At 70.3% G+C, this 54,982-nt stretch carries 55 protein-coding genes, 2 tRNA genes and 1 riboswitch (2 of these 58 running past the window's edge); of the genes, 18 read left to right on the forward strand and 39 right to left on the reverse strand.

The window, feature by feature from the left end:
• Positions 1-207 carry the 5' portion of a VOC family protein gene (locus FOJ82_RS04080; protein WP_143937139.1) on the reverse strand. Its footprint begins 189 nt before the window's first position, so only the first 207 of its 396 coding nucleotides appear in the window; the start codon lies at positions 205-207; the stop codon falls past the left edge of the window.
• Positions 208-410: 203 nt separating this feature from the next.
• Here FOJ82_RS04080 and FOJ82_RS04085 point away from each other — a divergent pair, with 203 nt between their 5' ends.
• The gene (locus tag FOJ82_RS04085; RefSeq protein WP_185975606.1) at positions 411-1,577 is read left to right on the forward strand and encodes a uroporphyrinogen-III synthase; all 1,167 of its coding nucleotides are present in this window, start codon (positions 411-413) and stop codon (positions 1,575-1,577) included.
• On the opposite strand, the gene FOJ82_RS04090 is transcribed toward FOJ82_RS04085, so the two are convergent.
• Complete coding sequence (locus tag FOJ82_RS04090) at positions 1,532-2,602, reverse strand: hypothetical protein (protein WP_185975607.1); 1,071 nt, start codon at positions 2,600-2,602, stop codon at positions 1,532-1,534. The genes FOJ82_RS04085 and FOJ82_RS04090 overlap by 46 nt on opposite strands.
• A 166-nt stretch (positions 2,603-2,768) precedes the next feature.
• Between FOJ82_RS04090 and FOJ82_RS04095 the strand changes: the two genes are divergently transcribed.
• Positions 2,769-4,010 (forward strand): carboxypeptidase-like regulatory domain-containing protein, encoded by a 1,242-nt coding sequence (locus FOJ82_RS04095; RefSeq protein WP_185975608.1) that lies wholly within the window; start codon positions 2,769-2,771, stop codon positions 4,008-4,010.
• A gap of 16 nt (positions 4,011-4,026) precedes the next feature.
• On the opposite strand, the gene FOJ82_RS04100 is transcribed toward FOJ82_RS04095, so the two are convergent.
• Positions 4,027-4,974, reverse strand: a complete 948-nt coding sequence (locus FOJ82_RS04100; protein ID WP_143937143.1) for a formylglycine-generating enzyme family protein — start codon at positions 4,972-4,974, stop codon at positions 4,027-4,029.
• 16 nt (positions 4,975-4,990) lie between these two features.
• A complete protein-coding gene (locus FOJ82_RS04105; RefSeq protein WP_143937144.1) occupies positions 4,991-5,875 on the reverse strand; it encodes an alpha/beta hydrolase in 885 nt (294 codons plus the stop codon).
• A 202-nt stretch (positions 5,876-6,077) separates the two neighbouring features.
• Here FOJ82_RS04105 and FOJ82_RS04110 point away from each other — a divergent pair, with 202 nt between their 5' ends.
• On the forward strand, positions 6,078-6,617 hold the full coding sequence (locus FOJ82_RS04110) for a GNAT family N-acetyltransferase (protein ID WP_143937145.1): 540 nt from the start codon (positions 6,078-6,080) through the stop codon (positions 6,615-6,617).
• Positions 6,618-6,678: 61 nt separating this feature from the next.
• Positions 6,679-6,751 (forward strand) — tRNA-Ala (locus FOJ82_RS04115).
• 13 nt (positions 6,752-6,764) lie between these two features.
• Here the strand turns inward: FOJ82_RS04115 and FOJ82_RS04120 are convergent.
• The 4 genes from FOJ82_RS04120 to FOJ82_RS04135 all read right to left on the reverse strand — a co-directional run bounded on the left by FOJ82_RS04120 (position 6,765) and on the right by FOJ82_RS04135 (position 11,044).
• Positions 6,765-7,322 (reverse strand): DUF488 domain-containing protein, encoded by a 558-nt coding sequence (locus tag FOJ82_RS04120; RefSeq protein WP_143937146.1) that lies wholly within the window; start codon positions 7,320-7,322, stop codon positions 6,765-6,767.
• Positions 7,323-7,328: 6 nt separating this feature from the next.
• Complete coding sequence (locus tag FOJ82_RS04125; protein WP_143937147.1) at positions 7,329-8,786, reverse strand: MDR family MFS transporter; 1,458 nt, start codon at positions 8,784-8,786, stop codon at positions 7,329-7,331.
• Between the two features lie 140 nt (positions 8,787-8,926).
• A complete protein-coding gene (locus tag FOJ82_RS04130) occupies positions 8,927-9,688 on the reverse strand; it encodes a hypothetical protein (protein ID WP_143937148.1) in 762 nt (253 codons plus the stop codon).
• Between the two features lie 69 nt (positions 9,689-9,757).
• Positions 9,758-11,044: a molybdopterin molybdotransferase MoeA gene (locus FOJ82_RS04135; protein ID WP_143937149.1), complete on the reverse strand. Its 1,287-nt coding sequence runs from the start codon at positions 11,042-11,044 to the stop codon at positions 9,758-9,760.
• 18 nt (positions 11,045-11,062) lie between these two features.
• Between FOJ82_RS04135 and FOJ82_RS04140 the strand changes: the two genes are divergently transcribed.
• The 4 genes from FOJ82_RS04140 (at position 11,063) to mscL (ending at position 13,148) form a co-directional block, all read left to right on the forward strand.
• Positions 11,063-11,638: a 5-formyltetrahydrofolate cyclo-ligase gene (locus FOJ82_RS04140; protein ID WP_143937150.1), complete on the forward strand. Its 576-nt coding sequence runs from the start codon at positions 11,063-11,065 to the stop codon at positions 11,636-11,638.
• A gap of 72 nt (positions 11,639-11,710) precedes the next feature.
• The gene (locus tag FOJ82_RS04145) at positions 11,711-12,007 is read left to right on the forward strand and encodes an FmdB family zinc ribbon protein (RefSeq protein ID WP_143937151.1); all 297 of its coding nucleotides are present in this window, start codon (positions 11,711-11,713) and stop codon (positions 12,005-12,007) included.
• A gap of 64 nt (positions 12,008-12,071) precedes the next feature.
• The gene (locus FOJ82_RS04150) at positions 12,072-12,683 is read left to right on the forward strand and encodes an SAF domain-containing protein (protein WP_143937152.1); all 612 of its coding nucleotides are present in this window, start codon (positions 12,072-12,074) and stop codon (positions 12,681-12,683) included.
• Positions 12,684-12,776: 93 nt separating this feature from the next.
• Positions 12,777-13,148, forward strand: coding sequence for a large conductance mechanosensitive channel protein MscL (mscL, locus tag FOJ82_RS04155; protein ID WP_143937405.1), 372 nt, complete (start codon positions 12,777-12,779; stop codon positions 13,146-13,148).
• Positions 13,149-13,157: 9 nt separating this feature from the next.
• Here the strand turns inward: mscL and FOJ82_RS04160 are convergent, their stop codons facing one another.
• The 9 genes from FOJ82_RS04160 to FOJ82_RS04200 form a co-directional block, all read right to left on the reverse strand.
• Positions 13,158-13,502: a hypothetical protein gene (locus FOJ82_RS04160; RefSeq protein WP_143937153.1), complete on the reverse strand. Its 345-nt coding sequence runs from the start codon at positions 13,500-13,502 to the stop codon at positions 13,158-13,160.
• Positions 13,495-14,868, reverse strand: a complete 1,374-nt coding sequence (locus FOJ82_RS04165; protein ID WP_143937406.1) for a UTP--glucose-1-phosphate uridylyltransferase — start codon at positions 14,866-14,868, stop codon at positions 13,495-13,497. Before FOJ82_RS04165 ends, FOJ82_RS04160 begins: the two co-directional genes overlap by 8 nt.
• Positions 14,869-14,942: 74 nt before the next feature.
• Positions 14,943-15,179 (reverse strand): helix-turn-helix transcriptional regulator, encoded by a 237-nt coding sequence (locus FOJ82_RS04170; RefSeq protein ID WP_143937154.1) that lies wholly within the window; start codon positions 15,177-15,179, stop codon positions 14,943-14,945.
• Between the two features lie 7 nt (positions 15,180-15,186).
• A complete protein-coding gene (locus FOJ82_RS04175) occupies positions 15,187-16,032 on the reverse strand; it encodes an ABC transporter permease (protein ID WP_143937155.1) in 846 nt (281 codons plus the stop codon).
• Positions 16,029-16,961 carry an ABC transporter ATP-binding protein gene (locus tag FOJ82_RS04180; RefSeq protein WP_221933010.1) on the reverse strand — a complete coding sequence of 311 codons (933 nt, stop codon included), beginning with the start codon at positions 16,959-16,961 and terminating at the stop codon, positions 16,029-16,031. The genes FOJ82_RS04175 and FOJ82_RS04180 overlap by 4 nt, the downstream gene beginning before the upstream one ends.
• Positions 16,962-17,019: 58 nt before the next feature.
• Positions 17,020-19,623 (reverse strand): multicopper oxidase domain-containing protein, encoded by a 2,604-nt coding sequence (locus FOJ82_RS04185; RefSeq protein ID WP_143937156.1) that lies wholly within the window; start codon positions 19,621-19,623, stop codon positions 17,020-17,022.
• Positions 19,620-20,747 (reverse strand): hypothetical protein, encoded by a 1,128-nt coding sequence (locus FOJ82_RS04190; RefSeq protein ID WP_246099733.1) that lies wholly within the window; start codon positions 20,745-20,747, stop codon positions 19,620-19,622. The genes FOJ82_RS04185 and FOJ82_RS04190 overlap by 4 nt, the downstream gene beginning before the upstream one ends.
• The gene (locus tag FOJ82_RS04195) at positions 20,683-21,123 is read right to left on the reverse strand and encodes a hemerythrin domain-containing protein (protein WP_221933011.1); all 441 of its coding nucleotides are present in this window, start codon (positions 21,121-21,123) and stop codon (positions 20,683-20,685) included. The genes FOJ82_RS04190 and FOJ82_RS04195 overlap by 65 nt, the downstream gene beginning before the upstream one ends.
• Positions 21,124-21,170: 47 nt before the next feature.
• Positions 21,171-21,455, reverse strand: a complete 285-nt coding sequence (locus tag FOJ82_RS04200; RefSeq protein ID WP_246099734.1) for a DUF2249 domain-containing protein — start codon at positions 21,453-21,455, stop codon at positions 21,171-21,173.
• A 49-nt stretch (positions 21,456-21,504) separates the two neighbouring features.
• Here FOJ82_RS04200 and FOJ82_RS04205 point away from each other — a divergent pair, with 49 nt between their 5' ends.
• The 6 genes from FOJ82_RS04205 to FOJ82_RS04230 all read left to right on the forward strand — a co-directional run bounded on the left by FOJ82_RS04205 (position 21,505) and on the right by FOJ82_RS04230 (position 26,366).
• Positions 21,505-22,173 (forward strand): helix-turn-helix transcriptional regulator, encoded by a 669-nt coding sequence (locus tag FOJ82_RS04205; protein WP_143937159.1) that lies wholly within the window; start codon positions 21,505-21,507, stop codon positions 22,171-22,173.
• Between the two features lie 50 nt (positions 22,174-22,223).
• Positions 22,224-23,636, forward strand: coding sequence for a class II fumarate hydratase (gene fumC / locus FOJ82_RS04210; RefSeq protein WP_143937160.1), 1,413 nt, complete (start codon positions 22,224-22,226; stop codon positions 23,634-23,636).
• Between the two features lie 64 nt (positions 23,637-23,700).
• Positions 23,701-23,976 carry a DUF7218 family protein gene (locus tag FOJ82_RS04215; RefSeq protein ID WP_143937161.1) on the forward strand — a complete coding sequence of 92 codons (276 nt, stop codon included), beginning with the start codon at positions 23,701-23,703 and terminating at the stop codon, positions 23,974-23,976.
• Between the two features lie 49 nt (positions 23,977-24,025).
• Positions 24,026-24,101: transfer RNA gene (locus tag FOJ82_RS04220), tRNA-Arg, on the forward strand.
• A 43-nt stretch (positions 24,102-24,144) separates the two neighbouring features.
• A complete protein-coding gene (locus FOJ82_RS04225) occupies positions 24,145-24,426 on the forward strand; it encodes a hypothetical protein (RefSeq protein ID WP_143937162.1) in 282 nt (93 codons plus the stop codon).
• 626 nt (positions 24,427-25,052) lie between these two features.
• Complete coding sequence (locus FOJ82_RS04230; protein WP_143937163.1) at positions 25,053-26,366, forward strand: DUF7168 domain-containing protein; 1,314 nt, start codon at positions 25,053-25,055, stop codon at positions 26,364-26,366.
• Here FOJ82_RS04230 and FOJ82_RS04235 read toward each other — a convergent pair.
• The 10 genes from FOJ82_RS04235 to FOJ82_RS04280 form a co-directional block, all read right to left on the reverse strand.
• On the reverse strand, positions 26,348-27,355 hold the full coding sequence (locus FOJ82_RS04235) for a dihydroorotate dehydrogenase-like protein (protein WP_143937164.1): 1,008 nt from the start codon (positions 27,353-27,355) through the stop codon (positions 26,348-26,350). The genes FOJ82_RS04230 and FOJ82_RS04235 overlap by 19 nt on opposite strands.
• The gene (gene nifJ, locus FOJ82_RS04240; protein WP_143937165.1) at positions 27,348-30,932 is read right to left on the reverse strand and encodes a pyruvate:ferredoxin (flavodoxin) oxidoreductase; all 3,585 of its coding nucleotides are present in this window, start codon (positions 30,930-30,932) and stop codon (positions 27,348-27,350) included. The genes FOJ82_RS04235 and nifJ overlap by 8 nt, the downstream gene beginning before the upstream one ends.
• Entirely contained in the window at positions 30,929-32,548 is a 1,620-nt protein-coding gene (locus tag FOJ82_RS04245; RefSeq protein ID WP_143937409.1) for an NAD(P)-binding protein, read from the reverse strand. The genes nifJ and FOJ82_RS04245 overlap by 4 nt, the downstream gene beginning before the upstream one ends.
• Before the next feature lie 101 nt (positions 32,549-32,649).
• A complete protein-coding gene (locus FOJ82_RS04250; protein ID WP_143937166.1) occupies positions 32,650-33,414 on the reverse strand; it encodes an ABC transporter permease in 765 nt (254 codons plus the stop codon).
• Positions 33,411-34,202, reverse strand: a complete 792-nt coding sequence (locus tag FOJ82_RS04255) for an ABC transporter ATP-binding protein (RefSeq protein WP_143937167.1) — start codon at positions 34,200-34,202, stop codon at positions 33,411-33,413. Before FOJ82_RS04255 ends, FOJ82_RS04250 begins: the two co-directional genes overlap by 4 nt.
• Positions 34,192-34,587, reverse strand: a complete 396-nt coding sequence (locus FOJ82_RS04260) for a DUF1048 domain-containing protein (protein ID WP_143937168.1) — start codon at positions 34,585-34,587, stop codon at positions 34,192-34,194. The genes FOJ82_RS04255 and FOJ82_RS04260 overlap by 11 nt, the downstream gene beginning before the upstream one ends.
• On the reverse strand, positions 34,584-34,931 hold the full coding sequence (locus tag FOJ82_RS04265) for a PadR family transcriptional regulator (RefSeq protein ID WP_143937169.1): 348 nt from the start codon (positions 34,929-34,931) through the stop codon (positions 34,584-34,586). The genes FOJ82_RS04260 and FOJ82_RS04265 overlap by 4 nt, the downstream gene beginning before the upstream one ends.
• Positions 34,932-35,069: 138 nt before the next feature.
• Complete coding sequence (trxA, locus tag FOJ82_RS04270) at positions 35,070-35,426, reverse strand: thioredoxin (RefSeq protein ID WP_143937170.1); 357 nt, start codon at positions 35,424-35,426, stop codon at positions 35,070-35,072.
• A 77-nt stretch (positions 35,427-35,503) separates the two neighbouring features.
• Complete coding sequence (locus tag FOJ82_RS04275; RefSeq protein ID WP_143937171.1) at positions 35,504-36,256, reverse strand: class I SAM-dependent methyltransferase; 753 nt, start codon at positions 36,254-36,256, stop codon at positions 35,504-35,506.
• On the reverse strand, positions 36,253-36,951 hold the full coding sequence (locus FOJ82_RS04280; protein WP_143937172.1) for an iron-dependent transcriptional repressor DtxR: 699 nt from the start codon (positions 36,949-36,951) through the stop codon (positions 36,253-36,255). The genes FOJ82_RS04275 and FOJ82_RS04280 overlap by 4 nt, the downstream gene beginning before the upstream one ends.
• Positions 36,952-37,080: 129 nt before the next feature.
• On the opposite strand from FOJ82_RS04280, the gene FOJ82_RS04285 reads away from it, so the two are divergent.
• Positions 37,081-38,478, forward strand: a complete 1,398-nt coding sequence (locus tag FOJ82_RS04285) for an uL10 family ribosomal protein (protein ID WP_143937173.1) — start codon at positions 37,081-37,083, stop codon at positions 38,476-38,478.
• Here the strand turns inward: FOJ82_RS04285 and nagA are convergent.
• The 7 genes from nagA to FOJ82_RS04320 form a co-directional block, all read right to left on the reverse strand.
• Positions 38,475-39,608 (reverse strand): N-acetylglucosamine-6-phosphate deacetylase, encoded by a 1,134-nt coding sequence (gene nagA / locus FOJ82_RS04290; RefSeq protein WP_143937174.1) that lies wholly within the window; start codon positions 39,606-39,608, stop codon positions 38,475-38,477. The genes FOJ82_RS04285 and nagA overlap by 4 nt on opposite strands.
• Positions 39,609-39,679: 71 nt before the next feature.
• Positions 39,680-40,777 (reverse strand): hypothetical protein, encoded by a 1,098-nt coding sequence (locus tag FOJ82_RS04295; protein WP_143937175.1) that lies wholly within the window; start codon positions 40,775-40,777, stop codon positions 39,680-39,682.
• Complete coding sequence (locus FOJ82_RS04300; RefSeq protein WP_143937176.1) at positions 40,774-41,259, reverse strand: RNA polymerase sigma factor; 486 nt, start codon at positions 41,257-41,259, stop codon at positions 40,774-40,776. Before FOJ82_RS04300 ends, FOJ82_RS04295 begins: the two co-directional genes overlap by 4 nt.
• Before the next feature lie 56 nt (positions 41,260-41,315).
• Positions 41,316-42,038: an energy-coupling factor transporter transmembrane component T family protein gene (locus FOJ82_RS04305; RefSeq protein ID WP_143937177.1), complete on the reverse strand. Its 723-nt coding sequence runs from the start codon at positions 42,036-42,038 to the stop codon at positions 41,316-41,318.
• Positions 42,035-43,717 carry an ABC transporter ATP-binding protein gene (locus FOJ82_RS04310; RefSeq protein WP_143937178.1) on the reverse strand — a complete coding sequence of 561 codons (1,683 nt, stop codon included), beginning with the start codon at positions 43,715-43,717 and terminating at the stop codon, positions 42,035-42,037. Before FOJ82_RS04310 ends, FOJ82_RS04305 begins: the two co-directional genes overlap by 4 nt.
• Complete coding sequence (locus tag FOJ82_RS04315; protein ID WP_143937179.1) at positions 43,707-44,324, reverse strand: ECF transporter S component; 618 nt, start codon at positions 44,322-44,324, stop codon at positions 43,707-43,709. Before FOJ82_RS04315 ends, FOJ82_RS04310 begins: the two co-directional genes overlap by 11 nt.
• Entirely contained in the window at positions 44,311-44,940 is a 630-nt protein-coding gene (locus FOJ82_RS04320) for a YkoF family thiamine/hydroxymethylpyrimidine-binding protein (RefSeq protein WP_143937180.1), read from the reverse strand. The genes FOJ82_RS04315 and FOJ82_RS04320 overlap by 14 nt, the downstream gene beginning before the upstream one ends.
• A 48-nt stretch (positions 44,941-44,988) precedes the next feature.
• Positions 44,989-45,096, reverse strand: a riboswitch (TPP riboswitch).
• A gap of 55 nt (positions 45,097-45,151) precedes the next feature.
• Here FOJ82_RS04320 and acuI point away from each other — a divergent pair.
• Both acuI and serC read left to right on the forward strand, forming a co-directional pair.
• Positions 45,152-46,138 (forward strand): acrylyl-CoA reductase (NADPH), encoded by a 987-nt coding sequence (gene acuI / locus FOJ82_RS04325; protein WP_143937181.1) that lies wholly within the window; start codon positions 45,152-45,154, stop codon positions 46,136-46,138.
• Positions 46,135-47,286 carry a phosphoserine transaminase gene (gene serC, locus FOJ82_RS04330; RefSeq protein WP_425472475.1) on the forward strand — a complete coding sequence of 384 codons (1,152 nt, stop codon included), beginning with the start codon at positions 46,135-46,137 and terminating at the stop codon, positions 47,284-47,286. The genes acuI and serC overlap by 4 nt, the downstream gene beginning before the upstream one ends.
• A 35-nt stretch (positions 47,287-47,321) precedes the next feature.
• On the opposite strand, the gene FOJ82_RS04335 is transcribed toward serC, so the two are convergent.
• Positions 47,322-48,305, reverse strand: coding sequence for a hypothetical protein (locus FOJ82_RS04335; RefSeq protein ID WP_143937183.1), 984 nt, complete (start codon positions 48,303-48,305; stop codon positions 47,322-47,324).
• 189 nt (positions 48,306-48,494) lie between these two features.
• On the opposite strand from FOJ82_RS04335, the gene FOJ82_RS04340 reads away from it, so the two are divergent.
• The gene (locus tag FOJ82_RS04340) at positions 48,495-49,133 is read left to right on the forward strand and encodes a hypothetical protein (protein WP_143937184.1); all 639 of its coding nucleotides are present in this window, start codon (positions 48,495-48,497) and stop codon (positions 49,131-49,133) included.
• On the opposite strand, the gene FOJ82_RS04345 is transcribed toward FOJ82_RS04340, so the two are convergent.
• The 4 genes from FOJ82_RS04345 to FOJ82_RS04360 all read right to left on the reverse strand — a co-directional run.
• Positions 49,117-52,518, reverse strand: coding sequence for a pyruvate carboxylase (locus FOJ82_RS04345; RefSeq protein ID WP_143937185.1), 3,402 nt, complete (start codon positions 52,516-52,518; stop codon positions 49,117-49,119). The two genes, FOJ82_RS04340 and FOJ82_RS04345, sit on opposite strands and share 17 nt — an antisense overlap.
• A gap of 74 nt (positions 52,519-52,592) precedes the next feature.
• Positions 52,593-53,618, reverse strand: a complete 1,026-nt coding sequence (locus FOJ82_RS04350; RefSeq protein ID WP_143937186.1) for an ABC transporter permease — start codon at positions 53,616-53,618, stop codon at positions 52,593-52,595.
• Positions 53,615-54,682 carry an ABC transporter permease gene (locus FOJ82_RS04355; protein ID WP_143937187.1) on the reverse strand — a complete coding sequence of 356 codons (1,068 nt, stop codon included), beginning with the start codon at positions 54,680-54,682 and terminating at the stop codon, positions 53,615-53,617. Before FOJ82_RS04355 ends, FOJ82_RS04350 begins: the two co-directional genes overlap by 4 nt.
• Positions 54,679-54,982, reverse strand: the end of a protein-coding gene (locus FOJ82_RS04360) for a sugar ABC transporter ATP-binding protein (RefSeq protein ID WP_143937188.1). 1,268 nt of this gene lie beyond the right edge of the window; 304 of the gene's 1,572 nt are visible here — the last part of the coding sequence; the start codon falls outside the window, past its right edge — the gene reads right to left on this strand; it ends in the stop codon at positions 54,679-54,681. Before FOJ82_RS04360 ends, FOJ82_RS04355 begins: the two co-directional genes overlap by 4 nt.

Genomic DNA, 54,982 nt, shown 5'->3' on the forward strand with positions numbered 1-54,982 from the left:
GACGGCGTCCTCGTCCGCGTCGGCGTCGGCGCCGAACAGCGTCACGGGGCCCTTGAGCATGCCGTGTGCGATGGCGTCGGCCGGGCCGGGACGATTGAAGTCGGCATAGGTGTTCAGGATCAGTTCTCCCCCGAAGACGTCCCGGTAGGAGCCGAGCGCCTCCGCCGCGGTGCCGGGGAACAACAGGTACGGCGTGAGTCCGGTCATGGGAGCGAGCCTAGACCCGTGACGGTCCTCCCGGCAGTGAGGACGGGTGGGTGGTCATGCCGTGGGGGCGGGTCGGGGTGCGCGTGAGATTTCCGTTACCCGACCGTCACGGCCCCGCAACCCCATCCCGGCATCCAGACAATAGCCTCGGACGAACGAACCATGGAGTCGGGGATGCTCCGCACGAGAGGAAGGAGGAGCAGGTGGACGCAGTCTCACTGCCCCTGGCCGGCCTCAGGATCGCGGTCACCAGCGACCGCCGCTCCGAGGAGCTCATCGACGCACTCGTCCGGCGGGGCGCCGACGTCACCCACGTCCCGCTGCTGCGACTCGCGCCCCTGGCCGACGAGGCCCCGCTGCTCGAGCAGACCCGCCGGGTGATCGCCGCGCGCCCGGAGGTGCTGCTGGTCTCCACCGCCGACGGCTTCCGACGCTGGTTCGCCTCGGCCGAGGCGGCCGGCCTGGCCGACGAACTGTCAGAGGCGGTCGACGCCGCCGCCGTCTACGTCCGCGGCGCCAAGGCGCACGGCGTGGTCCGCGGCCTCGGGTTCCGGGCCGCGGGGATCTCCGACGACGGGACCGTGGCGTCGCTCGTGCCCCAGCTGAACGGCCGGCTCCGGGGCGCGACCGTCGCCGTCCAGCTACAGCTGGAGAACGACCTCGGCCTCCCCGCGGCGCTGCGGCGCCTCGGCGCCGCCCACGTGCTGAAGGTGGAACCGTACCGCTGGCTGGACTCGGCGACTGATCCCGAGGTGGCAAAGCTGGTGGACGGGTTGTGCGCGGCCCACTTCGACGCCGTGACCTTCACCAGTGCCCCGGCGGCCGTGGCCCTGATCAATGCGGCGCACCGCCGCAACCGTGGTACCGCGCTGGTTCGCTCGCTCAACGAGCGCGTCGTCGTCGCCACCGTCGGCCCGGTCACCGCCGCGCCGCTGGAGGAGGCCGGGGTCCACCGCGTGCTCGTCCCGGAGCGGCACCGGATGGGCGCGATGATCCTCCAGCTCGTCGACCACCTCTCGGGGCTGGGGACGCTGACCCGAGACACCGTCCACGGTCCCTGCGTGCTGCGGGGGCGCACCCTCGACGTCGACGGGGAGCAGTGCGAGCTCTCACCCACCCAGGCCGCTATGGTCAGGTGCCTGATGGAGGCCGACGGCTCCGTGGTCTCCCGCGACGAGCTCTGCGCCGCCCTGCCGTCGGTCTCGACTCGCCACGCCCTCGACATGGCCCTGAGCCGGCTGCGCCGGATGCTGCCGAAGCCGGACCTGATCACCACTGTCACCAAGCGCGGCTACCGGCTCAACTCCCCACCGCTGGGGGCGACTCAGGCCGGCGGCTGCGTCGCGGTGGGGGCAGGAACCAGCACGTAGGTGTGGGACACCGCGGTGTCCTGACCGATCATCATGACCAGCGCCCCGGCGTCCTGGCCGATTGAGAGGTGGCCGCTCCTGCCGTCCAGGTCGAGGCCGTGCTCCTTGACGGCCTGCGCCGCAACCTCGGCAACGTGCTCGGGTGAGACGTCGGCGAACCTGAACCCGCGGTCGATGCCCTGCGCACAGGCAGCCACCAGCGCACCGTTGCCCGGCTTGAGGTCCAGCCGGGCGTCCGAGGGCATGAGCGAGCGGGAGAACAGGAAGCCGGTGAGCCCACCGCACTCGACGCCGTTCGACCCGACGATGCTCACCCCGCCGTAGGCCGGTGTGATCGAGATGGCCCGCAGCAGGGTGTCGGCCCCCATCGCCGCCTGCCCGTCGTCCCAGATCTGTGCCAGCGCCTCCGGGGAGGCCCAATCCTCAAGGTCCACCACGGGCTCGCCATCGAGAAGCACGCGTTGCGGCACTGGCACGACGTTGTAGAGGCCCGGAGTCGCCCCCCGGTCCTGCGCCACCCTGTTCTCGGCCGCGCAACCGCCATACTCCTGCCACACCCCCGAAGGCATCGGGCGCGCCGCCCACATCCTGACCTCGTCGGGGGCGCACTCCCCCACCGCGTCGAGGAAGTCACGGGCCTGCTGGTAGGTGTACTCGGTGAGGGGGACGGTGATCTCGCCGCCGGCCCCCAGCGCGATGCTCTCGCGCACCTCCCCCTCGGAGTCCGCCCAGTGCCACTCCATCTGCCCCTGGCCGGCCCCCGGGAAGGCGGCGGCCATGACGTACTCTCCGCTGGCGTCCCACTCCGCGACCCCGATCCAGACCGAATGCATCCCACCCACCTCCATCAGGCCCTGGACGGCCGACTCCCAGCCCTCCTGCGACAGCTTGGGCTCGGCCGACTCCGGGCTCGGTGACGGTTCGGCGACCGACGGCGCGTCGTCGGGCGTGGGCTGGAGGAGGGAGCAGGACGTCACGAGCAGGACTGTGGCAACTCCCCCGAGGATGCGACCGGTGGTGCTCATGCCCGAAGTCTCCCACCTTCCGGGCACCGACACGCACGGATCCACGACGCCAGCGGCGCGCGGCGTAGGGGTTAACCCGCAACAAGTCGGCGGAGCCTCCCGACGTCGGGACAGCTGGACTACGTTCGCAGCCACAACGCCCACCGATGACCTCCCAGGGGGACCCATGTCCAGACTCGTGAAACTGCTCGTCGCCGTCCCGGCGGCGCTCACGCTACTGCTCGCACTGACGGCCCCCGGCACGGCCGCAGCCGACGTCGACATCTACATCACGCCCGGCAAGCACACCGTCAACTCTCGGCAGTGGGACACCACCTGCGAGCCGTACTCTCGGATCAGGCGCTGCCGCACGAACATCCTGGCGACCCAGGTCTCACAGGTCGGCGGCCGGTTCGTGGCGAAGACCGACTGGGTGTTCAACAACCTCACCTACACCGCCGGGCCCCGCACCCTGTGGAAGTCCAACCCGCTGGGAGCCAACGGGGTCGTCGGAGGAAAGGTCTCCTGGACGGCCGACGACGGACGCAAGTGGCGCACCGAGTGCGACACCGAAAACACCGGGCGCAACGGCTGCCGCTCCTGGATCGTGGCCCGGGTGATCGAGTCCTACAAGACCTCCGGGGGCGCCACCGCGTATCGCTGGGTGTCCAAGGAGATCTTCAACAACATGGTGCGGTTCACGACCTCCTCGACGCCGACCACCCCGACCACCCCACCCACGACGCCGCCCCGGGCCAACGTGGTGGAGCCCTACGTGCTCAAGGGCCGGGTGCTCGACCCGCAGGGCAGGCCCTTGGCCGGCGCCACCGTCGGCGCCGACGACACGATGCTGAGTTACGGCGACCGGACCACGCGCACCGACGCGAACGGATACTTCCGCATCAGCCTCGCCAACACCAGCACCACGTGGCGGAGCTGGGGCGCCACGACGGTGGTCTACCACGGCCGGACCTACCACATCGACCTGCACAACGATCCCACCGGGTTCTCGAGCCGCTCGGGGGCGGTCAGGAACATGCAGTGGAAGCTCGTCGGCCCCCGGCCCCAGTCCGACGACGAGTTCCACGGCGGCGCCGCGTCCTTCCATGAGAGCTGGGACTCACCGCAACCGATCGAGGACTGGTCGCGGGTGAGGGCCACCTTCACTCCCGTTGGGCCACTGATCGACGGTTCCACGGGCCAGGTCATCGTCCGGACCCTGACCACCGACCTCCAGGAGAACCTCCCGATCGGCAGGTACCGGATCACGGCCACCTACACCAGGCCCGGCACCACCACGCCCGTCCCGCTCCGGCTGAAGGACTTCCGGGACGACGACGCGCCCTACGCGAACTCACTCGACGTCGTGCTGCCGCCCTGGGACGTGGACGGGGGCAAGGTGACCATTGACCTGCTGCTCGACGCCTGAGCGGGGCCGCCGGTCGTCACCGCGGGTCGAAGGCCACGCGGAAGCCGAGGTTCCCGGCGGCGCTGTCCGAGGTGTTGCTGGTGCGGGCGGCCACGCGGTATCGGTTGCAGTAGGAGTCGTGGCACAGGTAGGACCCACCGCGCATCACGCGGGCTCCCGACCGGATGATGCCCTTGGCCGGGTCCGCCGGGTTGGTGTTCCACTCGTCGGCGCACATCTCCCAGACGTTGCCGGCGACGTCGAACAGGCCGTAGCCGTTCGGGGCGAAACTCGCGACGGGGGCGGTGCCGACGAAGCCGTCCTCGGCGGAGTTGTGGGTCGGGAAGCTGCCCTGCCAGATGTTGCAGCGGTGCTCGCCTCCCGGGGTGAGCTCGTCGCCCCACGCGTAGCGGGCCCGTTCCAGTCCGCCGCGTGCGGCGTACTCCCACTCGTTCTCCATGGGCAGCCTGCCGCCCACCCAGTGAGCGTAGGCCTCCGCGTCGCGCCAGGAGACGTGGACGACGGGGTGGTCGAGGATGTCCTCGATGCCGGAGCCAGGGCCCGTGGGCGAGTCCCAGAAGGCGCCCTCCACGGCGCGCCACCAGGGGGTCCCGGCGGGCGCTGCCGAGGCGTCGCGCACTTGGGCGTCCAGGAGCAGGTGGAACACGAACGACCACCCGAAGTCGTGCGCCTCGGTGACGTAGTCGGTGGCGTCCACGAACTCGCGGAACCGCGCGTTGGTGACGGTGTGCCGGGCGATCCCGAACGGTGCGACGGTGACGCTGCGGACCGGGCTCTCGCCGTCGCCGATGTTGACGTCGGCGTCCTGGCTGCCCATCAGGAAGGTGCCGCCCGACAACTGGACGACGTCGGCGCACGGAATCGTGTCCCGGCCGCTGCCGCGCTCCCACGGGTGCTCGACGGCGGAAGTGGCCTCGGGGGTGCCGCCGGGCAGGGGCGCGCAGCAGGACAAGGGAACTCCCATCAACGACGGTGCCGGGTCAACTCTGTTGCGCGGCGCTGCGCAGCAGCTCGCGGGCGACGACGTCGATGGAGCGCTCCGCCGCCGGCTCGTCGGGGTTGTTGAGGTGGCCGTGGAAGGTGCCCGGCTCGGTGAGCAGGGTGACGTCGACGCCCGCCGCGGACAGCACCTCGGCGTAGGCCTCGCCCGAGGTCCGCAGGTCGTCTCGCTCGCTGTTGATGACAAGGGTCCGCGGGTGCCCGGCGAGTTCCTCGGCGCTCGCCAGGCCGGGGATCGCACGGATCGGGGCGGTGTCGACGTCAACCCCCGGGCCGAGGTAGTTCTCGTACATCGTTCGGATCACCTCCGGCGTGAACCGGCGCTCCTGCGGGGTGTCCGCCAACGCGGCAGTGAGCTCGGCCGAGTGCGGGCGCTGGAGCGCGTGCACGGTCGGGTAGGCCAGGAAAACGAACGCCGGCACGGGCCCGCCCTCGTGCAGCAACTCCAACACGGCCCCGGCCGCGAGGTTGCCTCCGGCGCTGGCACCGCCGAGAGCCCACGGGCCCGGCGCGAGCCCGGCGCCCAGCGCCCACGCGTGGGCGAAGACGACCTCGTCGTGGGCCACCGGGAAGCGCACGCCCTCCTCGCGCACGGCGCGTCCCGGCACGACCCAGTCCGCGGGCAACGGGGCGAGCCGGTAGTCGACGGAGACGACGGTGATGCCGCGCTCCGCCAGGGCCGTGGAGACCCAGTGGGCCTCGGCCATGTCGATGTCGCCCTCCACGAACCCGCCGCCGTGCACCCAGACCATCCCGGGGCCCAGTGCCTCGGCGGGCCGGTAGATCCTGACGGGCAGTGACCCGTGGGGGCCGTCGAGCACACGGTCATCCACCTGGAGGGTCTGCTGCGGACTCGGCTGGCCCATGCCCGCCACCTCTCTCGAAAGGGAATCGTGGCTCGAATCTATTGGGCTCGTCACCGGTGGGTCAATCACCCGAGAACGCACCGCGGGCAGATCACCGGCGGCCTCCGCACTTCGACGCGAGGCCGGTTCGCCCCTAGGGTGAAGCCTCTGGAGTCCGTCCCCGCGAACCCCGCGGAACTCTACCGTCGCACCGAAGGACACGATGAGCGAGATCAACATGGAGGACTACCTGCGCTGGCTGACCGCTGACGAGGCGGTCGCCAGGGCGGGGCGCATCGCGAACATCTATCGCGAGGCCTTCAACCACACCGACGAGGCCGCCGCGCAGTTCGCGAAGGACTTCGCGCGCTGCATGGGGACCAACAAGGGCGCCACCTGCCTGGTCGGTGAGATCGACGGCGAGATCCTCGGCTTCGTGTACGGCTACGACCTCCGGCCCGACAACTGGTGGCCGCAGCAGATCGCCGGCGCGATGTCCGAGGCCGGTCACCTGCACTGGTTCGAGGACGCCTTCGAGCTCGCCGAGATCGAGGTGGACCCCGCCGTCCACGGGCAAGGGCTGGGCGGGGCACTCCTGGACACCCAGCTGGACGCGATGCGCCAGTCCCGCGCCCTGCTGGCCACGCATCCGGACAACCCCGCCCGGGCGCTCTACCGCCGCAAGGGCTTCGTGGACCTGCTGAGCGAGGTCACTTACCCCGACAACGGCGAGCGCGCCTGCGTCATGGGCTGGGAGCGGTGAGCCCGGACTCGATTTTGTCGGGCCAGCCCCGCCGGTGGTAGTATCGACCCGCTTGAAAGATGGGGCTATGGCGCAGTTGGTAGCGCGTCTCGTTCGCAATGAGAAGGCCGGGGGTTCGAATCCCCCTAGCTCCACAGCTGTCCTGGGTCACGGTTCCCGTGGCCCGGGACTTTTCTGTTCCGCGGGGTAGGTGACCACCGCGTCGGCGGCGACGACGGCCCCCTCGGTCAGCTTGGCCGCCTCGGCCCGTCCCGACCCGACGACGTGGCGCACGTCCAGCCCGCGGGCCAGCAGGTTGTCCGAGATCAGTCGGCGGTGGCAGCGCCACCAGACCGCCTCCGAGCACATGACGGTGCTGCGGCGGGTCCCGCCCAGCTCGACCAGCTCGGCCAGCGCCTGCTGGAACTCGTCGGAGAGGGCATGGTCGGCGTAGTTGTGGAAGCTCCGGTTCTCCCACCACGCGTTGACCTCGAACCCCACTTCCTTGCTGACAGCACGTCGACCGGTCAGCCCCTTCGACCACTGGTAGGCGATCCCGGCCCCGTCGAGGGCGGCTGCCAGGGTGTCCTGGTCGAACTGGGGGTAGCGCCTCGAGCCGGGTAGCCGCCGCACGTCGACCACCACCTCGATCGAGTGCTCCCCCAGCAGCCCGACGAACTCGTCGAGTTCTCGGTTGGAATGGCCGATGGTGAAGAACGCGTTCATCCCGGGTCAGTGCACCACCGCGGCCGGGGAGTCCTCGTCGAGGTGCTCCTCGATGCTTGGGCGGCGGAGCCACCAGGTGCCGACGAACGCGAAGACGCAAACGGCGGCGGCCGACAGGAACGCGATTCTGGACCCGCCCAGCATCGCCTGGGCCTCCGGCAGCCCGACTACCTGCCCGACCCGCGTCTGCGTGGCGTAGATCGTGACGAACAGCGCGGTCCCCATCGCACCGGCGAGCTGCTGGATGGTGCCGACTGCGGCGGAGCCATGGGGGTAGAGCGGCCTCGGCAGCGAGCCGAGGGCGGTGGTCAGCAGCGGGGTGAACATGAACGCGAACCCGACGCTCATCGCCATGTGGCAGGCGACGATGAACCAGGGCGAGGTGCCCACCGAGATGAACGAGAAGGTCGCGAGCACGATGCCGATCAACGCAGTGGCGGGCACGACCAGCGGCCGGGGGCCCACCCTGTCGTAGAGCCGACCGACGGTGGGGCCGAGCAGGCCCATCACCAATCCACCGGGCAGCAGCATCAGCCCGACGAGCAGCGGCTCCATCCCGAGCGCGTCCTGCAGGATGAGCGGCAGCATGATCAGGGTGCCGAACATGGCCGCCATGGCGATGGCCACCACGAGCACCGAGACGCGGAAACCGGGGTACCGGAACGTCCCGAGATTGAGCAGCGCCCGCCCGGAGTGGGCGAGCCGCCCCTGCCGGAGGAGGAACAGCACGAGCGCGACCGCCCCCACGGCGAGCACGCCGACGAGTTGCAGCACGGGCACGGTTGGCTCGCCGAACAGGCTGAGCGAATACACGAGCCCGCCGAATCCGACCACCGAGAGCGCCACCGAGGGAGCGTCCACGGGGATGTCACGGGGCTCGTTCAGGGTCTGCACCCGCAGGGAACCGAGCACGCCGAGGGCGATGGCCAGCGGCAGGATGATCACGAAGATCATCCGCCAACTGGCGAACTGCAGCACGAAACCGGACAACGTCGGCCCCAGTGCCGGGGCGACGGCGATGACCATCGAGATGTTGCCCATCATGATCCCGCGGCGCTCCTTGGGAACGACGTTCATCACGGTCGTCATCAGCAGCGGCATCATGACTGCCGTGCCGCTGGCCTGGACAACGCGACCGACGAGCACCAGCGCGAAGGTGGGCATCACTGCCACCGTCACGGTGCCCACGACGAAGAGGCCCATCGCGATCATGTAGACCCGGCGGGTGGTGAGGCGCTCCAGCAGCCAGCCCGTTACGGGAATGACCACGGCCATGGTGAGCATGAAGGCCGTCGTGAGCCACTGGGCGGCGCGCTCGCTGACGCCGAGGTCGTCCATGATCCGCTTCAGCGCAACGGTCAGGGTCGTCTCGTTGAGGATGACGACGAAGGCCGAGGCGAGGAGGATCCCGATGACGAAACGGGTACCGGGCGCGAGTCTGTGGTCTCCTCTGGTTTGTGGCATCAGGTTGATCCTTGTCGTGCTGCGACCAATGCGAAGTTCACACAAGCCCACCAACCCTACTGCCGCCACGGGTTCACTCCAGCGACCGTGCACGGATTTCTCCCACAGCACAACCGGCGCGCGAGGTCGCGCGCGCGTGCCTACTCGCCGACGGCGCGGGGCCGGAACTCGTGCAGCATGGCCTCGGTGTCCTCCATCTCCAACGCCTCGAAGTCGGAATCGGGGCGGTCGGCCGTGGGCACCAGCGGCTGCTGGGCGACCGCCGGGGCGGAGAGGTCGATCGTGCGCACGGTCCGGGGCACCAGCGGCTTGGAAACGTAAGTGGGGGCGGTGACGGGGATCGGGTCCCAGAGCGCTCCTGTGGTCTGCGGAGCGGACAGGTCCACCCTGATCTCCTTGGAGGACTCGTCCTCGAGCGGGACCTGCAGCACCGTGGTGTCCTCGTCGCCGAAGCCCTCGGTGACCGACTTCGCACGGGCGGCGAACCTGCGGTGCATGGCGGCCACCCCCAGGCGGGAGACGACGACGAAGACCAGCACCAGGCCGACGGGCACGAGGACGGCCCACCAGGGCACGTGGCCGAGGATCGCGACCACGCCGACTGCCACCAGCAGCAGCGCGAGACCCAGCAGTGTGCGGCGACGTCGGGTGGCGGCACTCGCGGCGAGCAGGCGGATCTCGGTCAGTTCGGCGCGGCGCGTCAGCGGCGTGGAGACCTCGGCGGCCTCCGTGGTCTCCAGGTAGTCCGAGATGTCGCGCCGCAGAATCCTCATCGAGTCGGAGAAGCGCTCCGTAGGATCTCCCTCGAGGACTTCGGGCGCGTCACGATGGGACGCCAACCAGGGCAGGCCGAACGCCAGACCTGCGATGACTAGGGCACTGATGACGATTCCGGCGAGCACATGCCCACCGTAAACAACATCGGTGTAATTAGGTAGCCCAACTCGCGGTCAACGAGAAGTTGCTCTGGCTCAGTCCTCCTCGAGGGGCCAGCACATGACCTGTTCGCCGGCCCTCACGAGGTCGGTGTCCTCGTCCAGGATGATCAGTGCGTTGCTCCGCGAGAGCTCGGCCAGGGCGTGCGGGTCCGTCACGCGGTCGATGGTGCGAATGCTGGACTCGGAGAACAGTTCACCGCGCAGCAGGTGGAGCTGGCCCTTGTTGGAGCGCAGCGTGGAGGACGCGATGGCCCGCACGGCGCGCCGCTTCTCGCTGGCCCCCATCAGGCGACGGATCAACGGCCAGACGAAGGTCTGGAAGGTCACGTAGGCCGAGACCGGGTTGCCGGGCAGCATCACCATCGGGACCTGGTCCTCACCGATCAGGCCGAAGGTCTGGGTGCGGCCGGGTGACATGGCAACCTCGGCCGAGTCGACCATCCCCAGCTCGCGCATGGCGTTGGCCACGGCCTCGTAGTCCTCGCGGTGGCCACCGGTGGTCGAGACCAGCAGGTCGGCGCGGATCAACTGGTCCGCGATGGCCGTCTTGAGCTGTTGCGGGTCGCTGCTGTGCAGGGCGACGCGGAAGACGGTCGCCCCCGCGGCGCGGGCAGCCGCCGCGATCATGAAGGAGTTGGAGTCAGTGGTCTCGCCGTGGCGCACCTTGTCCCCGGGCTCCACGAGCTCGTGGCCCGAGCTCACCACGACGACTCGCGGCCGGGGCCGCACCAGCACCTTGTCGATGCCCGCGCTGGCGAGCATCCCGATGGCGCGGTCGTTGAGGCGTTCCCCCTCACTGAGGAGGCGGGCCCCCACGGCCAGGTGCTCGCCCGCGGCCCGCAGGTAGGCGCCCTCCTCGACGACGTCGAGCAGCCGTAGCCCGCCCTCGGAGGCCTCCACGAAGGTCGACGGCAGCACGGCGGTGGCGCCCTTGGGCAGAACGGCGCCGGGAAGCACGCGAGCGGCTTCGCCGGGCGCGAGGCGCTCCTCGGCGTCGACCAACCGCAGGGATTCGACCATGGCGCCGTCGTCGTCGCGCAGGTCACTGGCGCGGACCGCGTAGCCCTCGACCTTGGCCGTGCTGTTCGGCGGCACGTTGATCATCGAGTTGATGTCCTCGCACATCACCTGGTCCCAGGCCTCCACCAGCGACATCCCGAAGGGACGCAGGGGCTCGACGAGCCCCAGGAGGTAGTCGATGTGGTCCGCGACGGACCGGAGCCCGGCCTCGTTCAGCGGGGGCGCCGGGGGCAGGCTGGGCACCTCCTCCACCACTTCGGGGGCGACGGGGGCGGGCTTCCTGCGACCGAAAAGAGCCATGCTGCCTACGATAGTTCAATGATCCCGGACCATTCGAAGGACTCGCTGCGCGCGGCCGTGCTGGCCGCCCGTGCGGGGCTGTCCCGGGACGAGTGGGAGGCCGGGGACGCCGCCAGGGCCTCGGCCCTGCGGGCCGCGCTGCCCGAGGACGCCACGGTGGTGGCGCTGTACGCGGCGCGTCCGGGCGAGCCGGGAACGGCGGGCCTGCTGGCGGAGCTGTTGGCGAGCGGGTACGAGGTGCTGCTCCCGAAGCTCCGCCCCACCCCGGACTGGGCCGCCCTCACGACGCCGGCCGACCTGGTGCCCGGCTGGGCTGGCATCCCCCACCCCTCGGGTCCACCGCTGGGCCCCGCCGCACTCGGCCGCGCCGACGTCGTGGTGGTGCCCTGCCTCGCCGTCGGGCGCGACGGCACCCGGCTGGGCACAGGCGGCGGCTGGTATGACAGGGCGCTCGGCCATCGACGCGCCGGTGCCGCGGTGTGGGCGCTGGCCCGCGCCGAGGAGGTGTTCGCCTCGGTGCCGACGCTCCCCCACGACCTGCCCGTGGACGCCGTGGTGACCGAGGCCGGTTTTTCACTCTGCGCGAAGGGCTGAGCAGCCGCTTTGGGCCACCGAGGGGGCACGACGTATCATGACCCCAGTCCCCTTCGTGAAAGAGACAGCTGCATGCCCACCTACCAGTACCGTTGCACCGCCTGTGGCGAAGACCTCGAGATCTTCCAGAAGTTCACCGACCCCTCGTTGACGGTGTGCCCGTCCTGCGACGGCGAGCTGCGCAAGGTGTTCAACGCTGTGGGCGTCGTCTTCAAGGGCTCCGGCTTCTACGCCACCGACTCCCGCAACTCCAAGACCAGCACCACCCCTGCGGCCAAGAGCGAGTCGGCGGCGGCCACCACCTCCTCGGGTGACTCCTCCGCCAAGAGCTCCACCAGCAGCGCCCCGGCGCCCGCCCCCGCCGGCTGAGGCATGCCACCCGGGGGCCTGTGGACAAAGACGAAACAGACCTCCCGAACACCAGAGTGTGGGCATGGAGTTCCCACACAAGCTGAAACGGTTCGTCGCCTGGCACCGCCGCGCCCTCGCCGCGGCGCTGGCCGGCCTCGGCGTGCTGCTGCTGGCCACTCAACTGGCGCCCGCACAGGATCCCGGGACCGCCGTCGTGGTCACCACCCGCGCAGTCGCGGCCGGTGACGTGCTGACCGCGGCCGACGTCCAGGTGGTAGCACTGCCGCTCCGAGCGCTGCCGGAGGGTCCGCTGCCCGAGCCGGCCGACGTCGTGGGGACCACGGCCGCAACCCGCATCGCCGCGAACACCGTGGTGCAGGCAGGCATGCTCGCCACCACCGCGGATCTCGCGGACGGCCGTGCACTGGTGCCCATCGCCATCCCGGACGACCAACTGGCCGGGCTGCTTGCCCCTGGGAGCCTCGTCAGTCTCGTGTACGCGGGCGAGGGCTTCGAGGTGGTGACCGACGACGCTCGCGTCGCCGCGCTGCCCGCCGCGCAGGAGCGCTCCGAGCTCGCCGTCGTCTCCGCGCGAGCCCCGCTGGTGCTCCTGGACGTGCCCAACGCCATCGCCCCGACGGTGGCCGCACTGGGGCAGCGGGGCGAGCTCAGCGTCATCCTGGGGGCCGCCTAAGGCGCGTTCCTGCGCACCGCGGAGCCCGATCGAGGTTAGGATCGCGGAGTCCCGGACACCCCCATCCGGGCGGAACTGAAAGTGAGAGAACACATGAAGGGCTTCAAGGAATTCCTGCTTCGCGGGAACCTGGTCGAACTTGCCGTGGCCTTCATCATGGCCACGGCGTTCGCAGCCGTCGTAACAGCATTCACCCAGATCATCCTGGACCTGATCGGCCTTGCCGGCGGCATGCCGGACTTCAGCAACGCGCAGATCGGTGGAGTCAACGTCGGGGTGTTCCTGACGGCCCTGATCGCGTTCCTGATCATGGCCACCGTCGTCTACTTCGGCCTGGTGCTCCCCTACAACAAGCTCCGCGAGCGCTTCGACAAGGAGGGTGACCCGGAGGCGGACGCAACCCCGACGTCGGAGGAGCTCCTCGTCGAGATCCGTGACCTGCTGAAGCAGAACCGCAACCTCTGAGGCAGCCGCTCAGCCCCAGTGCGGGGGCCGGTCCGCGAGCAGCCGCTGCTCGTCGCGATCCGGCTTCCGGCTGGTGGCGGGCGCCCTGTCCGCCCTGCCGCTGAGCCCCAGCACCTCCCGCAGTTCGGCCAGCCGGGCGCTGAAGCGGGCGAAGCCGAAGCCACGCACCTCCTCGACGCCGATCGGGAACGGCCAGGGCTCGTGGGCCGCCATCCGGGCGGTGCGCAGCTCGGCCAGCCTGTCGGCGTCCCAGCCGAGGGCGGCCAGTTCCGCCGCCAGCGCCGTCGGGTCGGTGGCGGTGAGCGGGAGTTCCTCCCCCGTCACCGCGCGGCCCAGCTCGACGGCCTCACTCACCGACTGTCGCGCCGTCCTCGACGGTGCCGCCGTCCCCTGCCAGCTCGGCATCGCCGACCACCCGCACGTCGCGTCCGAAGCGCCAGTCTCCGCGCACCTTGAACGAGGTCGCCCCGCGGAGCGAGAGCTGGTGCGGGATCCGCTCCGAGAACTTGTCCACGACCTTGTAGAACTTCGGGTCCAGGTCGATCTCCGGGGTGGACTCGGTGGTGGCCGCCAGGCGGCCGTCGTCGCCCAGGTCGTAGACGTCCGAGCGGAGCAGGAGCAGCTCGTTGGTGGTCTTGACGGGCTGGAACCGGTCGCGGCCGACGCAGATCGCCGTCGCTCCCTCGAACACCTCGATCGCCGCCCCCATGGCGGTCTCGATCTGGATGACGGGCGTCGAGGAGGAGTCGCCCGGGTCAACGGTCTTCTCGTTGCGGATCATGGGCAGTCCGAGCACCGATTCGCGCTCGACGAGGGTGTCGCGGAGCTTCTGCAGGTCGAACCAGAGGTTGTTGGTGTGGAAGAACGGGTGACGGTGCTCGTCGGTGAAGTAGTCCATCTCCTCCGGGGCGGTCTGCGCCGTGTCGCGGAGGATGAGCTGGCCGTCGGCCTTGCGGACGGCCAGGTGGCCACCCTTCTTGTCGTTGATGGTGCGCCGGCAAAGTTCTGCCGCGTAGGGGGCGCCGGAGGCGGCGAACCAGCCTGCGATCGTCGCGTCGGGGGCGGCGCCGAGGTTGTCACCGTTGGAGACGCAGGCGTAGCGGAACCCGGCCGCGAGCAGCTCGTCCAGGACGCCCGAGCCCTCGAGCGCGGTGTACAGGTCGCCGTGGCCGGGCGGGCACCACTCGAGGGTGGGGTCCGCCTCCCACGTGACCGGCGTCAGGTCGTCGGCACGCAGCTTCGGCTCCTGGTTCTGCACGAAGGTCAGCGGCAGGCCGTCCACAACGAGGTCGTCGTAGCGCGCCAGGTGTGCGAGCGTGTCGTCGTCGGTGCGGAACGAGGTCATGAACAGCAGCGGCAGCCGCGCGTCGTAGGCCTGGCGGGCGGCCCGCACCTGGCCCACGATCAGGTCGAGGAAGTTCTTCCCGTCGCGGACCTCGAGCAGCGTCTTTGCCCGGTCCAGGCCCATCGAGGTGCCCAGCCCTCCGTTGAGCTTCACGATGACGGTCCTGCCGATCGCCTCGGCGGCCGCCTCGTCGGTGATGTCCACGTCGGCGAGCATCGGCGGGTCGAGGAGAGGAGTGATGCTGTCCTCGCGGATCAGGCCGGTCTCCCCGGAGGTGAGGAGCTTGTAGTAGTGCGAGAACACCTCGATGGCTGGCCCGGCCACTCCGGCGGCCTCCATCTTCTCCCGTGCGGCGGCGAGACCTGCTTCGGACACGATCTTTCCCTTCGTCGACTTCACTGCCGATCCTATCGACGTCGTCGGCAGCCCGACCAACCCGAGGGGGGCCCTCAGGTTCCCAGGCGCGGGAACGGCTCGAGGGAGAAGATGACCTCCACGGGCACCTCGAAGTGGGCAGCGATCCGCAGCGCCAGTTCCAGGGAGGGGCTGTACTCACCCCGCTCGAGGTAGCCGACCGTCTGGTAGTGCACGCCCAGCGCGTCGGACAGTTGGCGGCGAGAGATCCCTCGCTCCGCACGGAGCATCGCGATGCGGTTGTGGACTTGGTCGTTGGCCGTGGGACTCATGGGTGGATCAGTACCCCCTGCTGAGGACCCGCTCGCGCGCCTCGGCCACCGCGCTGCCGGAGGTCCTGCGCGCCATGCGACGCAGCAGCACCGGTGCCAGCAGCAGCCCGACCGCGGCCCATGCCACCAGGACCAGCACCATCTGCGGCGTGCGCCAGGAGCCGCCCACTTCCAGTCCCATGGCCGCATCGTCGAGCAGGACCGTGCGGATCCCCAGCCCGATCCAGTAGTGGGGCGTGAACTGTCCCACCACCTGCAGCGCAGCCGGCAGCATGGTCAACGGGTAGAACAGGCCGGCGATGATGGCCAGCGCGTAGAGCCCGAGGCTGGCGACGCCAAGTCCGATTGCGGAGCGGAACAGCGAGCCCATCACCGCTCCCCACGGCAGCATGGCCGCGGTTGCCAGTGCGTAGACGAGCACGAACAGCAGCCAACGCGTCGGGTCGGAGGGTAGGAGGTCGGGGAGGATGATCGCCGCCCCGACGACCATGGGCACCACCGGGATCGCCGTGTCGACGACTGCCACCACCAGTTTCGCCAGGAGATGGCCCGTGACCCCGTTGGGCACCGCCTTGGCGCGCATCAGGGTCCCGTCCTCGCGCTCCTGCTGGATCTCGGCGGAGACCCCGATGGCGGCACCGGCGATGAGGCTGAAGGCAAGCATGCCTGAGAACACCCACGCCGAAACCCCGACCGCCCCGTCGATTACGCTGTCGCGCACGAACCAGAGCACCGCGAGCACGACGACGGGGAACACCAGCAACGAGATGCCGGTCGGGCTGAGGTACTTGCGCAGAACGGTCACCTTCGCCTGACCCCAGGCTGCCCGCAGCACTGCCTTCCTTGCGTTCATGACGCCACCTCCTGGATGGTCGCGATCTCGGAGAGGTCCTCGCCGGCCTCGGCCCGGCGCACGACGCTGAGATAGGCCTCCTCGAGCGACGCCGGACGGACCTCTAGCACCTCCACCTCCCCCGGACGCAGGGTGAGCTGCTCGGTCAGCCACGCCGTCGGGTCGGGGGTGGAGTGGACCATCACCCGCCCCGTGGCCCGGTCCCGGACCCGGACCTCGTTGGACCTGGAGAACCCGAGGCGCAGTTCGTCGGGGGTGCCGTCGGCGATGATCCGGCCGGAGGCAAGGACGAGGATCCGGTCGGCCACCTTCTCGGCCTCGTCGAGGTCGTGCGTGGTCATCAGGATGGTGGTCTCCAGGTCGGCGACGTCGCCGAGCAGGTCGTGGATGTCGCGGCGACCCTTGGGATCCAGGCCGGTGGTCGGCTCGTCGAGGAACAGCAGCTCGGGTCGTCCCACCAGGCCGACCGCGACGTCGAGCCGACGTCGCTGGCCGCCGGAGAGCCTGTCGATGCGCTGGTCACGGGAATCGGCGAGGCCGACCCGCTCCAGCAGTTCGTCGGTGGGCCACGGCCGCACCACCTCCGGCGTCGCGAACGGCACGTAGTAGTCCGCGATCACCTCGAGCAGTTCGTGGACGCGCCAACGGGCGTGGTCGCGCCAGCTCTGCAGCACGATGCCCACGCGCGCCTTCCACGCCTCCCCCGCCCTGATTGGATCCGAGCCCAGCACCTGCACCCGGCCACCGCTGGGCCTGCGGATCCCCTCCAGGATCTCCACCGTGGTGGTCTTGCCCGCGCCGTTCGGTCCGAGGAGCGCCACCACCTGGCCGCGCGGGATCTCGAGGGTCAGGCCGTCGAGGACCAGCTTCGGACCGTAGGCCATGGTCAATCCGTCGCAGCGGATCACAGAATCGAGAGCAGCACCCATGCCCTCAAATGTAGCAGGACTACTACAAACCGTCTAGGAGTTGATGACCCGGTGCTCGTCAGCCCTGCGTCACCTCCACGATTCCGTGGGCGCCCCTTTCGGCGTCGACCATGACGTGGTTGACCACGCTGTAGTGGCCGGCCTCGGGGAACTCGAGCTCGACGAACCCGCCCTGCGCCGCCTGCAGGTCCAGCGCCTGCGAGCCCCCGCCCGCGTTGCCGAACGCATCCACTCCGTCGCGCAGGAGGTAGGCGCCCTCCTTGTAGACGGTGTCGAACTGCGCGCCGACGATGTGGAACGACGCCGGCCTGTTCGGCCCTGCGGCGACCACCCAGAACCTGACCCGCTCTCCCACCTTCGCCTCGAAGGGCGCCTGGTCGTACTGGTTGGCCACGCCGTTGAAGACCACGAAGCTCGGGTCCTCCGCAGCTACGGCATCGGCGTCCACCTCGGTGGCCTCCTCCGCAGTGGCGGCTGCCGAGTCGAGGAAGACTTCGGACTGCACCACGACGTAGCTGCGGTCCACCTCCGGCAGGCCCTCGGCGGGTTCGATGACCACGGCTCCGTGCATGCCGGCGGCGATGTGGGAGCTCATGGGCATCGTGGAGCAGTGGTACATCCACGCGCCGGCGCGCTCCGCGGTGAACCGGTAGACCAGTGACTCCCCGGGCGCGATCGTGCGCATCGGCCCGTCGGGCGCGAGATTGCTGGCGTGGAAGTCGATCGAGTGGCCCATGGAGCCGTCGTTGACGAGCGTGACCTCGAAGACGTCGCCGACGCGACCGTGGAGCGTCGGCCCGACGCCCTGTCCGTTGAACGTCCAGCGGGTCTGCCAGACGCCCGGCGCCACCTCGAGCGGCACCTCGGTCACGGTGAAGGTGACCCGGTGCACGGTCTCCTCGCCCAACGGCTCCAGCACCGGGTCGACGACGTGGCCCAGCTGCGCGTCCGGATCGGCGGGCACGCCGCCGTGCTCATGGGTCTCCTCGGCGCTCGGCTGCGCGGGGGCAGGCGCCCCCTCTACGACGACCGTGAAGGTCATGCCCATCTGGCGGTGGCCCACGACGGTGCACCAGCCCTCGATGGTGGACCCGACGACGCCGAGGTCCAGTTCCGCGGTCTCGCCGACGGCCAGCCGCTCGGTGCGCTGGTCGCCGACGGCCAGGTCGTGGAGGTTGGTCGGGTCGGTGTTGACGAGTTCGATGACCACGTGGTCTCCGGGGTTCACGGTGACGGAGTTCGGCTCGAACGCCATGTCCACCGCCTCGACGCGCACGCGCACGGTCTCGCCACTGGGGACGACTTCCACCGACGACGCCGCCACCGACTGCCCGAGACCGACGGCCCCGGGATCGGCGCCGATGCCGAACGTGATCGCCAGCACGATGGCCGCGACTCCTGCGACGGCGCCGCTGCCGCTGAAGGCCGACGGCCGCTCGGCGTCGTCGGCGGGCTCACCGGCCTCGGCGCGCCGCTTCTCCCCGACCGACGCGGCCACCCCGGCCAACAGCAGCGGGACGAATGCGGCGAGCGCCACGAGGACGACCACGGAGAGGGTCACCCGGACCCAGGAGGCCAGGGGGAACAGCCACAGCACGAGGCCGACGTTGATCACCACGAGACGGGTGGTGGCGAACTTGTCGAACTTGGCGGCGGCCTTGCGGACGACGCGCGGACCACCACCCATCACCGACGGCATCAGGTAGCTGAGCGCGCCGGTGACCAACTGCAGCGCGAAGCCGACCACCCAGATGGACGCCACCAGCGGGTAGCCCTCGGCGAGCCCCTTGTCGTCGGTGCGCAGCACGTGCACGGCGGTGGCGATGATGCCGATGCAGGCCCACAAGCACGCGAGCCCGATGGAAGCCGGCGCGAACTCGCGCGGCAGCTTGCGGCGCAGCGGACCCCACAGGCTGCGGCCCCAGAAGACGATCCCGCCCGCGTAGCCGAGCAGGCCGAGCACGGAGACCAGGCGCAGGCCGGTCAGGGAGCCGACGATGACGATCGCGATCGCACCGAGGAGCACCGGCAACGTCTGCCTGGCCAGGCGCTCGGCACGGTCGTCCATGCGGGTGCGCAGCACGGTGGGCCAGAAGGTCACGAGGGTGCCCACGACGGTGAGGCCGAGCCAGCCCAGGATGTTGGTCATGGTGTGCGCCACCAGCAGGCGGGCGTGCCAGGCGTCGTCGAGTCCCAGCGCGAGCGCGGCGCCGAGCCCGCCGCCGACGGGCAGGCAGCAGGCCGCCGCGACGTAGTAGCGGATGCAGATGCGGAACCGGCCGGGCAGGGCGCGGCGCAGGTCGCGGACGAGTTCGAGGCCGTGCCACACCACGGCGACCGCCACGCCGACGGCGCCGACGAGGGTGAGTGGCCACACGGTGCTGGGCACGCCGATGAACACCAGCAGCGAGCCCACGCCGAGCAGCCCGAGCCGCAACGAGGACCTGGTGGCGGCCGCGTCGTCGGGGCGGGTCTTGAGCAGGGCGGCGGTGAAGTGAGCGCTCCAGGTCATCACGGCGTGGGTCATCACGCCGAGCCCGACGAGGTGGACCATCAGCCACGTCGCCTCGGGGATCCACTGGTGCGCCACGGCGACGACCACCGCGGCGACCATCCAGACCACGACTGGGATGTCGCGCATGATGCGCAGCCCGCGGCTCATCGCTTCACCACCGAGGAAACGACGGCCGCGGCGAACAGCAGCAGCGAGGTGACGGTCACAATGCCTCCAGACTTGAACAGTGCGTCGATGCCGGTGAGGTCACCGAGGGCACGGACCACCATGCCGACGTGCAGCACCCCGAGCGGCACCCACATGACCGGCCGATAGGGCAGTGGCCGGCCGAGCACGGCGGGGAAGATGATCGGGGCGTGGGCGATGATCATCGAGAGCCCGAATCCGAGGAAGACGCCGTGGATGGTGATGTCGTAGGCACCGCGCCCGGCGGGTTGGCCGACGACGATCCAAACGATACCGGCCACCGCGAGCCAGAAGTTGCCGGCCAGCAGGGACACGGCGTTGAAGCGGCGCAACCCGTCCGCGCGCACCATCCGGCGTCCGACGTCGTCGCGGAACAGCCACAGCGCCGTGACGAGGCAGGCGGCGCCGAAGATCCTGCCGCCCACCTGCGGCGCCACGACCGCCAGGCTGGCCGAGAGCGCCAGCAGGGACCCCATCGCGAGCAGGGTCGGCACGGCACGGCGACCCATGGTCAGCTGGGCCAGCTCGGCGCGCTCGGCGGCGATGGTGACCACGAGGAAGGCCGCGAGCAGGGGGACCAGGGCGGCGATCTCGACGACGAGCCACAGCCCGGCGGCCAGCGCCGCCATGAGCGCCCCGAGCACCTGGGCGGCCACCAGCCCCAGCGGCGCCCGCAACCAGAGCGCCAGCGCGAGGACGACGAAAGCCACGGTCCCGTCGAAGAGCAGGAGCTTGCCGAGGTACTGCGGGGCACCGGCCACCAGGAGGATGGATCCCAGCCCCAGCAGGGCCGGGGCCAGGTAGGCCAGCGAGTTCCGCAGCGCCTGGGCACGCTCGAGCGAGATCAGTGTGCCCATGAAGCCGAGCACCATGACGGGACCGTGTAGGTCGCCGACCCGTTCGGAGGCGACGGGCGCCCAGACGCCGAGGCGCACGAGGGCCGCGTTCAGCCCGGACAGCATCGAGAGCCCGCCGAGGACGACGAGCAGCGTGCGCCACCCACGGGTGGCGCGGCCCGGGTCAGTGGGCGGCGGCCCCGTGCGGGGCGTGCGTGTGGGGCGTCCCCGTGGAGTGGTCGTGCTCATGGGTGCGACGGTCGATCTCCTGCCACTCGTCCCCGTCCAGACCGGAGGCAGCGGCGGGGAACAGTCCGTTGTCCTCCTTGTCGATGTGGTCCCGGAGCTCCTGCTCCAGGGTGTCCATCAGCGAGTGGTCGCCCGCGACGATGGCTTCGAGAAGGTCGTCGAGGCTGCGGTGCTCGCCGCAGAGCATCTCGATGTGGTCATGGAACTCCTCGCGGCGTCCCATGATGCCGAAGAGTCCCACCTCCTCGGACCTGGTGTGGGGTCCGAGGAGGTGGGCCAGTTCGTGCGCGCGTGCCCTGATGTCGTCCTCGACCCCCGTAGCCACTGCGGCCTTGAGCCGGCCACAGGAGTTGATGATCTCCACGTGCTCGGCCATGTAGCGGCCAATCACCTGGATGGAGTCACACCCGCAGTAGGAGCACATCAGGCGCGGGCCAGCTTCAGCTTCCAGGCGTCGGGGCCCTGCTGGACGTAGCTGATCGCGATGCCCTCGCCGTGGCGCTCGACGATCTGTGCGAGCAGCGGCTTCGGGTCATGGGGAGCGATGAGGACGAACGCAGCGCCGGGGCGCAGTGAGTCCACGACGCCGTGGATGGCGGCATGTCGGACGGCGTGGGGGATGACTCGAGCATCCAGCTCGGGCAGCGCCTCGTCATGTCCTCCGCAGCCGCAGGACGAATTCTTCTCGGTCAGGTTCAGTTCAGTCACATGGCGAACATTACTACAAGTTTGTTGTACAAAAGTGTATGGTTGCCGCATGCACAGGTCCCAGGAACGCAACAAGCTCTCCAACCCGCGCCGCAGGGTGTTGCTGGCGGTTCGGGACCTCGGGGGCGAACACGTCACCATCAACCAGCTCGCCGAACACCTCGGCGGCCATCCCAACGCCTCGCGGGCCCACCTCGGCGCCCTGGCGGACCGGGGTCTGATCACGGTCGCCGACATCCCCGGCACCGGTCCGGGCCGGCGGCCGCGCGGCCACACCCTGACCGAGGCGGGCAAGGCCGCACTGGATCCCGCCGAGGTCAACAACGCCAGCCTCGCCGGGGCTTTCGCCTCCTACCTGGTCAGGAGCGGGCACGGGTCCGAGGACGCCCGCGCGATCGGGCGGATGTGGGGTGACTCGCAGGCCGCAGCCCTGGACGACGCCTGCCCGCGCGACGCCCTCGACTCAGTGGTCCGCGTGCTCGACATGCTCGGGTTCGACCCGGGGCGCGTCCGCACCGCCGACGGTGAGGCGCTGGTCCTGCGGACCTGCCCCCTGATCGGCAACGACCACGACGACCAGGCGTTCCTGTGCGACGTGCACCACGGCCTGATCGACGGCGTCCTGCGCCGGATCGGGGCGGCGGAGGGGCTCACGCTCCTGCCGTTCGCCGATGCCGCCGGGTGCCGCGTCGAGGTCGACGAGCCCGTCGCCGTCTGAGGCCGGACCCGCCACCGCGCGGCCCACGGCACTGTCCTAGGATCAGGGTCATGGTTGAGATCCGCTCCGAAACAGACAGCATGGGCGCCGTCGAGGTTGCCTCCGATCGTTACTGGGGTGCGCAGACGCAGCGCAGCATCGGCAACTTCCCCATCGGCAGGGACACCTTCGTGTGGGGTCGCTCCATGGTCCGCGCCCTCGGCATCCTGAAGAAGTCCGCCGCCCTGGCCAACGCGGAGCTCGGCGAGCTGACCCTGGACCAGACGCAGCTCGACGCCCTCGTCCAGGCCGCCGACGAGGTCATCCGCGGTGATCTCGACAGCCACTTTCCGCTCGTGGTGTTCCAGACCGGCAGCGGCACGCAGTCGAACATGAACTCCAACGAGGTGATCTCCAACCGCGCGATCGAGATCCTCGGCGGCGACCTGGGCAGCAAGTCACCCATCCACCCCAACGACCACGTCAACCGGGGCCAGTCCAGCAACGACACGTTCCCCACGGCGATGCACATCGCCATCGTGCTGGACCTGCACGAACTCCTCTACGAGCAGGTCACCACCCTGCGCGACACCCTCGCGGCCAAGGCCGAGGAGTTCGCCGGCGTCGTCAAGGTCGGCCGCACCCACCTGCAGGACGCCACCCCGATCACCCTCGGCCAGGAGGTCTCCGGCTGGGTGGCGCAGATCGACTTCGCGCTCGAGCAGGTCCGCCACTCCGAGCAGGGACTGGCCGACCTCGCCATCGGCGGCACCGCAGTCGGCACCGGCCTGAACGCGCACGCCCGCTTCGGTGCGCGCACCGCCGAGCTGATCTCCGAGGAGACCGGCTTCACGTTCCGCCAGTCCGGCAACCTGTTCGCCTCGCTCTCGGCCCACGACGCCCTGGTGGCGGTCTCCGGATCGCTGCGCGTGTTGGCGATGGCCCTGATGAAGGTGGCCAACGACGTGCGCTGGCTCGCCTCCGGCCCCCGCAACGGCATCGGGGAGATCACCATCCCCGAGAACGAGCCCGGCAGCTCGATCATGCCCGGCAAGGTGAACCCCACCCAGTGCGAGGCCCTCACCATGGTGGCCACCCGCGTCTTCGGCAACGACGCCACCGTCGGCTTCGCCGGCAGCCAGGGCAACTTCCAGCTCAACGTGTACAAGCCCGTGATGGCACACGCCGTGCTGGAGAGCATCCGCCTGCTGGGGGACGCCTGCACCGCGTTCAACGACAACTGCGCCGTCGGCATCGAGCCCAACACCGCCAGGATCGAGGAGAACCTCGCCAAGAACCTGATGCAGGTCACGGCGCTCAACCCGCACATCGGCTACGACAAGGCCGCCAAGATCGCGAAAAAGGCGCACGCCGACGGCACCTCCCTGCGCGAGGCGGCCCTCGAGCTCGGTTTCCTGACCGAAGAGCAGTTCGCGCAGTGGGTCGTCCCGATCGACATGACCCACCCGCGCGACCAGCGCTAGCGGCCCGGCCGGTTGGCCTCCTGCGGCGTAGGGTGGAACGCACCCAACGACTCAGGAGGTCATGATGGCCGAGAAGAAGAGGGACCCGGGCCCGAGCGTGAAGGACAAGGAGCTCTACGAGGAACTGCGCGACGAGGGCAACAGCAAGGAGAAGTCCGCCCGCATCGCCAACGCGGCGGCGAACACCTCGCGCGAGGAGGTGGGCCGCAAGGGTGGCGAGTCGGGCAGCTACGACGACTGGACGGTCGACGAGCTCCGCGACAGGGCGGCCGAACTCGAGATCGAGGGCCGCTCGGGCATGAACAAGGACGAGTTGATCGACGCGCTGCGCAACCACTGAGCGGCCCGCTTTCGTGGCTCGCGGGTGGGACCGGTACCCTGTTCGCGTTGGCCCCGTAGCTCAGGGGATAGAGCACCGCTCTCCTAAAGCGGGTGTCGGAGGTTCGAATCCTCCCGGGGTCGCCAACCGGCTCGGGCCCGCCGCTGGCGTCGCAGGACCGCAGCGGCGGTGCCCGCAGCCAGCCCCACCACTGCGGCGATCCCGGCGGTGGTCCACAGCCAGGGCTCGAGCGAGGCGAGTAACCTCTCCGCCAACCGACCCGGTACCGCTTCGGACAGGGTGCCGAGCAGGACCCGGAGCGCGACCACCAGGGCGGCGGACACGGCCGCCGAGACCAGGCCTGCCACCATCAGCCCCTGCGCCCGACGCCGCACCAGCAGCAGCCCCACGCACAGCGCGACGACGCAGACCAGCGGCAACCACGCCGCCGCGAGCACCAACCTGCCGTAGGCCTCCTGGACGCGCACCAGGTCGGCGCTGCGGGCGAGCACCACGCTCTGGTCCCCGACCAGGTCCGGCGGGAGGCTCACCCCGCGGTCCTCGAGCTGTTCTGCCAGCGCCTCCACGAGCGGGCCCAGTGCCATGGTGAGCGTGCCGTCCTCGGACAGTTGGAATTCCTCGCTGTCCCCCGTGAGCACCCCCGTGACCTGGGCGTGCACCACGCGGTGCAGGCCGAGCCAGAACTCGCTGAAGCGCTCGTGGGTGAACACCGTGTCGACGGCTCCGGAGACTGCCCGCTCCGCCAGTGCCTCGGCCACGCCGTGTAGGTCGACGCGCTCGAGGATGGCTGCCACGACACGGTCGCGGAACTCCCGCCTGACCTGCGGTTCCTGCGAGACGCCCGAGACCACCGCGAGGTAGCGGTCCTGGTCCGTCACGGTCTGCTTGGTCCAGACCGCCCCCACCGCCACGGGCGTCAGCACCGCTGCGAGTGCCACCAGCAGCCCGGCCACCAGCCTGCGCAACATCGCCCACCCCCCATCCCCGGGCCCACGGCCCTGCCAGAAGCGTATGCCGGGCGGCAGCGCGGCGAGGCGGGACGCGCACTTGTCGGTACCCTCTGGCATGCTCGCGGCATGGAGGATCCGGAGCAGAGACTGACGTATGCGGCCGAGGACATGGTCACCTCGTGGCTGGACTCCGTCGCGCCGGAGACGGGTGAGGTCCGGGTGGTGCTGAGGGACGGCGCACACGCACGCACGGTCACCTACCGGCCGGAGCCCGAGCCACGATTCTCCAGACCGGCCGAGGTGGCGGTTTTCGTCACCGAAGTCCTCACCCGCCTGCGGCAGCAGGCCGGCGGGTTCGGTTCGAACTACCGCGGCCGGGAGCAGGCCGACGTCAGGGTGGTCAGCCACCGGGGCTGGAAGAAGGCCACCTACGGCGACGGGGTGATCCGGCTCCCGGAGCGCGAGCGCGGGGGCGCGTGGGCACTGCGGGGGCTGGTGGTGCTGCATGAACTCGCCCACCACCTCAACACCGGCACCCACGGCGCCATCATCGACGCCCACGGCGCGGGCTTCCGGCAGACGTTCGTGCAGCTGTTGAAGGACATCGGCTGGGTCCAGGTGGCCTCCATGCTCAGCGACGCCCACCAACAGTCCGGCCTCGACAGCCTCCGGCCCGTGGACGACGGGATGCTCGCGAAGGTCGGGAAACTGCTGCGCCACGCAGAGGGCGCCTCAACCGAGGCCGAGCGAGACGCCTTCTTCGCCAAGGCCCAGGAGCTTGCGACGCTGAACTCCATCGAGCTCGCCGTCGCCCGGGCTGCCCACACTGATGGGCAGCGCCAGGACCCGACGTTCGAGCCGGTGCGCCTCGGGCACCGCGGCAAGCCGTCGAACGTCAGGTTCATCTCCCTCATGCTCGCCGTCGCCGGCGCGAATGACCTGCGCTGCACCATCCGCGGCGACAACACCGGCGTCACCCTCTACGGATTCCCCATGGACATCGCGGTCACCAAGACGCTCTACGTGACGCTGGTCCTTCAGATGGTGGCCGACGCGGACGCCTACATCCGCTCCGGCGCCCACCGGCCCGTCCACGGCCGCACCGCGAGGGCGGCGTTCTACGAGGGTTGGACCAAGCGCATCGGCGCCCGGTTGCGTGCCGCCCAGAGATCCGCCCAGGTGGCCTCCGGCGCCGTCGCACCCGCCCAGGACTTCCCCACCCCCCCGGCAGATGCCTCCCGCGCGCTCGCGCTCGTGGCCAAGGGCGTGGAGGTCTCCGGCTACTACGAGCGCATGAGCCGCGAGCACGGCGTCCGCGGCTCGTGGCGCGGTGCCACGGAGGTGCTGGACCCGTACTCGGAGATGCAGGGCCGCGCCGCAGCGGACCGGGCCCGGCTGGGCGCAGAGAGGGAGCTGCCGGCTCAGTTCAGCGAGCCGTAGACCTCCTTGGCCTTGAGCAGGGACGCGACGTACCCGGCACGCTCGTAGCCGGCGGCCGGAGTGTGCGGGGGGACGGCGAGAAGTCCGCGCGCCGCGGCGAGGGTGAGGTCCTTGCGCTCCAGCCAGGCGTCGAGGCCGTCGACCAGACCGCGGGCATGGGCGGCGCCGTGGCGCACCAGCGCGGAGGTGGACATCACGACGTCGGCCCCCGCCAGGATGTACTTCACGACGTCCTCGTGGTCGGCCACGCCGGAGGTGGCGGCCAGCGAGGCCCGCACCTTGTCCCTGAGCACTGCGATCCAGGTCCGCGGGAGCCGGGCCTCGTTCGGCGACGACAGGGTCACGCCGGAGCGCACCTCCAACCGGTCGACGTCGATGTCCGGCTGCAGGAAGCGGTTGAACAGCACCAGTCCGTCGACCCCGACCTCGTCGAGGGCGAGGCAGAAGTGCCCCACCGACGAGAAGTACGGGCTGAGCTTCACCGCCACCGGCACCCGCACGGTCTCCTTCACCGCCCGGACGATCTCCAGGTGTCGCCGCTCGACGTCGGCGCCCGTCATGGTCAGGTCTCCGGGGACGAAGTAGATGTTGAGTTCCAGCGCGGCGGCCCCGGCCTCCTCGAGGTGTCGCGCCATCGTCGTCCAGCTCCCGGGAGCGGCGCCGTTCAGGGAGGCGATCACGGGGACGTCGACCGCGTCGGCGGCCACCTCGAGCAGCTTCAGGTACTGGGTGATGCCGTCCGGGTCGTGGTGCACCCCGGGCAGGAACGCCGTCGCCTCGGCGAACGGCTCGTGCACCATGGCGAGTTCTGCCGTGTACTCGGCCTGGCGGCGGACCTGCTCCTCGAACAGCGAGTACATGACCACGGCCCCGACGCCGGCGTCCGCGAGCGACCTGATCCCGGTGACCGACTGCGAGATCGGACCCGCTGAGGCGACGACCGGGTTGCGCAACTGCAGCCCCAGGTAGTTCGTGGTCAGGTCAGGCATTGATCTCTCCCCTCCTCGTGTCGGCCGCGAACGCCTCGGGGCCGCGGGTCGCGAGCTCCTCGTACTCGGCCCAGCGTCGATCCACCTGCTGCTGCGCGTGCGCGGCGAGCCGTTCGGCCTCCACCGGATCCGTCGTGTGCAGGACCTGGTAGCGCAACTCGGCGCCCTGGTAGTCCGCCAGGGAAAGCCGCGGTCTGGGCGAGTCGAGCAGGAACGGGTTCGCTCCGTTGTTGCGGAGCACCGGGTTGTAGCGCATCAGGGGCCAGTGTCCGGAGTTGACCGCCTTGTACTGCTGGTCCAGGCCCTTGCGGATGTCGTAGCCGTGGGCGATGCAGTGGCTGTAGGCGATGATCAGGCTCGGCCCGTCGTAGGCTTCCGCCTCGCGGAACGCCTTGAGCGTCTGCTGCGGGTCGGCGCCCATCGCGACGCGCGCCACGTACACCGATCCGTAGGCCATCGCCTGCATGGCCATGTCCTTCTTGTTCGTGAGCTTGCCGCCGGCGGCGAACTTCGCGACGGCGCCCAGCGGGGTCGACTTCGAGGCCTGCCCGCCGGTGTTCGAGTACACCTCGGTGTCGAGGACCAGCACGTTGACGTCACGCCCGGAGGCGAGCACGTGGTCGACACCGGCCGAGCCGATGTCGTAGGCCCAGCCGTCGCCGCCGACGATCCACACCGAGCGGCGCAGCAGGTGGTCGGCGACCGAGCGCAGGTCGGCGGCCTTGGCGCCCTCCATGCCCTCGAGCCGCGCGAGCAGCTGCTTGAGCCGCGCCGCCTGGGCCTGGAGTTCGGACTCGTGGCGCTGCGGCGCGTGCAGCAGCGCCTCCACGAGGGCGTCGTCGCCGATCTCGGTCCGGAGCTCCCCCAGCCGGGTGCGGGCGAGGTCCTCGTGCAGGTCGGCGGCCAGCCGCAGCCCGAGACCGAACTCGGCGTTGTCCTCGAACAGGGAGTTCGACCAGGCCGGGCCACGGCCCTCGGCATTGGTGGCCCACGGCGTCGTCGGGAGGTTACCACCGTAGATCGAGGAGCAGCCGGTGGCGTTGGCCACCGAGGCCCGGTCCCCGAACAGCTGGGTCAGCAGCTTCAGGTAGGGCGTCTCCCCGCAGCCGGAGCAGGCACCGGAGAACTCGAACAGGGGCTGCAGGAACTGCGTGCCGCGCACCGTCCCGAAGTCCACCCGAGCGCGGTTGTTCAGCGGCAGCTCCTCGAAGAACTCGACGGCCCTGCGCTCGGTGGAGCGGTCCGCGACCGGCTCGAGGTTGATGGCCCGGCGCGACGGCTGGCCGATCGGCTTGACCGGGCACGCCTCCACGCAGAGCCCACAGCCGGTGCAGTCCTCGGCGTAGACCTGGAGCGTGTAGCTGGTGTCCGGAAGCCCGGCCGCGTCGAGGGGAGCACTGAGGAACCCGTCGGGCGCGAGCGAGAGCTTGTCCTGGGGGTAGTACTTCGCCCGCAGCACCGAGTGGGGGCACACGAACGAGCAGTTCCCGCACTGGATGCAGGCCTCCGGGTCCCAGACCGCCACGATGTCGGAGATGTTGCGCTTCTCGTAGCGGGTGGTGCCCGAGGGGTAGGTGCCGTCCACCGGCAGCGCGGAGACCGGGAGCAGGTCGCCCCTGCCCTCCAGCATGGTGGCGGTCACGGTGCGCACGAACTCGGGCGCGTCGTCGGGTACGGCGGCCAGCATCGCCCTGGTTCCCGTGGCCGCGCTGGGCACCGGGACCCGGTGCAGGTGTGCCAGTGACTGCTCGACGGCCAGGTGGTTCTTGCGGACCACCTCGGCGGACTTGCGGGCGTAGGTCTTCGTGATCGCGTCCTTGATCCGCTCGAAGGCCTCCTCGCGCGGCAGCACCCCGGAGATGGCGAAGAAGCAGGTCTGCAGGATGGTGTTGGTGCGCGAACCCAGCCCGGCGGCCCGGGCCACGCGGGAGGCGTCGATGCAGTACAGGTCGATGCCCAGCTCGGCGATTCGTTCCTGCACCGGTCCGGGCAGGCGGTCCCACAGCTCGTCGGCGGGGTGCGGCGAGTTCACCAGCAGCGTCGCGCCGGGACGGGCGAACTCCAGCACGTCGACCCGCTCGAGGATGGACCAGTGGTGGCAGCCGACGAAGTCCGCCCTGGCCACCAGGTAGGGCGCTCGGATCGGGTTGGGGCCGAAGCGCAGGTGGCTGACGGTTCGGGAGCCGGACTTCTTGGAGTCGTAGACGAAGTAGCCCTGCGCGTACATCTCCCCCGACGAGCCGAGGATCTTGATGGTGTTCTTGTTGGCGCCGACGGTGCCGTCGGAGCCGAGGCCGTAGAACACCGCGCCCACCGTGTCGGGGTCGGGCAGCTGGAAGGATGGGTCGTGCTCCAGCGAGAGGTGGGTCACGTCGTCGTTGATGCCGACGGTGAACCGCGGCCTGGGGTTCGGGCGCTCGAGTTCGGCGAACACGGCCTTGACCATCGCCGGGGTGAACTCCTTGCTGGAGAGGCCGTAGCGGCCTCCGACCACCTGCGGCATGGTCGCGCGCCTCCCTGAGGAGTAGGCCTCGCCGAGGGCGGAGTTGACGTCCAGGAACAGCGGCTCGCCGCCGGCGCCCGGCTCCTTGGTGCGGTCGAGCACTGCGATCCGGCGAACCGACTGCGGCAGTGCGTCCAGGAAGGCCTCGGTCGGGAACGGCCGGTAGAGCCGCACGAACAGCACACCCGTGGCGCCCTGCTCCCGGTTGAGGTGCTCAACCACCGGGATGACGGCCTCGACGCCGGAGCCCATCACCACCACGACCCGCTCGGCGTTCGGGTCACCGTGGTACTCGACCAGCGAGTACTCGCGGCCGGCGACCTCGGCGAAGCGTCGCATGGCGGCGGCCATCGTCTCCGGCGTGCGGTCGTAGAACGGGTTGGCGGTCTCCCGCGACTGGAAGTAGGTGTCGGGGTTCTGCGCGGTGCCTCGGATGAACGGGTTGGCCGGGCTGAGGGCCCGCGCCCGGTGCTCCAGCACGAGCTCGCGCGGCACCAGCTCGCGGAGCTGGTCGTCGGTCAGCAGCTCGACGGTGTTGAGCTCGTGCGAGGTGCGGAAACCGTCGAAGAAGTGCACCACCGGCAGCCTGGTCAGCAGCGTGGCCAGGTGCGCGACGGCCGCCATGTCGTGGGCCTCCTGCACGGACGCGGAGCTGAGCAGGCAGACACCTGTCTGGCGGATGGCCATCACGTCCTGGTGGTCGCCGAAGATGGACAATCCCTGGGTCGCGAGCGACCGCGCGGCCACGTGGAACACCGATGACGTCAGCTCGCCGGCGATCCGGAAGAGGTTCGGGATCATCAGCAACAGGCCCTGCGAGGCCGTGAACGTGGTGGACAGCGCACCGCCCTGCAGTGCGCCGTGCATCGCGCCCGCGGCGCCGCCCTCGGACTGCATCTCGATCACCGTGGGCACCTGGCCCCAGACGTTGGTGCGGCCCTTCGACGCCCACTCGTCGGCCAGTTCGGCCATCGTGGAACTGGGCGTGATCGGGTAGATGGAGCACAACTCCGTCAGGCGGTAGGCGACGTCGGCAGCGGCCTCGTTGCCGTCGATGATGACTCGCTCGTTCATCGTCCCTCCTCCGGGACCATCGAGATGGCGTGCACCGGGCACTGCTCGTAGCAGGTGGCGCACCCGGTGCAGAGTTCGTAGTCGAAGCGGTACCGGTTGCCCGGGCCAAGCTTGATGACCGCGTCCTCCGGGCAGGCACCGAAGCAGCCGTCGCACTCGAAGCAGTTGCCGCAACTCAGGCAGCGCCTGGCCTCGAACTCGGCCTCCTGCTCGGTGAGGCCCGCCACGATCTCGCTGAAGTCGGCGATGCGCTCGTCCGGCTCGGACTCGACGTGGGTGCGTCGGTCGTGCCCGCCGAAGTACCAGAGGTTCATCTGGTCGAGTCCCACCTGCGACTGCCCCTTCGGGCGTGGTGGTGACGCATCCAGGTTGAGCCACTTGTCGATGCAGCGGGCCGCCTTCTTGCCGTGCCCGACGCCGACGGTGACCGTGCGCTCGGAAGGGACCGCGTCGCCACCGGCGAAGATGCCGGGGACGTCGGTCATGAGCGTGCTGGAGTCCACGGTGACCACGTCGGAGTCGAACCGCATCCCGGGCACGTCGTGCAGGAAGCCGGTGTCGGCCTCCTGCCCCAGGGCGAGGATCACCGTGTCGGCGGCCAGTTGCTCGAACCGGCCGGTGCCGCGGGCGCGGCCGTCCTCGTCGAGTTCCATGACCTCCACGGTGAGGTCCCCCTCGTCCATCGAGGTGATGGTGCGAAGCCAGTTCATCCGGACGCCCTCGGCCTCGGCGCCCTCGCGCTCCTCGGCGTGGGCGGGCATCTGCTCGGCGGTGCGGCGGTAGACGATCACGGACTCCTCGGCGCCCAGCCGACGCGCCACGCGGGCCGCGTCCATGGCTGTGTTGCCACCGCCGTAGACGGCGACGCGACGACCGATGACCGGCCGTCCGCCGGAAGCGACGTCGCGCAGGAAGCCCACGGCGTCGACGATGCGGCCGGCGTCGGAGGTGGGGATCTCGACCCGCTTGGACAGGTGCGCCCCGATGGCCACGAAGACCGCGTCGAAGCCACCCTCGCGCTGCGTGCGCATCAGGTCCTTGACCGGGGTGTTGTTCCGGAACACCACGCCGATGTCGACGAGGCGGCCGATCTCGGCGTCGAGGACGGAGCGGGGCAGCCGGTACTCGGGGATGCCGTAGCGCATCATCCCGCCCGGCAGGTCCGCGGCGTCGTGCACCTCCACGTCATGTCCGAGGCGACGCAGGTGGTAGGCGGCCGACAGCCCGGACGGGCCTGCGCCGACGACCAGGACCCGCCGCCCGGAGGTGCGGGCCGGAGGCTCGAAGCGCCAGCCGCGCTCGATCGCCAGGTCTCCCAGGTAGCGCTCCACGGAGCGGATCGAGACCGACTCGTCGAGGTCGGCGCGGTTGCAGGCCGTCTCGCACGGGTGGTAGCAGACGCGGCCGTGGATGGCGGGGAACGGGTTGTCCCGGGTGAGCTGGCGCCAGGCGTCCTCGTGGCGGCCGACCTTGATGAGTCGTAGCCATTCCTGGATGTTCTCCCCCGCCGGACAACCTGCGTTGCAGGGCGGCAACAGGTCCAGGTAGACGGGCCTACGAGAACGCACCGGGGATACCCGGCTCTCCGTCCTGGTCAGGTCCGGAAGTACTGTCATGTCCCTCGGGTCCACCGCCACGTCGCCCTCCTTGGCTCGCTTGCCAAACACTCTAGGAGACCGGTTTCCCGCCGGATCAGGCGGGGTCGGCTAGCGGGTTGTCACTGGCGCCGTCGCCGGTACGCCGTCAACGCGAGCGCGTTGGCCAGCACGAGGACGACGACGAGCCAGGCCAGGGCGGTCAACAGGTCCCCACCCACCGGCTGCCCCACGAACAGGGCGCGGATGGAGTCGACGATCGAGGTGAGCGGCTGGTTCTCGGCGAACCACGCCACCGGGCCGGGCATCGAGTCCGTCGGCACGAACGCGGAGCTGACGAACGGGAGGAAGATCAGCGGATAGCTGAACGCGCTCGCCCCCTCGACCGACTTCGCCCCGAGCCCCGCGATCACCGCGATCCAGGTCAGTGCCAGCGTGAACAGCGCCAGGATGCCCGCGACCGCGAGCCAGGCGCCCACCGACGCCCCCGTACGGAAACCCATCAGCAACGCCACGCCGATGACGAGGGCGACCGCCACGAGGTTGGCCGCCACCGACGTCAGCACGTGGGCCCACAGCACGCTGGAGCGCGCGATCGGCATGGACTGGAAGCGCTCGAAGATGCCGCCCTGCAGGTCGAGGAACAGTCGGTAGGCCGTGTAGGCCACGCCGGAGGCGATCGTCATCAGCAGGATCCCCGGCAGCATGTAGTCGAGGTAGGGCGAGCCGGCGTTCGTGAGGATCGCGCCGCCGAACACGTAGACGAACAACAGCATCACCGCGATCGGGGTGACAGCGGTCGTGATGATCGTGTCGGGGCTGCGCACCACGTGGCGCAGCGAGCGGCCGGTGAGGACACCGGTGTCGGTGAGGAAGGTCGTGCTCACAGTGATCCACCTCTCGTGGTTGCGCCGCTGCCGACGAGGGCGAGGAACACGTCCTCCAGCGACGGTTGCTTCTCGACGTACTCGACCTCCGTCGGGAGGAGCAGCCGCTTCAGTTCCGCGAGAGTGCCGTACTGGATGATGGTGCCCTCGTGGAGGACGGCGATGCGTTCGGCCAACTGCTCGGCCTCGTCGAGGTACTGGGTGGTGAGCAGCACGGTTGTGCCGCCGTCGGCCAGTCGCCGCACGGTCTCCCAGACCTCTCCTCGCGACTGCGGGTCGAGGCCCGTGGTGGGCTCGTCGAGGAAGACGACGGCCGGGTCCCCGACCAGGCTCATCGCGATGTCGAGCCGACGTCGCATGCCGCCCGAGTACTCGCCCGCCTTCCGGCCGCCGGCCTCGCTGAGCGCGAACCGCCGGAGCAGGTCGTCGGCGGTCGCGCGCGGGTCAGGGACGTGCCGGAGCCGCGCCACCAGCACCAGGTTCTCGCGCCCGGAGAGCCGCTCGTCGATCGCGGCGTACTGCCCCGTGAGGCTGATCGAGCTGCGCACGGCCCGCCCCTCGGAGGCGACGTCGAAGCCGTTCACCATGGCCGTGCCGGCGTCGGCCGCAGTGAGGGTGGAGAGGATCCGCACCAGCGTCGTCTTGCCTGCCCCGTTCGATCCCAGCAGGGCCACGATGCTGCCGGCGCGGACGTCGAGGTCCACGCCACGCAGCACGTGCAGGCCCTTGAAGGACTTCTCAATCCCCCGCGCCGAGATGGCGAGATCGGCTCGTTGCTCAGCGCTCATCGCCGGCACCCCCTTCCCCGTTGGCCCCCTGCTGTTGGACGGCCTCGTCCATCGCAGCGGCGAGGCGGGTGCGCTCCCTGTCGATCCAATGGCTGTCGCGGTAGTTGGCCGCGAAGGCGTCCGCGAACTCGACGGGATCGTCGCCGACCACGTCGCGGATCGGTGTGCCGTCGGCCGCAGAAGCCTCGACGAGCTCGATCAGGTCCTCGAGCATCTGCACCAGCACGTCGCCCTTGACGATGGCGGCCGAGCGCATCAGGTAGCGCTCGATCCCGTCGATGGCGGTGCGGTAGCCGACCGGCAGGGCAGCCTTGCGGGTGTTGTAGGCGCGCCATCGGCGCTTGTCCTCGAGGGACCCGGTCACCTTCTCGATCCATCTGGTCATGCTCGTTCCCCTTGCTGCTCGACGTGTTCGTGGAGTTGGGTGATCCGGGAGGCCAGGAAGCTCCACGTCTTCCAGAACTCGTCGAGCTGCGCGCGGCCCGCTGCGTTCAGCGAGTACACCTTGCGCGGCGGGCCCTTCTCGGAGGGCACCTTGTCCACGTCAACCAGTCCGCGCTGCTCCACGCGCACGAGCAGCGCATACACGGTGCCCTCCGCGATGTCGGAGAAACCCTCCTCCCGCAGCCGGGCGGTGATTTCGTAGCCGTAGGCCGGGCGTACCGCGAGGAGCGCCAGGATGATGCCCTCGAGCGTGCCCTTGAGCATCTCGGTCATCTGCTTGCCCATCGCTGTCCTTTCATCGGTACTCAATGTCACTGAGTACCAGTAGATAGTAACACCAAGTACCGCAGATGCAAGGGGGTTGAAAAGAACATCCCGCCCGGATGCCCGGGCGGGATGTTCTTCGGTGACTGGGGGTGAAGGTCAGCCCTTGGCCGCCTCCTCCTTCAGCTTGTCCATGTCGAGTGCCTTGATCTGCTCCACGAGGCTGTCGAGCTGCTTGCCGTTGAGGAGTCCGGACTGGCGGAACACGAGCGCGCCGTCGCGGAAGCCCATCAGCGTGGGGATGGACTGGATCTCGAGCGCAGCGGAGATCTCCTGATTGGCCTCGGTGTCCAGCTTCGCGAAGACGACGTCCTCGTGCCGGCCGGAGGCCTCGTCGTAGATCGGCGCGAAGCGCTGGCACGGACCACACCAGTCAGCCCAGAAGTCGATGAGCACGACTCCGTTGCCCTCGATGGTGGAGGCGAAGTTTTCCTTGGTCAGGTCAGTGGTCGACATTTGGCGACCCCCTATCTGTCGATGTCTCTTGGTTCGTCCTGCACAACGCTACTCGCCCCGCAGAAATTCCACAGCGGTTACTTGAGGGCGACGATGCGGCGCATCGGCAACGGCACCCGGAAGGGCTCCGCCTCGGCGCGCGCGGCGAGGAACTCGAGCGCGGCGGAGGACCGCGCGCGGTCAGGTGCCTGGCGCAGACCCGCGAGCAGGAACTCGGCGTCCTCCCGCGAGGCCACCTCGTAGTGGTAGCGGGAGCGGGAGTCCTCCACCTTCTTCAGGCCGGCATCGGCGAGCATCTTCTTCGCCCGGAACTCCGAGAGTCCGGGCAGCTGCGGAGTGACCCGGAGGTAGCCCGCGAGTTGGCTGGAGATACGTAGGTCCTCGGCGTTGAACGGTCGCAGCGACGGCGACAGTGCGGCGAACACTCCCCCGGGGCGCAGCACCCTCGCCGCCTCCTCCAGGAAGCGTCCCCGGTCCGCCACCACACCCAGCCCGAGGCTGGTGACGACGGCGTCGAAGCTGTTGTCCCTGAACGGGAGGTAGCCGACGTCGGCCCTCAGATAGGTGCCCGGCCCCGCCTCCAGCGCCGCCTCGAGGTTCGCCCCGGACAGGTCCACCCCGACGGTCATGCGGCCGGGCCGCACCAGCCGTCGGGTGAGGGCGCCCGTGCCGCAGGCCAGGTCCAGGACCTTGGTGGCGGAGTCTGCCACGGCGCGGGCGAGCCATCGGTACGGGTCGTGGTCGCCACCGTGAGAGTGCTCGAGCACCCATTCCGAGGCCCCGGGACGGCGCGAACCGTACCAGCGGACCCCCGAGGCGGCCTCGCTCATGCCGAAGCCTGCGCGACGAACAGCTGCTCGGCGGTCTGGGTGGAGACGAAAAGCGTCCTCTCGCCCAGCATCAGCTCGAGGCCGCCGACCACCGCCCTAGCGGTGAACTCGACCCCGGGACGCAGTCCGATGGCGGCGATGCCCTCGATCGTGTCCGGGTTGTTCTGGACGTTCTCGCTCATCCGCTCCAGTCGGGCCGGGGCGGCACCGAATGCCGCGACGTGCTCCGAGAGCGGCACGACGCCCCTGCGAAACGGCACCTGCTGCGCGTCCACACCGAGTTCCTTCAGCCCCGGGATCGGGTTCCCGTACGGGGAGAACGTCGGCGAGTCCAGGATATCCACGAGGCGGCGCTCGACGTCGAGGGAGATGACGTGCTCCCAGCGGCAGGCCTCCTCGTGGACCTTGTCCCACTCGAGTCCGATGACCTCGGTGAGGAGGCACTCGGCCAGACGGTGCTTGCGCATCACGTCACGGGCCAGCTTCGCACCCAGCGGGGTGAGCTTGATGTGGCGGTCCTCCTCGACGACCAGGAGCCCGTCGCGCTCCATCCGCGCAACGGTCTGCGACACCGTCGGTCCGGACTGGTGCAGCCGCTCGGCGATGCGCGCCCGCAGGGGCGGCACGCCCTCCTCCAACAGCTCGTACACAGTGCGGAGATACATCTCCGTCGTGTCGATCAGGTCACCGCTCATGTCCTCCGACCACCTCCGGGGGCAGTCTAGTCCGAACCCGCCGACGGGGGTTGGGATTGCCCGACCCACAGATTCGGGTCTCCGAGCGACGAGCGTCGTGCTGTCAGTGGCCGCCGATAGCGTTGATCCATGGACGAGACGGCGCAGATGCTGGCACGGGAGCTGGTGGGAACCGACCACCTGGCCCGGCAGGCGCTGGCGCGGCGGACCATGCTCATCGCGGAGTTCGCGGTCAACTACTCGGTGGGTCACGACGACGTCATGCCCGTCCTTGCGGAGCGCCGGGTGGCCCTCGGCCCGGGGGCACCGAGCGTGTCGGAGTTCACCTGTCTGGAGGTCGCTGGCTTGCTGGGTGTCACCCCGCGCGCCGCTGCCGGAATGATCGCCGACGCCGTGAACCTACGCCACCGGCATCCCGGCCTGTACGCAAGGATGATCGACCTCGCGATCGAACCGGACCGCGCCTGCGCCGCCGCGCGCAAGTGCCAGGAGCTTCCCCAGGAAGTCGCCGACGAGGTGACGAACAAGTGGTTGAAGGTGCAGCACCGCCACGCCTGGACCAGCGCCTTCAACCAACTCGCCCGGCTCGTGACCAATGCGGACCCGGAGCGCGCCGCAAGACGTGAACGCAGGCTGCGGACCCAGCTGGGGGTGCACGTCTGGGGCCTCCACGAGGGCACCATGAACCTGACCGGCAGGCTGGAGACCCTGGACGCCCGCTATCTGGACGCCGCGGTCGAGCGCATCGCGGAGATCCTTGGCGCCGAGCACCCGGAGTGCTCGAAGGAGGTGCTCCGAGCGCGGGCACTCGGAGTTCTGTCCAACCCCGCCCGGGCGCTCGCGATGCTCCAGCAGGCTGCACAGCCGACGCTACCCGCGGGACGTGGGGACGCGGAGTCCCCGCTCTCCTGCCCCGGGCCACTCTGCGGGACCATCACCACTCCGCTTCACAAGCTGCGCCCACGGTTGGGGATCGCGGTGCACCTGCACGTGGATGCGCTCGGGAACCTCGAGGGAGCTGCGCGGGTGGACCGGGCCGGGCACATCACAGTGGAGACCCTCGCGGAGGCATTGCAGGGCATCGACATCACGGTCCAGCCGGTGATCGACCTCAATGACGTGCCCGCCGAGGACCAGTACGTCCCGTCCGCCCGGCTCCGGGAGGCCGTCGCCCTGGCAGCGCCGCACGAACTCTTCCCATTCTCCGGCCGCACCACTCCCAGTCTGGACCTGGACCACACGGTGCCGTACCGCGCCAGGGGGCCGGGGCAGACCCGGCTGGGCAACCTCGCCCCGCTGAGCCGGCTCGTGCACCGGGCCAAGACCAGGGGCAGTTGGACCGTCGAGCAACCACGGTCGATGCTGATGGTGTGGCGCTCACCACTGGGGTTCCGCTACGAGGTCCACCCGAGGGCGGGAACTCGTCGCGTGGTGGAGTCCCCATGGTCCACGCCGGCGGAGTTGCTTCGGGCTGACCCGCCACGGATCCGTGGGCTCGACGCGCCCGTGGAGATCGTGCGGGACTAGGAGACCAGTTCCCCGTGGCGGATCACGGCGCGCAGTTCGCCCTCGGCGTCCACGATGCACACGTCGGCCCAGCGACCGGGGGCCAGCTGTCCCACGTCCTCCAGTCCGTGCCAGCGGGCGGGGGTGGTGGCGCACATCACGGCCGCCTCCTCGATGGTGCACTCCACCTGCTGCACCAGGTAGCGGAACGCCCGCCCCATCGTCAGGGTGGAGCCTGCGATGGCGCCGGGGCTGCCGTCGTCGGTCACGAGGCGGGCGGTGCCGTCGGTGACCTCCACCGCGAGCTCGCCCAGCACGTAGCTGCCGTCGCCCATGCCGGTGGCGCTCATGGCGTCGGTCACCATGGCGACGCGGTCCACGCCCGCGGCGTCGATGGACATCCGCGCGATGACGGGGGCGTGGTGGACGCCGTCGCAGATGAGCTCCACCATGCAGCGCTCGTCGGTCAGCAGCACGGGGACCGGGCCGGCGTCACGGTGGTGGATGGGGCGCATGGCGTTGAAGAGGTGCGTGACCAGGTCCGCGCCCCAGTCCAGGGCGTCGCGGGTCCTGGCCTCGTCGGCGTTCGAGTGGCCGAAGGCGACCTTGACCCCGGCCCCGGTGAAGGTGGCGATGGCCTCGCGGGAGTGCTCGCGCTCGGTGGCCATGGTGACCATCTTCAGCGCGGGCCCGCCTGCGGTGATCAGCCGCTGGACCGATTCGGGGTCCGGGTCGATGAGCAGGGCCAGCTCGTGGGCGCCCTTCTTCTCCGGCGCGAGGAACGGGCCCTCCAGGTGGATGCCGGCCAGCTCCCCGCGCTCGAAGAGGCCGCGGAGCACAGCGATCTGGGCCTCGAGGTTCTCGATGGTGGCCGTGACGGTCGAACCGAAGATGGTGGTGGTGCCGTTGCGCCGGTGGTACCGGATCGCCCGGAGGTTGCCCTCCGGGTCGGGCGCCCCGAAGCTGACGCCCTCCGCGCCGTGGCAGTGGGTGTCCACGAAGCCCGGCACAGCCACCAGCCCGGCGTACTCGCCCGAGACGCTCTCGGCCTGCTCCACCGCGACGATGCGGCCGTCCTCGACCACGATCACCGCGTTCTCGACGACACCCTCGGGCGTGACCGCACGCCCCACCTCGATCTTGTCAGCCATGCCCACATCAAATCACTGCTCGTGCTGCGCGCAGAACACGGGGTCACAAGAACTGATCGGTCCGGCTCCTGTCAGTTCCAGCAGATGTGGGGATCGATGCCTCCCCCGGTGACCATGTCCGGCGGCTCGCGCCGGAAGATGGGCACGCACATGTCCTCGGTGAGCAGACGCCTGGTGGTGCCGTCGTCGGCCCCCAGGAGGCGACAACCGTCCACCCGCAGGAAGACGTCGCGTACCCCCGAGGCGTCCAGGACGTGGACCACCACGCCGGCGGTCTCCTGATAACCCTCGATGCAACTGTCCGGTTCTCCCCCCACTCCCTCGGGTGCGGCGGCGAGCGCGCGGGCGAAGGCGGCGGCCTCGTCGTCGACGAGCAGTCTGGATCCCATCAGCAACGAGTCGTCACCCTGTTCCTGGTAGCGGCACAGCCCCACCTCGGACACCTCGTCGGCCTCCGTGACGTCCCAGGCCGGGACAGGCCTCGCGTCGATGTCAGCGATGGGCGAGACGGGGACGCAACCGGCCGCGTCTCGCTCCAGGATGACGGCAGAGCCGGTGATCGTCCCGGCGAGCGCGCGGTCCTGGTCGGTCGGCTCGGCGGTCAGTGTCACGACCACCTCGGTGTCCCCCACGACCGCGGATACCTGTTCGGTGAGGGGTGTCCCGGACTCGACGCCGACCGGCATCCACTCGAGGTGCATCTGGACCCACTCGGGCCGGAGCTCTGGGCACGCGATCGCCGCCACCGCTCCCCACGGGGAACTGACGAACGGGGCCTCCGGGACGTCCGGTTCCGACTTGCCGTTGATGCACCACGACGACGCGGACCAAGCGTAGTCGTCGTAGCGCCACTCCTCGGGCACCTGCACTGCGACGTCGTGGCGGGAGACCCACTTCCAGCCCTCCTCCGGCGCGGGGAGACCGCTCAGCGTCGGCCCGGGTTGCTCCCCGGTTGCCGATGGCGACGTCGTGGTGGCCGGGAGCGCGACGTCACCGTCGCCGTCCAGCAGCAGCCACAGCGGCACCCCGAGTGCCACCAGCACCACGGCTGCCGCGGCCAGCCACGGGAGGGGTCCTCGCCGCGGCCGACGGGGCGCGACCCCTCCGAGCGGGATCCTCGCCTGCTCGGCGAAGGCCTCGCGGAATGCCTGCTCTGCTCTGTCACTCATCGGTGATCCTCCTGGTCGAGTCGCTCCCGTAGCGCGGCCAGCGCGCGGTGGACGTGTGAGCGGGCAGTGGCCTCCGGCATGTCGAGCAGCTCGCCGATCCGCGCGAAGTCCAGGTCTTCGTAGAACCGGAGCACCACCGCGGCGCGCTGGGGCATCGGCAGTTCCCTGCACAGGTCCCAGGCGACGACGCGGTCCGGCACCTTCTCGGTCGCCGACTGCATCGCCGGCTCCCGTGTGAGGGCGACGGTCTCGAGCTGCTGACGGCGTCGCCTCGAGATCACCTCGTTGGTGACGGACCGGGTGGCGTAGGCGTCGATCCCGCCGTCGCCGTGGAGACGGTCGAACCGGCTGAACATGCGGCTGAGGACGTCCTGGACCACGTCTCGGGCCTCTTCCCGGTCGGCGCACAGCAGGTAGGCGTACCGGAGCAGGCGGGACTGCGTGGCCGAGACCCAGGCGTCGAACGCCGTACTTGCGCTCATGACCCTCCTCAACGCAGTGGGCGCCGGTTTCGTTGCACCGGCCGGCAACCATCCAATCAGGACAGCGCACCCGGCAGGGCCACGAGAGCGGTGAAGGTGCACACGGCGACGACGGCGAGCACCCAGTCCGGCGCGGTCAGCGGCACCGGGCGGTGGATCGTGCGCGGCCCGGCGCGCAGCCCGCGGGACTCCAGCGCCAGAGCGATCTGCTCCGAGGCGCGGATGGAACCCACCAGCAGCGCGAACGCAGCCTGTCCGAACTCCTTCGCCCCGAAGCGCACACGACCGTTCCTGCCACGCGGAGCACGCACGGCCTGCGCGGTGCGGATGGTGCCCCAACGGGCGGGCATGGTCTGCAGCATCCGGTGCCCAGCCAGCAACGGATAGGCGAACCGGGGGCTGAGGCGGGCGTGCTGGACCAGGCTGACCATCAGGTCCCGTGGCGGGGTGGTGGCGATGAACGCGATGCTCAGCACGCCGATCACGAGTCCGCGCAGCGCCAGGGCCGCGCCGATGGCGAGTCCGTTCTCGGGTCGGGTCATCCAGTTCACCGCGACCAGCCCGATTCCGAACACCAGGAACGGCAAGTGTCCCAACAGCAGCGTCCGCAGGGACACGGCACGGCAGGCGAGGACCCCCACGACGGCGGCCGCGTAGAGCAGGCCAAGGGCGCGCAGGTCGAACAGGAACAGGTTCACGAACGATACGACGAAGACCACCACCAGCTTCACCGTCGGGTTGCGTAGGTGCAGCCAGCCGCCCACGGGGGTCGGGGTCATGCCGCCACCGCCCGACCCAGTTCGCCGACGCGTCGGTCGGCCGCTTCGAGCGCCCGCCGGAGCGCGACGTCGTCCCCGCAGGCCGCCGCGAGCTCCACCAGCCACGGTGCGGGCCGCAAGGCACCGCGCCCGAGAAGGTCGGGATCGGTGAGCAGCCGCCGCGGCGTCGTCCGGGCGATGACGGCGCCACCTGTCACCACGATCGCGCGGTCCGCCGTCGTCGCCACCGAGCGGAGGTCGTGGCTCGAGAACAGCACGCCGCCGCCGTCGTCGGCCACCTGCCGCAGGGCCTGCATGACCGCGACGGTGGCGTGCCTGTCGAGCCCGAAGCCCGGTTCATCGGCCAGCAGGACGGGGCGTCGGTGGGCCAACATCGCGGCCAGGCTCAGTCGTCGCATCTGCCCGCCGGAGAGCTGGTGCGGATTGTGCTCGGCCAGGTCTGCCAGGTCGAAGCGGTCGAGCAACTCCTCCACCTGGGACTCGGTCCCCGGCGGCAGCCCGAACGCCACCTCGGCGCGCACGGTGTGGGCCTGGAACTGGTCGGCCGGGTTCTGGAACACCAGGCCGACGGCGGGGCCCTCGACGCTGCCGGCCAGCGGAGCGTGGAGTCCCGCGAGGCACGTCAGCAGGGACGACTTTCCCTGTCCGTTCGCACCGAGCAGCGCCACCACCTCGCCGGGTGCGACCTCGAGGTCGACGTCGTGCAGCACGGGCGTGCCACCCCGGCGTCCGCCCGCGGCGACGGTGAGCCCGCGGGCCACCAGCGCCTCAGGCCCGGGCGCCCCACCACCCGACCCGACACGCCGCACGGTTCCGGACCGGAGGGGGCCCGTCACCCCTGGCCCCGTTCCACGCGGCGTGTCGGGTCGGCCCGACGGGGGGCGCGTGGGCACGACGCGCGCCTCCAGCTCGGCGGGGAGCCAGCAGCCGGCGGCGAGGAGCTCCGCCACCGCGTCGACGTCGAGCTCCGTCGCGGGGCCGTCGAAGCGGATCCGCCCCGCCCGGTCCACCACGATCCAGCGGGCCGGCAGCCCCGCCAACCCTTCCCCGCCCGCGTACTCGTCGAGGCGGTGCTCCACCAGCACGACGGCGGCGCCCGTCCGCGCCCGGACCCCAGCGACCGCCGAGCGGACGCCGTCGATCCCGGCCGCGTCGAGCATGGAGGTGGGCTCGTCGAGGAGCAGCAGCCGGGGACGGGTGACGGTGGCCGCCGCGATCGCGATCCGCTGCTGCTCCCCGCCGGAGAGCTCAGCGGTGCGCCGGCCGGCCAGGTGCGACGCCCCCACTGCGGCCAGCGCGTCCCCCACCAGGCCCGGGATCCGGGCGGGGTCCTCGCAGAGGTTCTCGAGCGGGAAGGCCAGCTCGTCATCGACGTCGCTCAGGCAGACGCCCGAGGAAGGGTCCTGCCCCACCACGCCGACGACGTCGGCCAGCCCGGCCACCCCGGTCTCGGCGACGGGGCGCCCGGCCACGCTGAGGCGGCCGGTGACCCGCGCGTTGATCGCGCCCGGCACCGCGCCGTGGAGGGTCCGCAGCAGGGTGGACTTGCCCGAGCCGGAGGGGCCGAGGACCAGCACCTCCTCCCCCGCGGCCACTGTGAAGGTGGCCGGCCCGACGCCGAGTCCCGACGGGAACACCACCTCCACCTCCTCCAGCACGACGAGCGGCTCAGCGCTCACGGCGCACCACCTCGGCGGGGGTGTCGTCCCTGGAGATGTTGAAGTTGGCGAGCACGCCCGTGGCCCTCAGCGCATCGACCAGCACCTTGCCGAGCAGGCCACCGAGGACGACCCCGGAAGCGCACTGCATCGCGAACCGCAGCCAGAAGATGTTCTGCCCGTACCAGCCGGAGCGGAACGCGCTGTAGAAGAACACCAGGCCAGCGCCCAGGAGCCCGGACAGGGCGTAGGTGCCCCAGCCGAAGCGCCGGTAGCGGCCCAGCGCGAAGGCCAGTTCGCTGCCGAAGCCCTGCACCGCCGCGGCGATCACCAGCGTCGGACCGACGGGTGACCCGAGGAACACCACCTCGACGACGGAGGCCAGGATCTCGGCGATGATCCCCACGCCGGGGCGACGGATGATGGCGATCGCCAGCGGCGCCACCAGGAGCCAGCCGCCGAACAGGACGTGCTGCGCCAGGTCGCCGGCCGGACCCATCGCCACGGCGAGGGCGTTCCAGGCCTGTACCAGCACCCAGTAGAGGAATCCGAAGGTGACCCCGAGGACCACCATGAGGACGATGTCGCGCAGGGGCAGGGCTGCGCGCTCCTCGTCACGCCGCAGCATGGGGGTGGCTCGGGCTGTTGAGGGAGATGCTGAGGTGTGCGACGACGTGCTGGACGCTGCGCCCGACCATCGTCCAGCCGGCGACGACGGTGGCCAGGATGGCGCCCAGGTCGCCCTCCAGCCGGGTGACGAAGTGCTCAGAGCCCCGGAACGTGCCGAGTTCGCGGGCCAGTTCGATGGCGGCCTCGATGTCTCGCATGTGGTCCGGCTCCACTCCGGCGCGGACGTCGTCGGCGAGCGGGTAGATGGCCCACTCCGCGGCCGCCCACGTCCCGACGTCGCGACCCCTCGGGGTCTCGACGACGCGTGGCCCGGCGCCACCGGGGAGCTCGCAGGCGACCTCGCCGGGGCAGCCCCGGCTGAGCTGGACGGTGATGGCTGCGTGGTGTCCGGTGGCGGCGACGGCGGCGCCCAGGTCCGTTAGCCACCCGAGGAGGTCCTCCTCGGAGCCGCCGGCCCAAGTGCTGACGTCGCCGGTGCTGATGGTCAGACCGCGGGGGTCGACGTCGCGCAGCGCGCCGAGGATGACCTCGGCGAAGTCGTCGCTCATCACGGCGACGCCCACCCTCGCGCCCACGCCGAAGCGCAGGGGCTCTGCGGTGAACTGGTTGGTCATGGTGCCCTTTCCGTTCTTCGCACGGAGGGCGGGTTGCCCGAGACCCAGCAGATGAGGCTGGTCGCTCCCTGCGCTGGCATGATCCAGATCAGGTTCTACGGTCGGAGTTGAGTACTCCCTCTCAGCCCAGCTCACTGGACTCCCGTGCGCCGCCCACGCTAGCAGGAGTCCCCGACGGCACCCGCGAACCGTCCACTCCTAGACTTCACCCATGAGCTTCCGCGCACTGCTGACCAGCCAGGCCGACGACGGCACCACCACTGAACTGGTGGACCTCACCGACGAGGACCTGATGCCCGGGGAGGTGACCGTCGACGTCGAGTACTCCACGGTGAACTACAAGGACGCGCTCGCGGTGACGGGCGCCGGCAGGATCATGCGGAGGTTCCCTCTCGTACCGGGGATCGACTTCGCGGGCACCGTCACCGCCTCCGACGATCCGCGGTTCGCGGTCGGGGACGCCGTCGTCGCCAACGGCTGGGGCCTCAGCCAGACCCATCATGGCGGCCTTGCGGAACGGGCGCGCGTGGACGCCGACTGGCTGGTCCCGCTGCCGGAGCGGTTCAGCACCTTCGAGGCCATGGCGATCGGGACCGCCGGCTACACCGCGATGCTGTGCATCCTGGCCCTCGAGCACGGCGGACTGACCCCTGACTCCGGCGACGTCCTGGTCACGGGCGCCACCGGAGGCGTCGGCTCCGTGGCCATCGCCGTCCTGTCCGGTCTGGGCTACCGGGTCGTGGCATCGACGGGGCGGCCGTCGGAGCACGACTACCTCACGGGCCTGGGCGCGGCCGAGGTGATCGACCGCGGCCCACTCGGCGAGCCCGGCAAGCCGTTCGTGCGGCCCCGCTGGGCCGGGGCCGTCGACACGGTGGGCAGCCACACGCTCGCCAACGTGCTCGCCGCCACCGAGCGCGACGGCGTCGTCGCCGCCTGCGGGCTGGCGCAGGGCAACGACCTGCCCACCACCGTGCTGCCGTTCATCCTGCGGGGCGTGACCCTTGCCGGCATCGACTCGGTGGAGGCCTCGCAGGGGGTGCGCCACACCGCCTGGCAGCGCCTCGCCCGCGACCTTGATCCCGACAAGCTGGCCATGGCAGCCACCACCGTCGGGCTCGGCGACGTGGTCGCCACCGCCCGGCGGGTCCTGGACGGGCAGGTCCGCGGCCGCACCGTGGTGGACGTCCGTTCCTGACGGACGGCCTCTCGGCCCACGGAGCACGTCGTGAGAGAATCGGGCGCGTGATCACCATTCCCGAAGAGTTGCTGCCCGCCGACGGTCGCTTCGGTTCCGGACCCGCGAAGGTCCGACCGGAGGCACTGGACTACCTCGCCATGCGTGGCGACGTGATGGGCACCTCCCACAGGCAGGCACCGGTCCGCGACCTCGTGGCGGCCGTGCAGACGGGGCTGGCCGAGCTGTACTCCATCCCCGACGGCTACGAAGTGGTCCTCGGCAACGGCGGCTCGACGCTCTTCTGGGACCTGGCCGTCAGCTCCCTCATCGAGAACCGCTCCGCCCACGGTGTCTTCGGAGAGTTCTCCAGGAAGTTCGCCAAGGCCAGCGCGGCGGCCCCGTTCCTGGACGACCCGGCAGTCTTCGAGGCGCAGCCCGGCTCCGCCGCCGTCCCCGAGGCCACCGACGCCGACGTCCACGCCTGGGCGCAGAACGAGACCTCGACCGGGGCGGTCGCCCCGGTCACGCGCATCGGCGACGGGCTCGTCCTGATCGACGCCACGTCCGCCGCCGGCGGCATGGAGGCGGACGTCAGCCAGACCGACGCCTACTACTTCGCACCCCAGAAGAACTTCAGCTCCGACGGCGGCCTGTGGTTCGCGTTCGCCTCCCCGGCCGCCATCGAGCAGGCCGAGCGGATCAACGCGTCGGGCCGCTGGATCCCCGCCAGCCTGGACTTCCTCACCGCCGTCAAGAACTCCCGCCTGCACCAGACCCTGAACACGCCCGCCGTGGCCACGCTGCTGCTGATGGAGGACCAGATCAACTGGATGCTCGCCCAAGGTGGCATCGGCGCCGTCGCCGAGCGCTGCCGCACCTCGTCGGGCATCCTCTACGACTGGGCCCTCGCCAGCGAGTTCGCCACCCCGTTCGTCACTGAGCCCGAGCATCGCTCCCCCGTGGTGGCCACGATCGACTTCGACGAGAGCGTGGACGCCAAGGAGGTCTCGCGGGTGCTGCGGTCCCACGGCGTCGTCGACGTCGACCCCTACCGCGCGCTGAACCGCAACCAGCTCCGGATCGCGTGCTACGCCTCGGTCGACCCCGACGACGTGCGCGCCCTCACCGGCTGCATCGACTTCGTGGTGGGAGAGCTGGGCAAGTAGCGCCGACGGCCTCGGTGTTGCTCACCCGGGCTGGGTCAGTCCTTGCTGAAGAACACCACGGCGCCGGCCGCCAGGGCCACCACCAGGGCTCCCGCGAGGGCGATCAGCGTGCCGCCCCGGGAGACGCTGTCGGAGCTGCTGTCCGCCGGCTGCGCAGGTGCGGCGGTACCGGTCGGGGACGGTGCGACGCTCGGGTCCGCGCTGGTCTCGGCCGTCTCGCTCGGTTCCGGGCTGGTCGTCGGCGCTGCCGGCGTGGCGGTGGTCTGGCCCGCGGGGAGCGGCTCGTCGCGCAGGGTCCCTCCAGCACCCACCAGCATCCGGTCCGCCCCGAACGGGGTGACCGACTCCCCCTCCGCGCCGCCGACGTAGGTGGTGCTCGACTCGACCTCCCAGGTGAAGGCGTTGATCAGCTCCACGCCGTCGCCGGTGCGCACCAGCATGGTCTCGCCGTCGTCCAGGAAGGCCGCGTCCGTGACGCCCTCGGGTGCGTCGGCCGCACGGAACAGGGTGTTGACCCCCTGCCGCGACGGCTCCAGCTCGGCTCCGTAGATGCCGGCGTCGTCGCCGGTGGTGATGAAGTAGAAGCGCCCACGACCCGAGATGAGGAACGCGGTGGCGTCCTGCGCGCCGTCGGGATAGGCGAAGTCCCAGGCGCGGTAGCTCTGCTGGCCTGCCTCCGGGGCGACGGCGAAGACGGTCACGAACTCGCGGTCGGCGTCCGGGTCGCCGATGTCGGCGATGTGGAGCTGCCCGTCGTCGAGGGCGAGGCCCTGGACGGACTGCGGTCCACCGGTGAACGTGATCTCGCCGGCGGCGGTGCCGTCTCGGCCGACCATCTGCACGGCCTCGGGCGTACCGGCGGCACTGACGTAGAGCGTCTCCGCGCCCTCGTCCCAGGCCAGTCCAACCACGTCGGTGGTCCCACCGAGGTCGACGTCGTCCGCGTGGGCGAGCGCCGGGACGGCAGTGGCCAGCAGACCGAGGGAGAGGGCGGCGGCGAGTCGGCGGAACGTCATCATGTTGTGCGCCAGAATACTGTGCGCCCACGCGGATGCCTACGCGACGTCCCGTGGCGCGTCACGACGGCTGCAGCAGCACTCCCCACACGACCACCACAAGGACCATCGCCAGCAGCACGCCGGAGACGATCAGGCGTCGGGTTCTCGGATTCACGAGCTCGAGCCTACCCTCGCGGATAGGGTTGACCCATGCACACGCTGCGCCTGTTCGCGATCAGCATCGACGCCGTGCGCGACATCTTCGGCGCCGATCCGGCCCTGGCGGAGCGCCTCCGGGCCGTGGCCGCGGCCCGGTTCGCCCCACCGACGAGGGCGAGGCCCTCCGGCATCCTCGGGCTGTTCCGGAGGGACCGGCAGCTGGAGGTGGACCCCTCCCGGCCGCTCGTCTCCGACGTCGAGGCCCTGCTCGCCGGCGGCTACATTTCCCCGGACCGGACCCGCCAGTGCTGGCTGGTACTGCTGGCCTGGTTGGAGGAACTCTCGACCGCCCACGCCGAACTCGCGGTGAGGGAACTGGACACGCTGGAGTTCGACCTCGCGCGCGCCGGCCTCCACAGCGACAACTCCCTGCGCAACCTCGCGGCGCGGCAGCTGGGAACCATCCTGCGCCCGCTGCCGGGGCAGACGGTCGGGTACGCGAAGCACTCGACAGCGGTGGACACCCTGGACGCGCTGGTCTCCCTGGGGCGGACCGCCGACGAAGAGTTCGCCGCGGTGATCGCCCGCACGGACCCGGTGAGGGACCTGTTGACCGTCGTCGCGACGGGTCAGGACCTCGACGTCGTGGTGGTCGAGGTCCCGCCCGGGGAGACTACGCCGGGTCGATGACGACGACGAGGTCGCCGCCGTCGAGCTGCGTGGTGTTGTGCAGCACGACCCGCGAGACCACACCGTCGACGGGGGCGTTGATCGCCGCCTCCATCTTCATCGCCTCGATGGTGGCAACGGGCTCGCCGGCCTTGACCGTGGTGCCCTCCTCGACGTTGACCGTGACGGCCCCCGCGAACGGGGCGGCCACGTGTCCCTTGTTGCCCGGATCCGCCTTCTCCGCGGCGGCCACCTCGGACTCCAGCGAGTAGTCGCGCACGCGGACCGGGCGCAGCTGGCCGTTCATCAGCGTCATGACCGTGCGCTTGGCGCGCTTGTCGGGTTCGCCGATCGCCTCGAGGCCGAACAGCAACTGGACGCCCTTCTCGAGCTGGACCACGTACTCCGAGCTGTTGTCCATGCCGTACAGGTATGGAACGGTCGGGATCACCGAGATGTCGCCGAAGTCGTCGCGCTTCTGCTGGAACTCCTTGGTCGGACCGGGGAACAGCAGCCGGTTCAGCGTCTCCTGCCTGGTGCGGCCGGGCTCCTGCAGCACGGCGAGGTCCTCCGGGGACACCTCGTTCTCACGAACCGTGCGGCGACGCCCGCCGACGGCCTTCGTGCGGAACGGTTCGGGCCAGCCACCGGCGGGGGCACCGAGCTCGCCCTCGAGGAAGCCGACGACGGAGTCGGGCAGGTCGAACTTCTGCGGGTCCGCAGCGAACTCCTCGGGGTCCGCGCCCACGGCCACCATGTGCAGCGCCAGGTCGCCGACCACCTTGGAGGAGGGGGTCACCTTGACCGGGCGGCCGAGGATCTTGTCCGCAGCTGCGTACATCTCCTCGATCTGCTCGAACTTGTCCCCGAGACCGAGGGCGATCGCCTGCTGGCGCAGGTTGGACAGCTGGCCGCCCGGGATCTCGTGCTCGTAGACGCGGCCGGTGGGTGCGGGCAGCCCGGACTCGAACGGCTGGTAGACCTTGCGGACCGCCTCCCAGTACGGCTCGAGCGCCAGCACGCTGGCCGGATCGACGTCGGGCTGCTGGTCGGTGCCCTCGAGGGCCATGATCAGTGCGGACATCGGCGGCTGCGACGTGGTGGAACTCATCGCCGAGTTGGCGACGTCGACGGCGTCGACTCCGGCCTCCACGGCCGCCACGAGGGTGGCGATCTGGCCGCCCGTGGTGTCGTGGGTGTGGAGGTGGATGGGCAGCTCGAAGCGCTCCCGCAGGGCGGTCACCAGCTTCGCCGCAGCTCGGGGACGCAGGAGGCCAGCCATGTCCTTGATGCCGAGGATGTGCGCACCGGAATCGACGATCTCCTCGGCCAGGCGCAGGTAGTAGTCCAGTGTGTAGATCTTCTCGTCGGGATCGAGCAGGTTGGAGGTGTAGCACAGTGCCACCTCGGCCACCGAGCTCGTCTCCCGAACCGCGTCGATCGCCGGGCGCATCTGGTCGACGTCGTTGAGCGCGTCGAAGATGCGGAAGATGTCGATGCCGACCTCGGCCGCCTCCGCCACGAAACCGCGGGTCACCTCTGTGGGGTACGGGGTGTAGCCGACGGTGTTGCGTCCGCGCAGCAGCATCTGCAGGTTCTGGTTGGGCATGGCCGCACGGAGCTTCGCGAGCCGCTCCCACGGGTCCTCGCCCAGGAAGCGCAGCGCGACGTCGTAGGTGGCGCCGCCCCAGCACTCGACGGAGAACAGGTTGGGCAGCATCCGCGCCTGGTGCGGCGCGACGGCCACCAGGTCACGCGTGCGAACGCGGGTGGCCAGCAGCGACTGGTGCGCGTCGCGGAAGGTGGTGTCGGTGATCCCGACCGCCTTGGTCTCGCGCAGCTGGCGCGCGAATCCCTCGGGGCCGAGCTTGAGCAGTTGCTGGCGGGACCCGTCGGGCACCGGCCCGGACAGGTCGACGTCGGGGAGCTTGACGGAGGGCTCCAGCTTGGTGGGGGCCTCGCCGTGCGGCTTGTTCACGGTCATCTCGCCCAGGTAGCGCAGCAGCTTGGTGCCGCGGTCCGCGGGCGTGCGAGCGGAGACCAGCCAGGGCCGCTCGTCGATGAAGGCGGTGGTGACGTCGTAGGAGACGAAGTCGGGGTCCTCCAGGACAGCGCGGAGGAACGGGATGTTGGTTGCCACGCCGCGCACCCGGAACTCGGCCAGCGCACGCTTGGCGCGGGCGACCGCCATCGGCAGGTCCCGGCCGCGGGTGGTGAGCTTGACCAGCAGCGAGTCGAAGTGCGGGCTGATCTCCACGCCGGTGCCGGTGGTGCCGCCGTCCAGGCGGACGCCTGCGCCCGAGGCCGAGCGGTAGGCCTGGATGAAGCCGGTGTCGGGTCGGAACGAGTTCTGCGGGTCCTCGGTGGTGATGCGGCACTGCATCGCGACGCCGCGGATCTCCAGCTGCTCCTGCACGATGCCGATCTCGGCGAGGCTCTCGCCCCCGGCCAGCCGCATCTGGGCCTGCACGAGGTCGACGTCGGTGATCTCCTCGGTGACGGTGTGCTCCACCTGGATGCGCGGGTTCATCTCGATGAACACGTGCTCACCGGCGCGGTCGCCCTCGGTCTCGACGAGGAACTCGACGGTGCCGGCGCAGAAGTAGTTGATGGAGCGGGCGAACTTGACCGCGTCGGAGGTCAGCGCGGCACGCAGCTCATCGCTGATGTTCGGCGCCGGGGCGAGCTCGATCACCTTCTGGTGGCGACGCTGGATGGAGCAGTCACGCTCGAAGAGGTGAACGACGTTGCCGTCGCGGTCCGCGAGGATCTGCACCTCGATGTGGCGGGGGCCGGAGACGGCCTGCTCGACGAACACGGTCGGGTCACCGAAGGCGGACTCGGCCTCGCGCATGGCGGCACCGAGCTCGTCGGCGAACTTCGCGGGGTCGTCGACGCGTCGCATCCCGCGGCCGCCGCCGCCGGCGACTGCCTTGATGAACACGGGGAACCCGATCCCCTCGGCGCCCTGCTGGAGCTCCGCGACGTCGGTTGACGGCGGGGTGGACTTCAGGGTGGGCACGCCCGCGCGGCGGGCGGCCTCTAGGGCGCGGACCTTGTTGCCGGCCATCTCGAGCACTTCGGCGGAGGGGCCGACGAAGGTGATGCCCTCGCGCTCGCAGGCCGCGGCCAGCTCGGGGTTCTCGGAGAGGAAGCCGTAGCCGGGGTAGATGGCGTCGCTGCCGGACTCCTTCGCGACGCGGATGATCTCGTCGATGTCCAGGTAGGCGCGGACCGGGTGGCCCTCCTGCCCGATCTGGTAGGACTCGTTGGCCTTGACCCGGTGGTCGGCGTTCCTGTCCTCGTAGGGGAAGACCGCCACCGTACTGAGGCCGAGTTCGACGGCTGCACGGAATCCACGGACCGCGATTTCGCCGCGATTGGCTACTAGAACTTTCGAGAACATGCGCGTCAGCCTACCGGGCAGCGGCCCGGCGGCCCTCCTCCGATCAATTGCTGGTCGCGGGACTGCGAGCTGCCTCAGTCGCGTTGTCGCGCGAGGACGAGGCGCTGGAGCAGGACGAACACGAGCAGGATTCCGCCGGTGATGATCGTCGTGGCCTCGGGCGGGATGCCGCCGTCGCGCGTGATCAGGACGATCATCAGGCCGAGCACCAGGGAGCCGACCACGGAGCCGAGTACGAAGCCCACGCCGCCGGTCAGCAGCGTGCCGCCGATGACGGTGGCGGCGATGGCGTCCAGTTCCCAGCCGATGCCCGTGATGTTCTGCGCGATCCCGAGCCGGGAGGTGTAGACGACGGCCGCCACGCCGGCGAGGAGTCCGCTGATCACGTAGACCCACATCTTGGTGGCGTGCACCGGCAGGCCCATCAGCTGCGCGGACTGCTCCGAGCCGCCGATGGCGTAGACGGTGCGCCCGGTGCGGGTGCGGTGCAGCAGGAACATCGCCACCAGCACCACCACGAGGGCGATGATGACACCGGGGGTGATGATGAGGTCGTTCACCTTCGGACCGTCGATGATCTTGAACTGCGTGGCGAGCGCCAGGATGCTGGCGTCCGCGGCCAACCGCTCCGGGACCGTGCTCAGCATCGAGGCGAGGCCTCGGGCTAGGAACATCATGGCGAGGGTGGCGATGAACGGCTGCACGTTGAAGTACTGCACCAGCACCCCGGAGACCACCCCGAACAGGCCGCCCATGGCAACCATCAGGAGCACCACGAGCCAGCCGTTCCAGCCGGCGTTGGTGAGCATCACCCCGGCCACGCTCGTGAAGGCGATCACGGCCCCGACGGAGAGGTCGATGCCTCCGGTGATGATCACGAAGGTCATGCCGACGGCGATGATGATCAGGTGAGAGTTGTTGATGAGCAGGTTCGACATCGTGCTCATCTGGACGATCCGGCCGTAGGCGACCTCGCCGTAGATCACCATGGCGATGAAGATCACCAGGGCGGCCAGCGTCGGCAGCAGTTCGAGGCGGAGCTTGATCCAGTCCTTCAGGGACGTGCTGGATCGGGACTCGGTCATGGTCGCGGCGGTCATGCTGCCACAGCCTCCTTCCGGGAGGGACGGGACCCGGTGGTCCTGCGGCTGCGCAGCAACTGCCGGACACGGTCGGACTGGATCAGGCAGAGCACGACGATGACCACGGCCTTGAAGGCCGGCGTCGCCGACGACGAGACGCCGAGGAACACCACCGTCTTGTCGAGGGTCGCGATCAGCAGGGCGCCCACCGTGGCGCCGGTCAGGTTGAACTTGCCGCCGGCAAGGGAGGTGCCGCCGATGACGACGGCGAGGATGGCGTCCATCTCGAGCTGGTAGCCCGTTCGGGAGATGTCCACGGTCATCACGCTTGCTGTGGCGAAGACGCCGGCCACACCGGACAGCAGGCCGGAGATGGAGTAGACGGCCAACAGCAGGCCGCGCCGGTTGACGCCTGCCAGTCGTGCGGCCTGCGGGTCCATGCCGATGGCCTCGATCATGAGTCCGAGCGCACTGCGGCGCACGAGCAGCCCGACGAGGACGACGATGGCCAGCGCGAGCAGGAACACCACGGGCAGCCCGAAGAGGTAGCCGTTGGCGATCCAGCGGAAGGAGTCGTTGACGGCGCTGGTGTTCTGGCCGCCGGTGATCACCTTCGCGATGCCGCGGCCGGCGAGCATCATGATCAGGGTGGAGATGAACGGTTGCAGGCCCACCACGGACACGAGGATTCCGTTGACGAGACCGACCACCGCGCTGACGAGCAGCGCAAGGCCGAGGGCGGCCATCGCCCCCGCGAAGGTGTTCGGGGCCGCCGCCAGGAACTGCATGGACACGGCTCCCGCGATCACCATCACGGACCCGACCGACAGGTCGATGCCGCTGGTGGCGATCACGAGGCACATCCCGATGGAGATCATCATGATGGGCGCCGCGGCTCGCAGGATGTCGACCAGGTTGCCGACCAGGGCGCCGTTGGCGTCGTTCCAGCCGATCGAGAGGTAGCTGGGGTCCTTGGTGAGGTTGACCAGGAGCAGAAGGACGATCGCGACGACCCCCCAGAAGTACTGGCGGCGCACGACCTCCTTCAGGAAGCCCGCTGGGCCGGTGCCGTTGTCGCTCACAGCGCGACCTCCTTGGTCTTGTGCGCACGGGCGACCGGCGCGTTCTGCTCTGTACTGTGGTCAGCGATGATCTTCACGATGGTCTCGGCCGAAACCTCGGGGCCATTGGTGACTTCCGCGATCATACGGTGGTCCTTGAGGACGATGATCCTGTCGCTCAGTCTGACCACCTCCTCGAGTTCCGAGGAGATGAAGATGACGGCGACGCCCTCGGCTGCCAGTTGCAGGACCTGCTCCTGGATCTCCGCCTTCGCGCCGACGTCGATGCCGCGCGTGGGTTCGTCGAGGATCAGGATGTCG

The organism is Tessaracoccus rhinocerotis (assembly GCF_007197885.1).
GTDB classification, from domain to species: domain Bacteria; phylum Actinomycetota; class Actinomycetes; order Propionibacteriales; family Propionibacteriaceae; genus Arachnia; species Arachnia rhinocerotis.

Excerpts from the sequence above, each read along its gene's own strand:
- FOJ82_RS04090 (WP_185975607.1), bottom strand. The coding sequence starts at position 2,602 with ATGAGCACCACCGGTCGCATCCTCGGGGGAGTTGCCACAGTCCTGCTC.
- FOJ82_RS04095 (WP_185975608.1), top strand. The coding sequence starts at position 2,769 with ATGTCCAGACTCGTGAAACTGCTCGTCGCCGTCCCGGCGGCGCTCACG.
- FOJ82_RS04100 (WP_143937143.1), bottom strand. The coding sequence starts at position 4,974 with ATGGGAGTTCCCTTGTCCTGCTGCGCGCCCCTGCCCGGCGGCACCCCC.
- FOJ82_RS04105 (WP_143937144.1), bottom strand. The coding sequence starts at position 5,875 with ATGGGCCAGCCGAGTCCGCAGCAGACCCTCCAGGTGGATGACCGTGTG.
- FOJ82_RS04110 (WP_143937145.1), top strand. The coding sequence starts at position 6,078 with ATGAGCGAGATCAACATGGAGGACTACCTGCGCTGGCTGACCGCTGAC.
- FOJ82_RS04120 (WP_143937146.1), bottom strand. The coding sequence starts at position 7,322 with ATGAACGCGTTCTTCACCATCGGCCATTCCAACCGAGAACTCGACGAG.
- FOJ82_RS04125 (WP_143937147.1), bottom strand. The coding sequence starts at position 8,786 with ATGCCACAAACCAGAGGAGACCACAGACTCGCGCCCGGTACCCGTTTC.
- FOJ82_RS04135 (WP_143937149.1), bottom strand. The coding sequence starts at position 11,044 with ATGGCTCTTTTCGGTCGCAGGAAGCCCGCCCCCGTCGCCCCCGAAGTG.
- FOJ82_RS04140 (WP_143937150.1), top strand. The coding sequence starts at position 11,063 with ATGATCCCGGACCATTCGAAGGACTCGCTGCGCGCGGCCGTGCTGGCC.
- FOJ82_RS04145 (WP_143937151.1), top strand. The coding sequence starts at position 11,711 with ATGCCCACCTACCAGTACCGTTGCACCGCCTGTGGCGAAGACCTCGAG.
- FOJ82_RS04150 (WP_143937152.1), top strand. The coding sequence starts at position 12,072 with ATGGAGTTCCCACACAAGCTGAAACGGTTCGTCGCCTGGCACCGCCGC.
- mscL (WP_143937405.1), top strand. The coding sequence starts at position 12,777 with ATGAAGGGCTTCAAGGAATTCCTGCTTCGCGGGAACCTGGTCGAACTT.
- FOJ82_RS04170 (WP_143937154.1), bottom strand. The coding sequence starts at position 15,179 with ATGAGTCCCACGGCCAACGACCAAGTCCACAACCGCATCGCGATGCTC.
- FOJ82_RS04175 (WP_143937155.1), bottom strand. The coding sequence starts at position 16,032 with ATGAACGCAAGGAAGGCAGTGCTGCGGGCAGCCTGGGGTCAGGCGAAG.
- FOJ82_RS04180 (WP_221933010.1), bottom strand. The coding sequence starts at position 16,961 with ATGGGTGCTGCTCTCGATTCTGTGATCCGCTGCGACGGATTGACCATG.
- FOJ82_RS04185 (WP_143937156.1), bottom strand. The coding sequence starts at position 19,623 with ATGAGCCGCGGGCTGCGCATCATGCGCGACATCCCAGTCGTGGTCTGG.
- FOJ82_RS04190 (WP_246099733.1), bottom strand. The coding sequence starts at position 20,747 with ATGAGCACGACCACTCCACGGGGACGCCCCACACGCACGCCCCGCACG.
- FOJ82_RS04195 (WP_221933011.1), bottom strand. The coding sequence starts at position 21,123 with ATGGCCGAGCACGTGGAGATCATCAACTCCTGTGGCCGGCTCAAGGCC.
- FOJ82_RS04205 (WP_143937159.1), top strand. The coding sequence starts at position 21,505 with ATGCACAGGTCCCAGGAACGCAACAAGCTCTCCAACCCGCGCCGCAGG.
- fumC (WP_143937160.1), top strand. The coding sequence starts at position 22,224 with ATGGTTGAGATCCGCTCCGAAACAGACAGCATGGGCGCCGTCGAGGTT.
- FOJ82_RS04215 (WP_143937161.1), top strand. The coding sequence starts at position 23,701 with ATGGCCGAGAAGAAGAGGGACCCGGGCCCGAGCGTGAAGGACAAGGAG.
- FOJ82_RS04230 (WP_143937163.1), top strand. The coding sequence starts at position 25,053 with ATGGAGGATCCGGAGCAGAGACTGACGTATGCGGCCGAGGACATGGTC.
- FOJ82_RS04235 (WP_143937164.1), bottom strand. The coding sequence starts at position 27,355 with ATGCCTGACCTGACCACGAACTACCTGGGGCTGCAGTTGCGCAACCCG.
- nifJ (WP_143937165.1), bottom strand. The coding sequence starts at position 30,932 with ATGAACGAGCGAGTCATCATCGACGGCAACGAGGCCGCTGCCGACGTC.
- FOJ82_RS04245 (WP_143937409.1), bottom strand. The coding sequence starts at position 32,548 with ATGACAGTACTTCCGGACCTGACCAGGACGGAGAGCCGGGTATCCCCG.
- FOJ82_RS04255 (WP_143937167.1), bottom strand. The coding sequence starts at position 34,202 with ATGAGCGCTGAGCAACGAGCCGATCTCGCCATCTCGGCGCGGGGGATT.
- FOJ82_RS04260 (WP_143937168.1), bottom strand. The coding sequence starts at position 34,587 with ATGACCAGATGGATCGAGAAGGTGACCGGGTCCCTCGAGGACAAGCGC.
- FOJ82_RS04265 (WP_143937169.1), bottom strand. The coding sequence starts at position 34,931 with ATGGGCAAGCAGATGACCGAGATGCTCAAGGGCACGCTCGAGGGCATC.
- trxA (WP_143937170.1), bottom strand. The coding sequence starts at position 35,426 with ATGTCGACCACTGACCTGACCAAGGAAAACTTCGCCTCCACCATCGAG.
- FOJ82_RS04275 (WP_143937171.1), bottom strand. The coding sequence starts at position 36,256 with ATGAGCGAGGCCGCCTCGGGGGTCCGCTGGTACGGTTCGCGCCGTCCC.
- FOJ82_RS04280 (WP_143937172.1), bottom strand. The coding sequence starts at position 36,951 with ATGAGCGGTGACCTGATCGACACGACGGAGATGTATCTCCGCACTGTG.
- FOJ82_RS04285 (WP_143937173.1), top strand. The coding sequence starts at position 37,081 with ATGGACGAGACGGCGCAGATGCTGGCACGGGAGCTGGTGGGAACCGAC.
- nagA (WP_143937174.1), bottom strand. The coding sequence starts at position 39,608 with ATGGCTGACAAGATCGAGGTGGGGCGTGCGGTCACGCCCGAGGGTGTC.
- FOJ82_RS04295 (WP_143937175.1), bottom strand. The coding sequence starts at position 40,777 with ATGAGTGACAGAGCAGAGCAGGCATTCCGCGAGGCCTTCGCCGAGCAG.
- FOJ82_RS04300 (WP_143937176.1), bottom strand. The coding sequence starts at position 41,259 with ATGAGCGCAAGTACGGCGTTCGACGCCTGGGTCTCGGCCACGCAGTCC.
- FOJ82_RS04305 (WP_143937177.1), bottom strand. The coding sequence starts at position 42,038 with ATGACCCCGACCCCCGTGGGCGGCTGGCTGCACCTACGCAACCCGACG.
- FOJ82_RS04315 (WP_143937179.1), bottom strand. The coding sequence starts at position 44,324 with ATGCTGCGGCGTGACGAGGAGCGCGCAGCCCTGCCCCTGCGCGACATC.
- FOJ82_RS04320 (WP_143937180.1), bottom strand. The coding sequence starts at position 44,940 with ATGACCAACCAGTTCACCGCAGAGCCCCTGCGCTTCGGCGTGGGCGCG.
- acuI (WP_143937181.1), top strand. The coding sequence starts at position 45,152 with ATGAGCTTCCGCGCACTGCTGACCAGCCAGGCCGACGACGGCACCACC.
- FOJ82_RS04335 (WP_143937183.1), bottom strand. The coding sequence starts at position 48,305 with ATGATGACGTTCCGCCGACTCGCCGCCGCCCTCTCCCTCGGTCTGCTG.
- FOJ82_RS04340 (WP_143937184.1), top strand. The coding sequence starts at position 48,495 with ATGCACACGCTGCGCCTGTTCGCGATCAGCATCGACGCCGTGCGCGAC.
- FOJ82_RS04345 (WP_143937185.1), bottom strand. The coding sequence starts at position 52,518 with ATGTTCTCGAAAGTTCTAGTAGCCAATCGCGGCGAAATCGCGGTCCGT.
- FOJ82_RS04350 (WP_143937186.1), bottom strand. The coding sequence starts at position 53,618 with ATGACCGCCGCGACCATGACCGAGTCCCGATCCAGCACGTCCCTGAAG.